At 65.8% G+C, this 44,220-nt stretch carries 43 protein-coding genes and 1 pseudogene; 22 read left to right on the top strand and 22 right to left on the bottom strand.

Annotated features, from left to right (window positions below; translation table 11 throughout):
- Positions 1–55 precede the first annotated feature (55 nt).
- From I6F24_RS36620 to I6F24_RS36590, 7 genes are read left to right on the top strand one after another with little or no spacing between them, the layout of a single operon-like run.
- Positions 56–1,078, top strand: a complete 1,023-nt coding sequence (locus I6F24_RS36620) for a molybdopterin cofactor-binding domain-containing protein (RefSeq protein ID WP_036023767.1) — start codon at positions 56–58, stop codon at positions 1,076–1,078.
- 10 nt (positions 1,079–1,088) lie between these two features.
- Positions 1,089–1,970: a MoxR family ATPase gene (locus I6F24_RS36615; protein WP_036023765.1), complete on the top strand. Its 882-nt coding sequence runs from the start codon at positions 1,089–1,091 to the stop codon at positions 1,968–1,970.
- The gene (locus I6F24_RS36610) at positions 1,967–3,085 is read left to right on the top strand and encodes a VWA domain-containing protein (RefSeq protein WP_036023762.1); all 1,119 of its coding nucleotides are present in this window, start codon (positions 1,967–1,969) and stop codon (positions 3,083–3,085) included. The genes I6F24_RS36615 and I6F24_RS36610 overlap by 4 nt, the downstream gene beginning before the upstream one ends.
- On the top strand, positions 3,082–3,966 hold the full coding sequence (locus tag I6F24_RS36605; RefSeq protein WP_036023759.1) for an amidohydrolase family protein: 885 nt from the start codon (positions 3,082–3,084) through the stop codon (positions 3,964–3,966). Before I6F24_RS36610 ends, I6F24_RS36605 begins: the two co-directional genes overlap by 4 nt.
- Before the next feature lie 30 nt (positions 3,967–3,996).
- Positions 3,997–4,845 carry an MBL fold metallo-hydrolase gene (locus I6F24_RS36600; RefSeq protein WP_036023756.1) on the top strand — a complete coding sequence of 283 codons (849 nt, stop codon included), beginning with the start codon at positions 3,997–3,999 and terminating at the stop codon, positions 4,843–4,845.
- Between the two features lie 19 nt (positions 4,846–4,864).
- Positions 4,865–6,439, top strand: a complete 1,575-nt coding sequence (locus I6F24_RS36595) for an isochorismatase family protein (protein ID WP_225149412.1) — start codon at positions 4,865–4,867, stop codon at positions 6,437–6,439.
- 3 nt (positions 6,440–6,442) lie between these two features.
- Positions 6,443–7,069, top strand: coding sequence for an NAD(P)H-dependent oxidoreductase (locus tag I6F24_RS36590; protein ID WP_036013316.1), 627 nt, complete (start codon positions 6,443–6,445; stop codon positions 7,067–7,069).
- Between the two features lie 27 nt (positions 7,070–7,096).
- On the opposite strand, the gene hydA is transcribed toward I6F24_RS36590, so the two are convergent.
- Together hydA and I6F24_RS36580 are read right to left on the bottom strand one after the other, a co-directional pair.
- The gene (gene hydA / locus I6F24_RS36585; RefSeq protein WP_225149411.1) at positions 7,097–8,557 is read right to left on the bottom strand and encodes a dihydropyrimidinase; all 1,461 of its coding nucleotides are present in this window, start codon (positions 8,555–8,557) and stop codon (positions 7,097–7,099) included.
- A complete protein-coding gene (locus I6F24_RS36580; RefSeq protein ID WP_225149410.1) occupies positions 8,518–9,258 on the bottom strand; it encodes an aspartate/glutamate racemase family protein in 741 nt (246 codons plus the stop codon). The genes hydA and I6F24_RS36580 overlap by 40 nt, the downstream gene beginning before the upstream one ends.
- Positions 9,259–9,460: 202 nt before the next feature.
- On the opposite strand from I6F24_RS36580, the gene I6F24_RS36575 reads away from it, so the two are divergent.
- Together I6F24_RS36575 and I6F24_RS36570 are read left to right on the top strand one after the other, a co-directional pair.
- Positions 9,461–10,171, top strand: a complete 711-nt coding sequence (locus I6F24_RS36575) for a GntR family transcriptional regulator (RefSeq protein ID WP_225149409.1) — start codon at positions 9,461–9,463, stop codon at positions 10,169–10,171.
- Positions 10,172–10,173: 2 nt separating this feature from the next.
- Positions 10,174–10,923 carry an aspartate/glutamate racemase family protein gene (locus I6F24_RS36570; RefSeq protein WP_225149408.1) on the top strand — a complete coding sequence of 250 codons (750 nt, stop codon included), beginning with the start codon at positions 10,174–10,176 and terminating at the stop codon, positions 10,921–10,923.
- On the opposite strand, the gene I6F24_RS36565 is transcribed toward I6F24_RS36570, so the two are convergent.
- On the bottom strand, positions 10,924–12,312 hold the full coding sequence (locus I6F24_RS36565; protein ID WP_225149407.1) for an amidase family protein: 1,389 nt from the start codon (positions 12,310–12,312) through the stop codon (positions 10,924–10,926).
- 88 nt (positions 12,313–12,400) lie between these two features.
- On the opposite strand from I6F24_RS36565, the gene I6F24_RS36560 reads away from it, so the two are divergent.
- Genes I6F24_RS36560 through I6F24_RS36545 form a run of 4 tightly spaced genes read left to right on the top strand, consistent with a single transcriptional unit; the run spans position 12,401 to position 16,269 of the window.
- Positions 12,401–13,495 (top strand): ABC transporter ATP-binding protein, encoded by a 1,095-nt coding sequence (locus I6F24_RS36560; protein WP_225149406.1) that lies wholly within the window; start codon positions 12,401–12,403, stop codon positions 13,493–13,495.
- A gap of 30 nt (positions 13,496–13,525) precedes the next feature.
- On the top strand, positions 13,526–14,572 hold the full coding sequence (locus I6F24_RS36555) for an ABC transporter substrate-binding protein (protein WP_036023723.1): 1,047 nt from the start codon (positions 13,526–13,528) through the stop codon (positions 14,570–14,572).
- 18 nt (positions 14,573–14,590) lie between these two features.
- Positions 14,591–15,454, top strand: coding sequence for an ABC transporter permease (locus I6F24_RS36550; RefSeq protein WP_225149405.1), 864 nt, complete (start codon positions 14,591–14,593; stop codon positions 15,452–15,454).
- Positions 15,454–16,269 carry an ABC transporter permease gene (locus I6F24_RS36545; RefSeq protein ID WP_225149728.1) on the top strand — a complete coding sequence of 272 codons (816 nt, stop codon included), beginning with the start codon at positions 15,454–15,456 and terminating at the stop codon, positions 16,267–16,269. Before I6F24_RS36550 ends, I6F24_RS36545 begins: the two co-directional genes overlap by 1 nt.
- On the opposite strand, the gene I6F24_RS36540 is transcribed toward I6F24_RS36545, so the two are convergent.
- Positions 16,270–16,605: a hydroxyisourate hydrolase gene (locus tag I6F24_RS36540; RefSeq protein WP_225149404.1), complete on the bottom strand. Its 336-nt coding sequence runs from the start codon at positions 16,603–16,605 to the stop codon at positions 16,270–16,272. It lies immediately after the preceding gene.
- 26 nt (positions 16,606–16,631) lie between these two features.
- Between I6F24_RS36540 and I6F24_RS36535 the strand changes: the two genes are divergently transcribed.
- Genes I6F24_RS36535 through I6F24_RS36525 form a run of 3 tightly spaced genes read left to right on the top strand, consistent with a single transcriptional unit; the run spans position 16,632 to position 20,057 of the window.
- Positions 16,632–17,828, top strand: a complete 1,197-nt coding sequence (locus I6F24_RS36535) for an MFS transporter (RefSeq protein ID WP_225145666.1) — start codon at positions 16,632–16,634, stop codon at positions 17,826–17,828.
- Entirely contained in the window at positions 17,809–19,179 is a 1,371-nt protein-coding gene (locus I6F24_RS36530) for an amidase (RefSeq protein WP_225149403.1), read from the top strand. The genes I6F24_RS36535 and I6F24_RS36530 overlap by 20 nt, the downstream gene beginning before the upstream one ends.
- Before the next feature lie 17 nt (positions 19,180–19,196).
- Complete coding sequence (locus tag I6F24_RS36525; protein WP_225149402.1) at positions 19,197–20,057, top strand: alpha/beta hydrolase; 861 nt, start codon at positions 19,197–19,199, stop codon at positions 20,055–20,057.
- A gap of 124 nt (positions 20,058–20,181) precedes the next feature.
- Here the strand turns inward: I6F24_RS36525 and I6F24_RS36520 are convergent, their stop codons facing one another.
- The 10 genes from I6F24_RS36520 to I6F24_RS36475 all read right to left on the bottom strand — a co-directional run bounded on the left by I6F24_RS36520 (position 20,182) and on the right by I6F24_RS36475 (position 30,908).
- Positions 20,182–20,535 (bottom strand): Rieske (2Fe-2S) protein, encoded by a 354-nt coding sequence (locus I6F24_RS36520; RefSeq protein ID WP_225149401.1) that lies wholly within the window; start codon positions 20,533–20,535, stop codon positions 20,182–20,184.
- A complete protein-coding gene (locus I6F24_RS36515) occupies positions 20,507–21,211 on the bottom strand; it encodes an ABC transporter ATP-binding protein (protein ID WP_225149400.1) in 705 nt (234 codons plus the stop codon). The genes I6F24_RS36520 and I6F24_RS36515 overlap by 29 nt, the downstream gene beginning before the upstream one ends.
- The gene (locus I6F24_RS36510; protein WP_225149399.1) at positions 21,204–21,986 is read right to left on the bottom strand and encodes an ABC transporter ATP-binding protein; all 783 of its coding nucleotides are present in this window, start codon (positions 21,984–21,986) and stop codon (positions 21,204–21,206) included. The genes I6F24_RS36515 and I6F24_RS36510 overlap by 8 nt, the downstream gene beginning before the upstream one ends.
- The gene (locus I6F24_RS36505; protein WP_225149398.1) at positions 21,986–23,032 is read right to left on the bottom strand and encodes a branched-chain amino acid ABC transporter permease; all 1,047 of its coding nucleotides are present in this window, start codon (positions 23,030–23,032) and stop codon (positions 21,986–21,988) included. Before I6F24_RS36505 ends, I6F24_RS36510 begins: the two co-directional genes overlap by 1 nt.
- Positions 23,029–23,901, bottom strand: coding sequence for a branched-chain amino acid ABC transporter permease (locus I6F24_RS36500; protein ID WP_036023707.1), 873 nt, complete (start codon positions 23,899–23,901; stop codon positions 23,029–23,031). The genes I6F24_RS36505 and I6F24_RS36500 overlap by 4 nt, the downstream gene beginning before the upstream one ends.
- A 69-nt stretch (positions 23,902–23,970) precedes the next feature.
- Positions 23,971–25,125, bottom strand: a complete 1,155-nt coding sequence (locus I6F24_RS36495) for an ABC transporter substrate-binding protein (protein ID WP_036004998.1) — start codon at positions 25,123–25,125, stop codon at positions 23,971–23,973.
- Positions 25,126–25,201: 76 nt separating this feature from the next.
- Complete coding sequence (locus I6F24_RS36490; protein WP_225149397.1) at positions 25,202–26,398, bottom strand: 2Fe-2S iron-sulfur cluster-binding protein; 1,197 nt, start codon at positions 26,396–26,398, stop codon at positions 25,202–25,204.
- Entirely contained in the window at positions 26,395–27,231 is an 837-nt protein-coding gene (locus I6F24_RS36485) for an FAD binding domain-containing protein (RefSeq protein ID WP_057029911.1), read from the bottom strand. The genes I6F24_RS36490 and I6F24_RS36485 overlap by 4 nt, the downstream gene beginning before the upstream one ends.
- Positions 27,228–29,621 (bottom strand): xanthine dehydrogenase family protein molybdopterin-binding subunit, encoded by a 2,394-nt coding sequence (locus I6F24_RS36480; protein ID WP_225145863.1) that lies wholly within the window; start codon positions 29,619–29,621, stop codon positions 27,228–27,230. Before I6F24_RS36480 ends, I6F24_RS36485 begins: the two co-directional genes overlap by 4 nt.
- A 9-nt stretch (positions 29,622–29,630) precedes the next feature.
- Positions 29,631–30,908, bottom strand: coding sequence for an amidohydrolase/deacetylase family metallohydrolase (locus I6F24_RS36475; RefSeq protein ID WP_225143148.1), 1,278 nt, complete (start codon positions 30,906–30,908; stop codon positions 29,631–29,633).
- A gap of 160 nt (positions 30,909–31,068) precedes the next feature.
- Here I6F24_RS36475 and I6F24_RS36470 point away from each other — a divergent pair, with 160 nt between their 5' ends.
- Positions 31,069–31,563 (top strand): MarR family transcriptional regulator, encoded by a 495-nt coding sequence (locus I6F24_RS36470; protein WP_225114753.1) that lies wholly within the window; start codon positions 31,069–31,071, stop codon positions 31,561–31,563.
- A 264-nt stretch (positions 31,564–31,827) separates the two neighbouring features.
- A complete protein-coding gene (locus I6F24_RS36465) occupies positions 31,828–33,246 on the top strand; it encodes a cytosine permease (RefSeq protein WP_225149396.1) in 1,419 nt (472 codons plus the stop codon).
- A gap of 27 nt (positions 33,247–33,273) precedes the next feature.
- On the opposite strand, the gene treZ is transcribed toward I6F24_RS36465, so the two are convergent.
- Positions 33,274–35,085, bottom strand: coding sequence for a malto-oligosyltrehalose trehalohydrolase (gene treZ / locus I6F24_RS36460; RefSeq protein ID WP_225149395.1), 1,812 nt, complete (start codon positions 35,083–35,085; stop codon positions 33,274–33,276).
- Positions 35,086–35,274: 189 nt separating this feature from the next.
- Here treZ and I6F24_RS36455 point away from each other — a divergent pair, with 189 nt between their 5' ends.
- Positions 35,275–35,508, top strand: a complete 234-nt coding sequence (locus I6F24_RS36455; protein WP_036005232.1) for a DUF3606 domain-containing protein — start codon at positions 35,275–35,277, stop codon at positions 35,506–35,508.
- A 20-nt stretch (positions 35,509–35,528) separates the two neighbouring features.
- Positions 35,529–37,766 (top strand): glycogen debranching protein GlgX, encoded by a 2,238-nt coding sequence (gene glgX / locus I6F24_RS36450; protein WP_225149394.1) that lies wholly within the window; start codon positions 35,529–35,531, stop codon positions 37,764–37,766.
- A 21-nt stretch (positions 37,767–37,787) separates the two neighbouring features.
- Here glgX and I6F24_RS36445 read toward each other — a convergent pair whose 3' ends face one another.
- Positions 37,788–38,984, bottom strand: a complete 1,197-nt coding sequence (locus I6F24_RS36445; RefSeq protein ID WP_036005022.1) for an NADH-quinone oxidoreductase subunit D — start codon at positions 38,982–38,984, stop codon at positions 37,788–37,790.
- 267 nt (positions 38,985–39,251) lie between these two features.
- On the opposite strand from I6F24_RS36445, the gene I6F24_RS36440 reads away from it, so the two are divergent.
- Entirely contained in the window at positions 39,252–40,256 is a 1,005-nt protein-coding gene (locus I6F24_RS36440) for a patatin-like phospholipase family protein (protein WP_225145655.1), read from the top strand.
- Here I6F24_RS36440 and I6F24_RS36435 read toward each other — a convergent pair.
- From I6F24_RS36435 to I6F24_RS36415, 5 genes are all read right to left on the bottom strand, one after another.
- A complete protein-coding gene (locus I6F24_RS36435; protein WP_225145654.1) occupies positions 40,253–41,149 on the bottom strand; it encodes an SIR2 family protein in 897 nt (298 codons plus the stop codon). The genes I6F24_RS36440 and I6F24_RS36435 overlap by 4 nt on opposite strands.
- 50 nt (positions 41,150–41,199) lie before the next feature.
- The gene (locus I6F24_RS36430) at positions 41,200–41,637 is read right to left on the bottom strand and encodes an NUDIX hydrolase (protein ID WP_109144235.1); all 438 of its coding nucleotides are present in this window, start codon (positions 41,635–41,637) and stop codon (positions 41,200–41,202) included.
- 79 nt (positions 41,638–41,716) lie between these two features.
- Positions 41,717–42,502 carry a succinate dehydrogenase iron-sulfur subunit gene (locus I6F24_RS36425; RefSeq protein ID WP_036005027.1) on the bottom strand — a complete coding sequence of 262 codons (786 nt, stop codon included), beginning with the start codon at positions 42,500–42,502 and terminating at the stop codon, positions 41,717–41,719.
- Between the two features lie 14 nt (positions 42,503–42,516).
- The gene (locus tag I6F24_RS36420) at positions 42,517–42,681 is read right to left on the bottom strand and encodes a hypothetical protein (RefSeq protein WP_156447251.1); all 165 of its coding nucleotides are present in this window, start codon (positions 42,679–42,681) and stop codon (positions 42,517–42,519) included.
- Positions 42,653–43,159: a DUF2243 domain-containing protein gene (locus I6F24_RS36415; RefSeq protein WP_036005029.1), complete on the bottom strand. Its 507-nt coding sequence runs from the start codon at positions 43,157–43,159 to the stop codon at positions 42,653–42,655. Before I6F24_RS36415 ends, I6F24_RS36420 begins: the two co-directional genes overlap by 29 nt.
- 358 nt (positions 43,160–43,517) lie before the next feature.
- Between I6F24_RS36415 and I6F24_RS36410 the strand changes: the two genes are divergently transcribed.
- Entirely contained in the window at positions 43,518–43,733 is a 216-nt protein-coding gene (locus I6F24_RS36410; RefSeq protein WP_036005032.1) for a hypothetical protein, read from the top strand.
- A gap of 242 nt (positions 43,734–43,975) precedes the next feature.
- On the opposite strand, the pseudogene I6F24_RS36405 reads toward I6F24_RS36410, so the two are convergent.
- A pseudogene (locus tag I6F24_RS36405) lies at positions 43,976–44,220 on the bottom strand (hypothetical protein); the annotation flags it as partial.

Here is a 44,220-nt window from a genome sequence, read left to right as displayed (position 1 = left end):
CCATCGCACGGCGCGACCCGATTCTCCTCCGTGTTCGGCACCAGGAGACGCTGAGATGACCCGGCATCGTGGACGCGGCATGGCGTCGATCAACTACCCCATCGGCATGAATCTCGGCGGCGATCCGAGCCAGGCGCTGGTGCATTCCAACCCGAGCGGCAAGTTCACCGTGGCGCTGTCGTCGATCGACCTTGGCCAGGGCATGAAATCTGTGACGCGGCAGATCTGCGCGGAGACGCTTGGCGTGCCGGTCGAGGACGTCTATGTCGACACCGCGGATTCCGATACCGGCCCGCACTGCATGGGCTCGTTCGCCTCGCGCGGCACCCATCGCGTCGGCAATGCCGTGATGGCCGCAGCCCGCGAGGCGCGCGGCGTGATGATGGAGGCCGCCGCCGAGGAGCTCGAGGTCAACGCCGCCGATCTCGAAACCGACGGTCGCGGCAACATCCACGTCAAGGGCGCCCCGCACCGCTCGATCTCGACAAAGGACGTGGCCATTGCTGCGCAGTTCAAGCAGGGCAAGACCATCTCGGGCCGCGGCATCTTTCTCGTGCCGCTGTCGGATGTCGATCCTGAAACCGGCGAGATGTCGCCGGCGACCTGCTATGCCCATGCCTGCCTTGTCGCCGAGGTCGAGGTGGACGATGAGACCGGCGAGGTCGCGATGGTCCGGATGGACTCGGCTTACGAGCTCGGCCGTGCGCTCAATCCGCGCCTCGTCGAGCAGCAGCTGGTCGGCGGCGCTTGGATGGGCGTCAGCCACGCCCTCTACGAGACGCCGGAGCCGTACTATCCCGATCCCGTCCACGGGCCCCGCGACTTCGTCGAATATCTGATGCCCGGTCCCGGCGACATCTGTCCGCATGATATCGCCGTGCTGGAGCGCCCCGCCCCTGACGGTCCGTTCGGGGGAAAAGGCCCTGGCGAGATGTGCGCCAATCCGGTACTGCCGGCGGTGGCGAATGCGATCTTCAACGCGGTGGGCGTTCGCATCGACGACCTGCCGATCACGCCGGAAAAGGTGCTGCGGGCGATCAAGGCGCAGGGCGGCGCGCGGCCGCAGGCGCGGCGTTAGAGGATCGGCCGTGGCGGTTCGCAGCAACATCGTCGGCATCGACAGCCCGGAGGCGCTGGAGCGGGCGCTGCGGGCGGCCTATTATCTCGCCGACGAAGGGCTCGCGACCGCCGCCTATCTCGGCCTCGCGCTCGGCAAGCCGCTGCTGCTCGAAGGCGCGCCCGGCGTCGGCAAGACGGAGGCCGCCAAAGCCATCGCCGCCGTGCTCGGCCGCCGCCTGATCCGCCTGCAATGCTACGAGGGCATCGACGCCTCTGCCGCGCTCTATGAGTGGAACTATCCACGCCAGATGCTGGCGATCCGTCAGGCCGGCGACGAGAGCATCGACATCTATGGCGAGACGTTCTTGATCGAGCGGCCGATGCTGGCGGCGCTGCGCGCACCTGATTCCACCGTGCTCCTGATCGATGAAATCGACCGCGCCGACCAGGAGTTCGAGGCCTTCCTGCTCGAATTCCTCTCCGACTTCCAGATCTCAATTCCCGAGCGTGGCACGGTCCGCGCGGCCGAGCGGCCGGTGGTCGTGCTCACCTCGAACCGGACCCGCGATCTGCACGAAGCCTTGCGCCGCCGCTGCGTCTATCACTGGATCGATTATCCGACGGCGGAGCGCGAGGCACGCATCATCATGATGCGCGCCTCCAGCGTCGCCGAAGCCACGGCCCGCGCCGTCGTCGCGGCCGTCGAGAGATTGCGGCGCGAACCGCTGAGCAAGGCCCCCGGGATCGCCGAAGCCGTCGACTGGGCCGAGGCCGCGACCCTCCTCAACAAGGGCGGCGCGCGCTGGCCTGATGCCTTCAAACGCTCGATCGGCGTCGCGCTGAAGGACGAAGAGGACCTGCACTTCATCGCGCCGCGGCTCGATGCCATGCTCGCGGAGGCGACCGCATGAGCATCGAGCCGCAGCTCCCGCGCGCTGCCCGCACCTTTGTTTCCTTCGTCGCCCTGCTGCGCGCCAACGGCTTCGCCGTCGCGCCGGAGCAGACCACCGCGTTCCTCGCGGCGATTGCGCTGCTCGGACCGCGCAAGCTCGAGGACATCAAGCAATCTGCGCTCGCCACCCTAGCCCCTCCGCCCGAGCGCCGCGCCACCTTCGATCGGCTGTTCGACCTGCATTTCCGCGGCAGCGAGGCGATCGAGCGTGCCGACGACGGCGAGGACGACGAGACCGTCCGTCTGCAGGAGGAAGGTCGCGGCGACGAGGAGCCCCTGCTCTCCGACGAGGCCAACGAGTCCGGCCTGACTGCATCGCGCACTGAGGCGCTGGTCGAGCGCCGCTTCGTGCAGCTATCCACGACCGATGCCCTCCGACGCCTGGCACGCGAGGCGCCGCGGCGCCTGCCACGGCGGCGCGGGCACCGCCGCATGCGGGCGCGCCGCGGCCCCTTTGCCGACCTCCGCCGCACCTTGCGCGACAGCGTCCGCAGCGACGGCGAGATCCTGCGGCTCGGCCACATGAAACGGCGGCAACGGCCGCGCAAGGTGTTACTGCTGATCGACGTCTCCGGCTCGATGAAAAGCCGCACCGAGGAGAATATGAAGCTTGCGCATACGCTGGTGCAGGCCGCGCCCAATGTCGAGGTCTTCACCTTCGGCACGCGTCTGACCCGTGTCACCCGCGCGCTGCGGCTGAAACGGCGCGAGCAGGCGCTGAGCGCCGCGGCACATCTGGTCAGCGACTGGGACGGCGGCACTCGGATCGGCGACGCGCTGCAAGCGTTCCTGGCGGTCCCGCGGTTCGGCGGCTACGCCCGCGGCGCCGCTGTGATCATCGTCTCCGACGGGCTCGAGCGCGGCGAGCCGGACGCCCTCCGCGACGCCGTCGCGAAACTGTCGCGGCGGGCGTGGCGGCTGAGCTGGCTGACGCCGCTCGCGACAGGCCCCGCGTTCCGTCCGCAGACAGAAGCGCTGGTCGCGATCGAACGCTTCGTCGACGATCTCGTGGACGGCGGGTCGAGCGCCTCGATCGTCGCCCACGTCCTGGCACTGGGAAGGAGAGCTGCGTGAACGATATTGTCGACGGCCATCATCACATCTGGCGGCAGGCCGACCTGCCCTGGCTGACCGGCCCCATGCAGCCCCGCATCTTCGGACCGTACGAGCCGATCCGGCGCGATTATCCGATCCAGGAATATCTCGACGATCTCAAGGACAGCAGCGTCACCCGTTCCGTCTATGTGCAGACCAACTGGGCGCCCGAGCATTTCGAGGAGGAGACCGCCTGGGTGCAGCGCACCTCCGACGAGCATGGCTGGCCGCACGGCATCGTCGCTTACGCCAATTTTGCGGCCGAGGACGTCCGTCCGCAGCTCGACCGCCTCAAGCGTTATCCGCTGCTGCGCGGGGTGCGCATGCAGCTGCATTGGCACGAGAACCCGCTCTATCGCTTCGCGGCGCGTCCGGATCTCTGCGCCGACCCGACGATCCGTCGCAATGTCGCACGTCTTTCCGATTACGGCTGGAGCTTCGATTTGCAGGTGTTCACGCCGCAGATGCCGGATGCTGCGCAGCTGGCCGAATCCTGTCCCGGCGTGACCTTCATCCTCCAGCATGCCGGCATGCTCGAGGATCTCTCGCCGGCTGGACGGGCGGCCTGGCGCGCCGGGATGGCCCGGCTCGCGAGTTGTCCGAACGTGGTCTCGAAACTATCCGGGCTCGGCACCTTCATCCATCGCAACGATCCCGCGCATATCGCCGCCGTGCTCACCGATACCGTCGCGATCTTCGGCGCCGAGCGCTGCCTGTTCGGCTCCAATTTTCCGATCGAGAAATTGTGGACCAGTTATCGCGAGCTCGTCGCAGCCTTTCGCGGCGCCGCCGCCCCGTTCAGTGCGGAGCAGCAGGATGCGATCTTCAGGACGACGGCGACGCGCGTCTATCGGCTTTGACAGACAAGAAACGAGACGGGAGGGAAACGAATGGCGCTGGAGATCAAGATCCTGGACTACGGCGATATCGAGCTGGAATCGAGCTTCCTGGTGCTCGGCCGCGACTGCGGCCGCACCCGCCGCGTCCTCACGCTCGGCTTTTTGATCCTCGGTGGCAAATATCCTGTTGTCGTCGACACCGGCTATCGCTCCAACCAGATCATGGAGACGCTGGGCATGCGCGGGCTCCAGTATCATGAGAACATGATCGAGAACCAGCTCGCGCGCCACGGCGTTCGCATGGGCGACGTTCGCTTCGTCTGCCACACGCATTTGCATATCGACCATGCCGGCAAGGACGACCTGTTTCCGATGAACACGACCGTCGTGCTCAACCGCAAGGAGCTCGAATATTCCGTCTCCGGCCTGATGCATCCGCAATATCCCGCGCCAGACATCAAGCACCTGATCGACCGGCTGCATACCAAGAGCGCGCTGCGCTTCCTGGACCTCGAGATCACCGGGCCGATCGAGCTGATGCCCGGCGTCTATTGCGATGCCGCCAACGCGCACACCGAGGGCTCGATGAACATCATCGTCGAGACCGCCGACGGCATCGCCACCATCTGCGGCGACGTGATCTACGACTTCAACGACCAGATCGTCACGCCCTTCCATGAGATCCACGATTGGGAGCCGCGTACCACCGGCAACCATGGCACCACCAAGCGCGCGGAAAAGGCGGCGATCAAAAAGCTGCTGAGCAGCTCGCGCTACCTGCTCCCGGTCCACGACCGTCCCGCCAAGATCGAAGGCGGCAATGTCGTGGGGCGTCTGCACGATCAAGTCCCTGGCCCGATCGTGCAGTCGCTGCCCGAGCGCAACTGGTTCCCGGCTTGACGTTGTCGAGGATCGACCGATGACGCATGTGACGTTGCGAAGCGAGTTCGAAACCCTGATCGACCCCTATGCGCCGGTTGCACAGATCGGCACTGGCTTCGACTTCACGGAAGGGCCGATCTGGCATCCGGTCGATCATTATCTGCTGTTCTCGGACATGCCGGCCGACGTGCGGCGGCGCTGGGATGCGCGGCGCGGCGTCGTCGAGGTCAAACGCCCGTCGAACAAATGCAACGGCATGACCTATGACGCCGAGCTCAATTTGATCGTCTGCGAGCACGCAACCTCGTCGCTGATCCGCGAACGCCCGGACGGACGGCGTGAGGTCCTGGCCTCGCATTTCGGCGGCCAGGAGCTCAACAGCCCGAACGACGTCTGCGTGCACTCATCCGGCGCGATCTATTTCTCCGATCCATGGTATGGCCGCATGCCGGTCTATGGCGTCGAACGGCCGCGCCAGCTCGGCTTCCAGGGCGTCTATCGCGTGGTGCCGGGCGGCGAGCCGAAGCTCGTGGTCGAGCGCAGCCTGTTCGACCAGCCGAACGGGCTATGCTTCTCGCCGGACGAGAGGCTGCTTTATGTCAACGACACGGTGCAAGCGCTGATCCGCGTGTTCGACGTCAACAGCGACGGCTCGCTGTCCAATGCGCGCGTGTTCGCCAGCGGCATCAAGTCCGAGCTCGAGCCTGGCTTGCCCGACGGCATGAAATGCGATCAGCACGGCAATGTCTGGGTCACCGCCCCCGGCGGCGTCTGGGTCTATTCGCCGCGCGGCGAACTGCTCGGCAAGGTCCGCGTGCCGGAGCTGGTCGCCAACCTCGCCTGGGGCGGGCCGGATTTCCGCACGCTCTATCTCACCTCGACGCACTCGGTGTATGCGATCCCGACCCGGGTCGGCCCGCGGCATGAGCCCTATATGAGCGGCAGGCGCACTGGTGGCGGAGCAAGCTCGAGCTCGTCGCCAGCCGCGCCTATTCTGAGCGAAGGCGAGATGCGGCTCGATCCGCAACGCTGCGCCATGATCATCCAGGATCTCCAGAACGACGTCATCATGGACGGCGGGGCTTTCTCCGAGTCCGGCGCGCCGGGTCATGCCAAGCAGCAGCATGTCGTGGAGAATGTGCGGCGCCTGGCGGAAGCCGCACGCGCCCGCGGCGTCACCATCATCCATGTCTGGTTCGTGGTCGAGCCCGGCGCGCCCGGCGTCACACTGAACGCTCCGCTGTTCGAAGGTCTCGTCGACAGCAAGGCGATGGTGCGCGGAAGCTGGGGCGCGGCTCCCGTTTCAGGTCTCGAGCCACGGCCCGGCGATTTCGTGGTCGAGAAGATGCGGATGAGCGCCTGGGAAGGCACGCGGCTGGAGACGATCCTGAAAGCGACCGGTCGCGACATGATCATCAATACCGGCGCCTGGACCAACATGTCGATCGAGCACACGGCGCGGACCGGCGCCGACAAGGGCTATTTCATCATCGTGCCCGAGGATTGCTGCTCGACCATGAATGCCGACTGGCACAACGCCTCGATCAACTTTGCCATGCAGAACGTCGCGGTCGTGACCAGAGCCGACGCCGTGATCCGAGCGCTGGGATGAGCTGTGGCAAAGCTCCTGCACTTGTCCTGCTCGCCGCGCGCCGAGGCCGAATCGACGGCCGGCGCGCGGGTCTTTCTCGATGGCTTCCGCCAGGCCCGGCCGGATTGGGACATTGATGTCGTGGACATCTGGCGTGAGCGGATGCCGGAATTCACCGGTCCGATCGTCGAAGCCAAATACGCCCGCATGAAGGCTCAGGCCTTCACCGATGCGCAGCGCGACAGCTTTGCCGAGGCCGAGCGAATGGCGCTGCGCTTCTCGCTCGCCGACCGGGTGCTGATCTCGACCCCGATGTGGAACTTCGGCCTTCCCTACAAGCTCAAGCAGTGGTTCGACATCATCGTCCAGCCCGGCCTCACCTTTCGGTTTGATCCGTCGCAGGGATATCTACCGCTGCTCAAGGACCGGCCGACGCTGGTGATCATCGCCAGCGGCAGCGATTTTGCCACCGGCATGAACCGCGGCCGCATCGACATGGCAACGCCCTACTTACGGGAGATCCTGCGCTTCATCGGGATCAGCAATGTCCGCTTCGTGCTGATCGGTCCAACCACGGGACCGCAAGCGCCGATCGATGCTGCCCGCGAACGGGCCCATCAAAGGCTCGCTGCAATGGCCGCGACGTTCTGAAGCGCTTTGGCGGCGAGTCGAGCCGGATCAGATCAGGCTCGACTTGCCCCGGCTCAGCACCTGGCCTCCGCCTTTGGCGCCGACGATCCGGCCCTCGCTGCAGACCACCTCTCCCCTCGCGATCGTCGTCACCGGCCATCCCGTAACCTCGAAACCTTCCCAGGGCGTGTAATCCGCGCCGTGATGCAGATCGGCCTGCCGGATCGGCTTCTTCAACTTGGGATCCCAGAGAACGATGTCGGCATCGAAGCCGACGCCGATCGAGCCCTTCCGGGGATAGAGACCGTAGATGCGGGCGTGGTTGGTCGCGGTCAGCTCGACGAACTTCTGCAGGGTGATGCGGCCCTTCGAGACGCCTTCGGAGAACAGGATCGGCAGCCGCGTCTCGACGCCGGGGATGCCGTTCGGCACCCAGCGGAACGAGGTACGGGCGTTCGGCGTCAGCTTGCCCTTGGGATCATCGTAGCGGAACGGGCAGTGATCGGACGAGAAGGTCTGGAACACGCCCGACGTAATGCCCTCCCAGATCGCCTCCTGGCTCTCGACATCGCGCGGCGGCGGCGAGCAGACGTATTTCGCGCCCGTAATGTCCATGTTGAGGCCCTTCATGTCGTCGGCCGTCAGCGTGATGTATTGCGGGCAGGTCTCGGCATGAACGGGCAGACCGCGCTGCTGCGCCCAGCGTACCTGCTCCATCGCCTCGCGTCCGGAGACGTGCACGATCATGATGGGAACGCCGATCACCTCGGCATGGCTGATGGCCCGGTGCGTCGCCTCGCGCTCGACCGCCTGCGGCCGCGAGGTGCCGTGATAATACGGCGCGATATGACCTTCGCGCTCCAGCTTGCTGGTCAGGAAACGGATGGCGTCGTAGCCCTCGCAATGGACCATGACCAGCGCCTCCTCGCGGCGCGCGACCTCGAACACTTCGAGCAGCTGCTTGTCGCTGAGCACGAGGTCGTCATAGGTCATGAACACCTTGAACGAGGTGTAGCCGTCCTTGACCAGCGCCGGCAGCTCCTGCCCGAGCACCACGGCAGTCGGATCGGAGATGATGAGATGGAAGGCCGTATCGATGTAGCACTCACCTTCGGCGAGCTTGCGATAGTTCTCGACACAGCTGCGCAGCGAGGTGCCCTTCTCCTGCAGCGCGAAGGGCAGCACCATGGTGTTGCCGCCGGCTGCGGCTGCGCGCGTCGCCGAGGCAAAATCGTCGGCCATCACCACGTCGGGGCCCGAGGGCTGGGAAATATGGACGTGGCTGTCGATGCCGCCCGGCAGCGCCAATAGGCCCGACGCATCGATCTCGCGCGCTGCGCCCGCGATGCTATCGGCGATGCTGACGATGCGGCCGTCGCGAATTCCGATATCAGCGCGAAACTCGTCGCTGGCCGTCACGATGGTGCCGCCGCGGATGGCGAGGTCGAGCTGCGTCACTGATGTCTCCGTCACCTGATATTTGGCATTGTCTGGAAGATCCGTCCCCATTGCGCAAGGGCCGTCACATCGCCGCCGGCGAGGCAGAGGGTCCGCCACAGCGTCACCGCGACCGAATCGAGCACGGCGATATCCAGCTCCCGCTCCAGCGTAGCCGCAAGCGCCGCACCATCGAGATTGGTGCAGAGGATGACGATCGCGTCAGCCCCCTCCGCCGCTACGGCGCGGATCATATCCGTGATCGTCGACGGCGTGACCTCGCCGAAGGAAAAGTTGTCACGCAAGCCGAGATGCCGCTCGGCATGCGGGGTGATCCCCTCCCCGGCCCAGACCTCTGCGATGCGCCGCTGCACGTCGTCGGTATAGGGCGAGACCAGGCCGACTTGCCTGGCGCCGAGCGCGCGGGCGGCATCGATGCAGGCCAGGGTCGATGTCGTTGCCGGCACATTTGTGCGGGCCGTGATCGCCTCGCATAGGCTGCGGTCGCGGCCGATGCCGAGCCAGCTTGCGGACGTGCCGTTCCAGGCGATCGCATCGACCTTGGCATCGGCCAGCAAATCCGCGGCCGGAAGCATCACGGATGCGTCGAACTGGCTCAGCGCGGCGGCATCGAGTGCGATCTCGGTGACGCGGAAGCGAGAGAAATGCGCGGTGACGCCGGAGACACCGGCCAGCATGGCGCTGGTGACGGGCTCGAGCACCGAGTTGGAGGACGGCGTGATCATCCCAAGGCGTTTGCGCATGGCTGACATCGATCACGATTGCTCCGTTGCTCCAAGGTCACCGGCTCCCTCGAAACGATCATCGGCATCCCCGGCGCTGTGCGCAACCCGCAATTTGCATACTGCATACAATTTGTTCGATATGCATTTGTTTTGCGCCACATACGTCGCCTATTTGAGCATCGCGTTCGGCTCGGTGTGGCTAGGATGAGTTGCAAGCAGGAAGCCTCGCGTGCAGCAGAAATCCGAACTGAACCCGGGACGAAAGTCGCCCAAGCTCAAGCGGATGGGCCTGCATGAGCGCGCCGCCGCGCGGATGCGGACGATGATCATTCGCGGCGAGCTGCCGCCGGGCTCGCAGACTCAGGAGACCAAGCTGTCGAAGGAGCTCGGCGTGTCGCGCACGCCCTTGCGCGAGGCGATGAAGGTGCTGGCGGCGGAGGGCTTGATCGAGCTGCGTCCGAACCGCAGCCCGCGCATTGCCGATATCGCGGTCGACGGCATCTCGGAATTGTTCGAGGCGCTCGCCGGGATCGAGCGGCTCGCCGCCGAGCTCGCCGCGGAACGCGCCACCGAGCGCGATCTCGTCCGCCTGCGCACGCTGCAGACCCGGATGGAGGGTCATCACCGCAGCGGCAAGCTCGACGATTATTTCGCGATCAACGGCGAAATCCACAACGCCATCGTCCGCATGGCCCGCAACACCCCGCTCCGCGAGGCGCACGAGACGCTGATCTTCCGCGCCGAGCGTGCGCGCTATCTCGCGCTCGGTGCCGACAGGCGCTGGAGCAATTCGGTCGACGAGCACGCCGACATCCTGGCCGCCCTCGAAGCGCGCGACGGCGAAGCGGCCGGCCGCCTGCTCGGCGCGCACGTTGCGCGCACCGGCACGGCACTGCTGGAAGTTCTCGCCGCCTCTCAGGCCAAGCGGCCGGCGGCGTGATCATGAAGCTGCTCCTGCTCAACCCAAATACCAGCACCGAGGTCACGCAGCTGATGCTGGGCGTCGGGCGGCGCGCCGCCTCAAAAGGCACCGAGCTGATCCCCTGCACCGCGACCCGCGGCGTGCCCTATATCGCCACGCGCACCGAAGCGCAGATCGGCGGCGCCATCGCGCTGGAGATGCTTGCCGAGCAGCACAAAAAGGTCGACGCCGCGATCATCGCGGCCTTCGGCGATCCCGGCCTGTTCGCCGCGCGCGAGACCTTCGACATTCCCGTGATCGGCATGGCGGAAGCCGCGATGCTGACCGCGTGCATGGCCGGACGCCGCTTTGCCATCGTCACCTTCGCGCAGGCGCTGGGGCCCTGGTACGAGGAATGCGTCCGCGCCCATGGGCTGTGGGAGCGCTGCGCCGGCATCCGCATGCTGGATACGCCGTTTCAGGCGATCTCCGAGGTCGGCACCGAGAAGGAAGACATGCTGGTCGAGCTCGCCCGGCGCGCCATCGTCGAGGACGAGGCCGATGTGCTGATCTTTGCCGGCGCCCCGCTCTCGGGCTTTGCCGAGCGCGTCGCCGAGCGGATCCCCGTCCCCGTGGTCGATCAGGTCATAGCTTCAGTGAAGCAGGCCGAGGCGCTGCATGCGCTGCGTTTGCACAAGGCCGTGGCCGGCACCTTCCGCCGCCCCGCCGCCAAGCCGACCATCGGCCTTGCCGATGCGCTCGCCGCGCGGCTCGAGCATCGCGACAGCTGATCAGAGAGGCGGCCGGCGATGCGAAAAACCCAGTTCGTTCTCGAGCACGCGGCCGAAGGCAAACAAGCGGGATTCGCATCCCGGCGGCGCGATGATCTGGATGCCGAAGGGCAGCTCATTCTCCCCGCACGGCACCGGCAGCGTCAGCACCGGGAAGCCGACCAGCGACACGATGAAGGTCACGGCGAGATAGTCGATCGGCGTCTCCAGCGCGGCCCCATCGATGGCCGTGACGTCGGCGATTTCATTCGGCCAGGGCAAGATGGACGCGGCCGGCGCGACCAGGAAGTCGGCGCGATTGAACAGCTGGCGAAAGCTGCGGTAGATCGCGGTGCGGCGCCGCTCGGCGTCGAGGTAGTCCTGCACGGACAGGTTTGCACCGGCTTCGATATTCCAGATCACGGTCGGCGTGAGCTCCGCACGCCGCGTTCTCAGCAACTCGCCGTAAGCGTTGGCGATGTGCGCGGCGCGCAAGGTGCGGAAGGCTTCGATCGCCCCGCCGCAATCCGGCGAGGACGGCACGACATCGGCGACACGCGCGAGCGCCTCGCACGCCGCCGCGAAGCGGGCACGAGCCTCGCGCGCAACGGGCGCCACACCGAAATCGGGCGTGACCGCAATCCGGGCACGGTCGGGGACTGGTCGATCATCATCGGTACTGCCGAGCGAGAGCGGATCATGCGGATCGCTTCCGGCGCAGACCGACAACGCGAGTTCGAGATCATCGACACCGCGGGCGAGGAAGCCGTGGGTCGCCAGCATGTCCCAGCCGAGCGGCCGGCGCGGCAATGCAATGCGGCCGGGTGTCGGCCGGATCGAGGCGACACCACAGAAGCTGGCGGGCGTGCGCACCGAGCCGCCGAAATCGGTGCCGTGCGCCAGCGGCACCATGCCGGATGCGACCGCGACGGCAGAGCCGCCGGACGATCCGCCGGAGGTCAGCGCCGGATCGAAGGGGTTGCGTGTCGGCCCGCACAATCTGTTGGTGCAGACCGCGCCGAAGCCGAACTCCGGCGTGTTGGTTTTGCCCAGAATGATCGCGCCGGCACGCCGCAGCCGCGCCACGACGAGATCATCCTCGGCCGGGACGTGATCGCCGAACAGCAGGGATCCGTAAGTCGTCGCAAGTCCCGCAGTGTCAGTGAGGTCCTTGATCGCAATGGGCACGCCGTGCAGCGGGCCCATCGGCGCAGAGGCGGCATCGCACATCTGCGCTGCACGGCGGGCGCCATCCGCATCCACCGTCACGAATGCCGCCAATCGGCTGTCGAGGCTCGCAATCCGCGCCAGATGCGCTTCGACGGCCTGGCGGGAGGACACTTCGCCCCTCGCAATGGCGCGCGCGAGCTCTGTCGCCGTGAGGTCGCATATCGATCGATCCGATGTCATGGGGTCACCATGCCAAAACGCTCCGCGAAAAGCGACAGTCGCGGGCACGAGACTTGCTTTCTCCTCTGGGGCAACGGGAGGCAACACCATGGTTGATGCGCCAAGCGGCCGATCGCTCGTCGTCGATGCGGTCACCCACCGGTATCCGAGTGGCGCGCTTGCGGTCGAGAACATCAATCTCGACATCAAGGGCGGCGAGATCATCGCCCTGCTCGGCCCGTCCGGCTGCGGCAAGACAACGCTGCTGCGCATCATCGCCGGCTTCATCGCGCAGACGCAAGGGAGGATCATCATCGGCGACGACATCGTCGATGCGCTGCCGCCGAACAAACGCGCCGTCGGCATCGTGTTCCAGAACTACGCGTTGTTCCCGCACCTGTCGATCAGCGAGAACGTCGGCTACGGCCTCGCCGCCCGCGGCATCGACAAGGCCTCACGTCAGCGCGAGGCGCAGCGCCTGCTGGAGCTGGTGCAGCTGCCTGCTATGGCCGAGCGGCTGCCGCGGCAGCTCTCCGGGGGCCAGCAGCAGCGCGTTGCGCTCGCCCGCGCGCTCGCGATCAAGCCGTCGATCCTGCTGCTCGACGAGCCCTTCGCCGCGCTCGACAAGAATCTGCGGCTGGACATGCAGATCGAGGTCAAGCGGCTGCAGCGCGTTTCCGGCATCACCACGCTGATCGTGACGCACGACCAGGAAGAAGCGCTGTCGATGGCCGATCGTGTTGCGGTGCTGAGCCATGGCAAGCTCGAGCAGTTCGGCTCGCCATCGGACGTCTACGATCGTCCGCAGACGCTGTTCGTCAACACCTTCGTTGGCTCCACCAACCGCATGCCCGGCATCGTGGTCTCAGCGGACCGCACGGCAGCGAAGGTGCGCCTCGATGCCGGCGCGGAGATCATCGCGCGTCCCGCGGGCGGTGCGCTCAGCGAGGGCGGCCGCGTCACCGTCTGCATCCGCCCCGAGCATCTGCAATTCGTCGGCGACGAGACCGGCTTTGCCGGCGTCGTTGGCATGTCGCTGCCGCTGGGCGCCACCGTCGTGCACGAGGTCACCACGGCCGATGGCTCCGGCGTCAAGGTTTCTCAGGCGCGCATCGGCGAGACGCGCGCCCTGGAGAGCGGCGCTGCGGTGCGCCTCGCACCGCTCGCCCCATCGCTCGCCAACGCCTTTCCCGCAACGCTTTAGATCCAGTCTTTGTCCAGAGGGGAGTTTGATATGATCATGAATCGCAGAAGCCTGCTGACCACGGCGCTCACGCTCGGGGCCATGAAGGCGTTTCCAGGCCTGAGCTACGCCCAGGCGCGTCCGCTGGTGTTTGCGACCTTCACCGGCAGCTGGGAGGAAGCGCACAAGGCCGTGCTGGTGCCGGCGTTCCGCAAAGCCAATGCGGACGCCGCGATGGTGCTCGATCCCATGCTCTCTGTCGACCAGATCGCCAAGGTCAACGCGGCGAAAGCAAATCCGCCGATCGACGTCATGCTGCACGACCCGGGTCCTGCCCTCGTCGCCGTCGGCCAGGATCTGGTCGAGCCTTATCCGGTCGAGAAGAGCGCCTACTACAAGGACCTGATCGCCGAGGCACAGGAACCGATGGGCCCCGCCCCGTTCTTCCAGGTCGTCGGCCTCACCTACAATCCGGAAGCGGTCAAGACGCCGCCAACGTCATGGGCCGATCTCTGGAAGCCGGAATTCAAGGGCCGCGTCGGCATCACCAACCTCAACTCGACACTCGGCACCGGCTGGCTGGTCGAGATCGCCAAGATGCGCGGCGGCTCGGAGGCCAATGTCGATCCGGGCTTCAAGGCACTGGAGGAGCTCAAGCCCAATCTCGCCGCGGTCGCCGCCAATCCCGGCGCGCTCGCGACCCTGTTCCAGCAGGGCCAGATCGACATCTCGCCCGGCAATTTCAACGCCATCCAGATCCTGAAAGCGCGCGGCGTGCCGGTCGAGTTCGTGGCGCCGAAGGAAGGCGCCATCGCCTTCAAGACCACGATTCACATCGTCAAGAACTCACCGAACCGCGAGCTCGCCTTCAAGCTGATCGAGGCGGCCCTGACGCCGGAGGTGCAGACCACGCTGATGAACCCGCCCTACCTGATCGTCCCGACGAATTCCAAAGTGATGATGGGCGGCGAGATCGCGCGCGTTCTGGCCAAGGACACCGCCGAGCTGAAGAAGAAGTTCGTGTTCCAGGACTGGAAGAAGATCAACGAGCAGCGCTCGGCCTGGATCGAACGCTTCAACCGCGAGATCAAGATCTAAAACCTCGAGGTTTAAGCCATGGGCGCAGCGCCGGCAGCACGGGACGTGACGTCCTACGGAATGGGATTGGCAGCGCCGCTGGCGCTGTTCTTCCTGGTCTTCTTCGTCGCGCCGCTGCTGCAATTGTTCTGGCTCTCGCTGCACAACGACACGGCCGGGCTCCATTGGGGGCTCGGCCAGTACCTGCACTTCCTCACCGATCCCTTCAGCCTCGGCGTGCTCGGCTCGACGCTGCTGCTGGGCGCTGAGGTGACGGCCGTCTGCCTCGTGCTCGGCTTTCCCATCGCCTGGCTTTATCAGCGGGTCGGGCCAAAGCTTCAGACCGTCATCATCCTGATCGTGCTGCTGCCGCTTCTGACCAGCGTCGTGGTCCGGACCTTCGCCTGGATCGTCATCCTGGGGCGCCAGGGCATCATCAACGCGACGCTGCAATCGCTCGGCTTGATCGATACCCCGCTAAAGCTGCTCTACACCCAGTTCGGCGTGGTGATCGCGCTGGCACAGGTGCAGATGCCCTTGATGACGCTGCCGCTGATCACCGCGCTCAGCCGCATCGATCCCAATCTCGACGATGCCTCCTGCTCGCTCGGCGCGGGAAGCTGGCGCACCTTCTTCCGGATCATGCTGCCGCTGTCGTTGCCGGGGGTCATCGCCGGCTGCACGCTGACCTATGCCGCCGCGATCACCGCCTTCATCACCCAGTCGCTGATCGGCGGCGGGCAGATGCTGTTCATGCCGATGTATCTCTACCAGCAGGCCTCGACGCTGCAGAACTGGCCGTTTGCGGCGGCGATCTCGATCATCTTCCTGCTCGCCGTGCTCGCGGTCGTCTCGGTCTTCACCGCGCTCGGCCGCATGTCGCGCGGCTATGGAGGCGCATGATGAGCGGCCGCAAGCGCACGCTCGAGGCGATCAGCTTCGAGCTCGTCATGACCGTGATCGCGGTGATCGCGCTTCTCATCATCATTGCCCCCTCGCTCGTGGTGCTGATCGTCTCCTTTACCAGCGGCTTCTCGCTGCGCTTCCCGCCACCGGGCTATTCGCTGCGCTGGTACGTTGAGCTGTGGAATGCCTGGCAGCTGCACTTCGCCGCCAAGAACAGCCTGATCGTTGCGCTATGGGCGACCGGCCTGTCCGTTACCCTCGGCGTCGCCGCGGCGCTCGCGATCTCGCGCTCGCGGACACTGTCGGCGCGGCTGCTCGATTCGCTCTTCATGTCGCCCCTGGTGCTGCCCGCGCTCGCCTTCGGCCTTGCCGCCCTGATGCTGTTCTCGCTGGTCGGCCTGCCGGTGTCGCCGCTGACGCTGGTGATCGGCCACACCGTGGTCTGCGTGCCCTATGTCGTGCGCAACACGGTCGCAGCGCTGGCCCAGCTCGAGCCGACCCTGCTCGAAAGCTCGGCCGTGCTCGGCGCGAGCCGCCTCTACACGTTCCGCCGCATCGTGCTGCCGCTGATCCGGCCCGGCATCATCGCCGGCGCCTTCATCGCCTTCATGTCGTCCTTCGACAACGTACCGGTGTCGCTGTTCCTGCGCGATGCCGCCACCGACATGCTGCCGATCCGGATGTGGCAGGATCTCGAAGGCAAGCTGGACGTCACCATCGCCGCCCTCTCGGGCGTGCTGATTATCGCCACCGTCGCGCTGGTCGCGGTCATGGAGCGCGTCACCGGCCTGTCGCGGCGGCTGACGAACTGATCAGGCGCCGCGGAACAGCGAATAGCCCCAGCGCGTGAATTTCAACGGCAGATGAAAATGCTCGTCAACGTTCTTGATGCGAAAGCGGAACGGCGTCACGGTGAGGAAGCCGTCGCGCTCGCCAAAGAATTCGCCGAGATGAAACAGCACCTCGTACGCGCCCTCCGTCACACCGGCACCTTGCGCAACGGCATGATCGAGCACGCCGTTGGCGCCGAGCCGCCCGCCGGCGATGCGCTGGGAATCCGGATCGATCCGCCAGATCTCGACGCGCAGCCCCTGCGCCGGGCGCCCGCTCGCCACATCGACCGCGTGAATGGAAATACCGCCTGCCACAATGTTCCTCCCATGAGCACGTTGCCATGGTAGACGGAAACACGGCCGCTCGGCCAGCGCCCGCGCTGCTGCCGGCCCTGGGCGCGATGACCGCGCTGCAGGCCCTGGTCGCGCTGGCCTTGTTCGCGCCCGGCGTGGTCGCCCCGCGAGCCCATATCGAGGTCTGGCAGCTCTCGATGTTCTCCGCCGCCGTGTTCGCGGTCGGCATCCCCGCCTCGTTCTGGGGCGGCAGCTTCATCGCGCGCCTGGGCTCGCTGCGGATCGCGAGCCTGTGCGCGGCGGCCGTCGTCGTCGGCATGGCGCTGGCTTCGTTCGGAACGAGCGCCGCCCTGCTGGCCGCGGGCCTCTGCATCGGCCTCGCCATGGGACCGGAGACGCCGGCGAGCGCGGCGCTGCTGGCGCGGCTCGTCACTGCCGAGCGGCGCGCCTTCGTGTTCTCGGTGCGCCAGACCGGCAACCAGATCGGCGCCGTTTGCGGCTCGCTGGCCCTGCCCGCGATCGCCATCGTGTTCGGACCGGTCTGGTGCTATGCGGCCGTTGCTGCCTTGGCGCTACTGGCGATCGCGCTGTTCGAACGGTTGCGGCCGGCCTATGCCGGCAAGGTCGCCCCGCCGCCGAAGCTCGATCTCCGCGCGCGGGTGGCGCTGGTGATCGCGGACCGGCGGATCGCGATGCTGGCGCTGGCCTCGATGCCGTTCAGCGCGATGCAGGTGTCGCTCAACACGGTCTTCGTCACGCTCGGCACACGCGAGCTCGGCCTCAGCCATATCGAATCCGGCATGGCGCTCGCCTGCGCGCAAGCCGGCGGCCTGATCGGCCGTCTCGGCTGGGGCTATGTCGCCATGCGGCTCGATGCCTCGCGCGCCGTCCTCGTCGTCATCGGCCTCGGCATGGCCTTCTGCGCCGCGCTGCTCGGCCTGAATGGCGCTTCGCTCGGCCGCAGCGGACAATTCATCATTGCCGCATTGTTCGGCCTGACGGCGTCGGGCTGGAACGGCGTCTTCGTCGCCGAGATCGCCCGCCTCGCCCCGCAGGACCGGATCGGCGAGACCACCGGCGCGGTGCTGACCGCGTCCTATGCCGGTCTCCTTGCCGCGCCCGCGCTGGTGTCGATCCTGGATCGCGTGGCCAGCCTCGGCATGGCCTTCTTCGCCCTGGCGTGCCTTGCCCTTGGCGGTACATTGGCGTTGATCTGGGGAGGCCATGACAACGCGGACAAATAGCGCGCGCGAGACCGTTGCCGACGTCAGCGCCGGGCGGACCAATGCCGTCGAGACCGCGAAAGCCGCGCTCGGCCGCATCGAGGCCGCCAGGGCCTTGAACGCGGTCGTCACGATCGATCCCGTGCGCACGCTGGCCGATGCTGCGGCGGTCGATGACCGCGTGCGCGCCGGCGAGACCATGCCGCTCGCCGGCGTGCCTGTCATCGTCAAGGACAACATCTGGGTCGGCGGCTGGCGCGTGACGCAGGGCTCGCGCTTGTTCCACCATTTCATCGCGCCGCGCGATGCCATCGCGGTCGAGCGGCTGCGCAAGGCCGGTGCCGTCGTCGTCGGCATCGGCGCGACCTCCGAGTTCGCCTGCAAGGGCGTCACCACCTCACAGCTGTACGGGCCGACGCGGCATCCGCTCGATCCCGCGCTGACGCCAGGCGGTTCATCGGGCGGCCCGGCCGCAGCGGTTGCGGCCGGCCTGGTGCCGCTCGCGATCGGCACCGATGCGGGCGGCTCCAGCCGCAGGCCGCCGGCTCATGTCGGGGTCGCGGGCTTCAAGCCGTCCTATGGCGCGATCCCCTATGGGCCGGGCTTCGCCGAGCCCTTCTTCGGCCTCTCCGTCATCGCGCCGATCGCATCCGATGCGACGGACATGGCGCTGGCGTTTGAAGCCATGGTCGGCGCGGATCCGCGCGATCCGGAGTCTGTCGTCGTTGCGCAGGAGGCCAAAGACGTCGGCGGTCAGCGCATCGCGTTCTCGCCGCGCCTTGGGCTCGACGTCGCGATCGACGACGTCGTCGCGAATGGCCTCGGCGCCGCCGTTGGCCGGCTTTGCGCCGCAGGTTTGCACATTACACAACGCGATCCCGCCTGGCCGGCAGGCGCCACGGAGGATGCGATCATGCCGCTGCAGCATGCGGGGCTCGCGGCACTCCACGGCGAACGCTTTCGCAACGATCCGACTGTCTTCGATCCTGACATCGCCAAGCAGATCGAGCGAGGTCTGTCCTGGTCGGGTGCGGACGTTGCAGCGGCGCTGCTCGCCAGCACCGCGATCGCCAATGCCTTCGCAGCCTTCTTCACGGACGTCGACCTGCTGCTGACGCCGACCGTCCCCTGCGTCGCCTGGCCGCTGACGCAGCTCGGCCCTGATATGATCGGCGGAAAACCCGCAAGCCCGCGGGCCCACGCGGTGTTCACGCCCTTCGTCAATCACGCCCGCCTGCCGGCGATCTCGATTCCGTGCGGAACGGATCGGCGCGGGCTTCCCTTCGGCCTTCAGATCATCGCGGCGCGCGGGCAAGACCGCTCGCTCCTCGCAGCAGCGCAAGAGATCGAAGCGATCTTGCGCAGTGCCTGACGCAAACGGAGACTCCCATGGTTGAGAACGCTCATTCGACAATTCGACCGCTCGACCCCCGCGACCGGTGGTCCGAGCTGTCTCGGGCGGAACGCAGTGCCGCCTATGACAACAACGCGGCGGTCAAGAACAGCCCCGCCCTGATCGCCGAGCGCAACGAAGCCTCAAGCCGGCTGCGGGGCACGCTCAGGTCCCATCTCGACCTGCCCTACGGCGAGCGGGCGAATAACAAGATCGACCTCTACCCGGCCGCAAAGCCTGATGCGCCCTGCCTGGTGTTCCTGCACGGCGGCTACTGGCAGCGCAACTCGCGCGAGCTGTTCGCCATGCTGGTCGAAGGCGTCGCCGCGCATGGCTGGTCGGTTGCGATTCCCGGCTATTCGCTGGCGCCCGAGGTGTCCCTCACCGACATCGTCGCCGAGATCCCGCGCGCGCTCGACTGGCTCGCGGCGCACGGCGCGTCCTATGGAATTGCCGGGCCCCTCGTGCTGTCGGGCTGGTCCGCTGGCGCCCATCTCGTCGCCATGGCGCTGGATCATCCGCGTGTCCATGCGGGGCTCGCGCTCTCGGGCGTCTACGATCTCGCGCCGATCCGCGATACGGGGCTGAACGAGGCGCTGAAGCTGACGGACGCGGAGATCGCCACGCTGTCGCCACTGCGCCTGCCCGTCACCCAGAAGCGCCTCGACATCGCCTATGGCAGCAGCGAGCTGCCGGCGCTCGTCTGCGATTCCATCAATCTCTACGACAGGCGCGTGGCTGCGGGAGCGCCGGGCAAGCTCATCTCGGTCGAAGGCGCCGACCATTTCACCATTCTCGAGGCTCTGCGCCGCCCGGACGGAGTCCTGGTGGAGGCCGCGCGGCGGCTGCTGGACTAAAAGTGCGAAAAACAACCCCATGCACAGTAGCGATGTCGTTGTTTGCAAAGGCGAATTGTTTGAGGGTCGATCGAGACCGCCATTGCCGCTTTGACTCGTCGGGCAAAACAGGGGCATGATGTGATCATCGCCCCGGCTGCCGCTCCTGCATCTCAATCGAGATTCGCTCGCCCGTGATCCGCACCGGATAAAGCCGCAGCGGCCGGCTCGGCCATCCCGCACTAATTGCCCCATCGCGCAAATCGAACGACGCCGCGTGACGCGGGCAATACAGCCGCCCCGTGCTCACCCGCCCCAAGGCCAGATCCGCCTGCTCGTGCGGGCATGCACGTTCGCAGGCGACGACGTCGCCCTCGTTCCAGATCACGAGCAGGTCGCGCCCGGCGACGCGGACGATCGTCTCCGCCTTCAACCGGTCGAGATCGCAGACGGCAATCCACCCGGCGTCGTCACCCACCGAGATAGGCCTTGCGCACATGCTCGTTCGCGATCAGCTCGCTGCCGGCGCCCGATAGCACGATGCGGCCGTTCTCGAGCAGATAGGCGTGGTCGCACATCTCGAGCGCAGCGAAGGCGTTCTGCTCGACCAGCAGCACCGTGGTGCCGGCATCGCGAATGCCGCGGATGATCGCAAAGGTGCGCTCGACGATATTGGGGGCGAGCCCGAGCGACGGCTCGTCGAACATGATCAGGCGCGGCCGCGACATCAGCGCGCGGCCGATCGCAAGCATCTGCTGCTCGCCGCCCGACAGCGTGCCCGCCGCCTGCCGGCGCCGCTCGGCGAGCCGCGGGAATTCCGAGTAGATACGGTCGCGGTCGGCCGCGATCTCGCCCGAACGACGCCGGAGGTAAGCGCCCATATCGAGATTTTCCTCGACGCTCATATGCGGAAACACGCGCCGCCCTTCCGGGCAATGCGCAATGCCGCCCGCCAGCACGCGCGGCGGCTTCGCGCCGGTGATGTCGATGCCCTCAAACTTCATCTGGCCCGAGCGCGGCGCCACCAGGCCGGAGATCGCGCGCAGCGTCGTGCTCTTGCCGGCGCCGTTGGCTCCGATCAGGGCGACCAGCTGGCCGGCCTTCACGTCGAGCGAGATGCCGCGCAGCGCGGTGACGCCACCGTAGCCGCAGACCATGTCGCGTATCTCAAGCACGTCCTGCTCCATGTCCAAGATAGGCTTCGATGACAACAGGATCGTTGCGGATCACATCGGGCGTCCCTTCGGCGATGATGCGGCCATAGTTGAGCACCACGATACGGTCCGAGACGGTCATCACCATCGGCATGTCGTGCTCGACCAGCAAAATCGTGATGCCGCGGTCGCGGATGCTGCGGATCAGCTCGACGAAACGGTGCGTCTCCGAGGCGTTCATACCGGAGACGGGCTCGTCGAGCAGCAGCATCGACGGCTCCGCCGCCAGCGCCAGCGCGACACCGACCAAGCGCTGCTCGCCGTAGGAGAGCGAGCCCGCCGCATCGTGGGCGCGGCGTTCGAGCCCGACCCATTCGAGCAGCTCGCTCGCGCGCTGCCGCAGCTTGCGCTCCGAGGCGCGGGCGCCTGGCAGGCCGAGGATGGCGTCGAGCAGCCGGACCCGGCCCTGCCGGTGCAGGCCGATCAGGAGGTTGTCATAGACGGTGTCGTTCGGGAATACGCTGGTGCGCTGGAAGGTGCGGATCAGGCCGAGATCGGCGATCTCATGTGGCTTCAATCCGGCAAGTGCAGTGTTGCGATAGGTCACCCGGCCCGCGCTCGGCGTCAGGAAACCGGTCATGACGTTGAAGGCGGTGGTCTTGCCGGCGCCGTTCGGCCCGATCAGGCTGACGATCTCGCCCTCGCCGACCTCAAAGCTCATGTCGGAGATCGCGACGAGGCCGCCGAAGCGGACGGCGACCTGATCGATGGTCATGGCGATGCTGCGCGCCGTCATCACGCCGGCTCCTTGGCGCCGGTTTCACTGAGCGCGACCGGCGCCAGCGCCGTCGTCCCGCTCCGTCGCCGGGTCAACCGCTGCGCCAGCGACGGCACGATGCCGCGCGGCAACACGAACAGGATGGCGATCAGCACACCGCCATAGGCGATCCACTGCGCTTCCGGCGCCATCACAGGCCGCAGCGCGACCGGCAAAAGACCGAAGATCAGGCCGCCGACGACGGGACCCGCCAGCGAGCCCTTGCCGCCGCTGATGACCATGATCACCATGGTGACGGTGTTGATGAAGGCGAAGACTTCAGGGTCGATGATCCGGATGTAGTGTGCATAGAGACTTCCGGCCGCGCCGGCGATCGCGGCGGAGATCACCGCAGCAATCGTCAGCGTCCTGGTCACGTCGATGCCGACCGAGACGGCGAGCGTTTCGTTCTCCATCAGGCCACGCATGGAGCGGCCGAAATGGGAATGAACGAGGCGTGCGATCAGGAGATAGGCGATGAGCGCAACGACCAGGACGAGATAATAGTTGTGGAATTTCGTGCGCAGCGTCAGTTCGCCAAAGCCGGGCAAGGGCAACGCGACGGACGGAATATTGGTCAGCGCCAATGGACCCTGCGTCAGCTCGACCCAGTTCAGCGCGACCAGCCGGACCACCTCGGCAAAGGAGATCGTCACAATGACGAAATAGGCGCCGCGGACGCGGAACGACAACAGACCGACGAAATAGCCGCACAATCCTGCAATCAGGATCGCCAGCACGAAGCCTATGATCGGCGGCCAGGGCGTGTGAACCAGCCGAAAGCCGCCGGGCAGGCCGATGTCGAAACCAAGCGACGTCAGCGCGCTGACATAGGCGCCGATGCCGAAGAAGGCGATATGACCGAGGCTGAGCTGGCCGGTGAAGCCGAGCAGCAGATTGAGACTCATCGCGCCGATGACGAAGATGCCGGTCGTGATCAGCGCGTTGAGCAGATAGGGATCGCGCAGCCAGAGCGGCACCGAGGCAAGCGCCGCGACGGCGAGAATGGTGACGATCGCCTTCATCCGACGCGCTCCGCGCGGGCGAACAGGCCGGTCGGCCGGAAGATCAGCACCGCGATGATGATGAGAAAGCCCATGGCATCGCGGTAGCCTGACGAGACGTAGCCGGCGCCGAGCTCCTCGGCCAGCGCAAGGATGAAGCCGCCGATCACCGCGCCCGTGATGTTGCCGAGGCCGCCGAGGATGACGATGGCGAAAGCCTTGACCGCGGCGAGATCGCCCATCTGCGGAAAGATCACGTAGACCGGCCCGAGCAGCGCGCCGGCGGCGGCGGCGAGGCTAGAGCCGATCGCGAAGGTCGAGGTGTAGATCATGTCGACGTTCACGCCCATCAGCGACGCCGTGTCATGGTCCTGGAACGTCGCCCGCATCGCGCGGCCGAGGCTGGTCTTGTTGATGAGCAGATACGTCACAAGGATCAACATGGCCGCAGCGGCGAGCACGAACAGGCGCAGCCAGGAGACGGAGACCGGCCCCAGCACCAGCGGCGCCTCCGGGAATGGCGTCGCCACGGATTTCGCGACGCCGCCCCAGATCCACAGCGTGCCCGACTGCATCGCGATCCAGGCGCCGATCATCACCAGCATGGTGGTGTCGATGTCGGAGCCGCGCAGCGGACGCAGCAAGGTCAATTCGATGGCCGCACCCAGCAGCCATCCGGCCAGCACGGCCACGGGTAGCGCGAGAAAGAAGTTCAGCCCGAACTGCTGCACCACGATGAACATGATGTAGGCGCCGAACGTGTAGAGCACGCCATGCGTGAAGTTCACGACGTTCATGATGCCGAAGATCAAGGTCAGCCCGATACCCAGCAGCGCATAGGTGCCGCCGAGCACGAGCATGTTGATCAAATGCTGGAGGAATTCGCTCAAGGCCGTTCCTGGATATTCTGGATGCCGGCGAGGGCCGCGATGTGCCGCCCTCGCCTGCGAACAAGCGCGTCAGAGCGTCTTCATCTCGATCTTGCCGTCGGCTATCTCGATGAGATAGACATTCGGCTGGCTCTGACCGCTTTCCTTGCCCTCAGGGCCCGACTTGCGGAACACGATGTCGCCGTTCAGCCCCTTGATGTTGATGTTCCAGAGCGCCGCCTTGATCGCGGCAGGCTCGGCCTTGCCGGCCTTCTCGATCGCGGCGGCGACGGTGCGGATGCCGTCATAGCCGCGAAAACTCTCGGTGCAGCCGGCGAAGTCGAAGCCGCGCTTCTTCCATTCCGCGATGAAATAGTTGGTGGCTTCCGGGTTCGGCGTCTTGTCCGGGAACCAGGGCAGGAAGGTGGTCAGATGCATGGTGCCGTTGGCGGCCGCTCCCGCCTGGGCGATGATCTGGTCCGGGTTCTGCGAGCCGCCGGTGGTGATGATGCGCTTCTTCAGGCCGAGCGCAGCGGCCTGCTTGAAGATCAGCGTGAGCTGGTCGACGGCGGTGGTGACGATGACGGTCTCAGAGTCCGAGCTCTTGATCTTGGAGAGCTGCGCGCTCATGTCCTGCGCGCCCTGGTCCATGGTCTCGACCAGGCCGATGCCGATGCCCTTCTCCTTCATCATCTTGCTGAAATCCTCGGCGGTGCCGCGGCCCCAGTCGTTGTTGATGACGAGAAAGTCGACCTTCTTGAGCGCGAGCTTGTCGACGATGTTCTTGAACGCGGCCGCCTCGATCGCGGAGGGCGGCGAGATGCGGAAGATGAAGGGATTGCCCGTCGTCGTGATCTTGCCGGAGGACGAGGTCTCCACCACCATCGGCGTCTCGTATTCCATCAGCTTCGGCATCACCGCGAGCGTCAGGCTCGAGCCCCAGGCGCCCATCAGGACCGGCACCTTGTCGCTGGTGATGAGCTTCTCGGCGACGGCGGCGGCCTCCGTCGGGTTGCTCTTGTTGTCCTCGATGACGAGCTCGATCTTCTTGCCGAGGATGCCGCCCTTGGCGTTGATCTCGTCGGCGGCGATCTTCGCACCGTTGACGACGTAAGTGCCTGAGGCCGCGAACGCGCCGGTGAGCGGCTCGTTGACGCCGATCTTGATGGTCTGCGCCCCCGCGGCGCCGCCGAACAAGGCCGTCGCCAACGCGATTGCCGGAACCAGTCCGAGTGTTCGTGTCATGTTTGTCTCTCCAAATCCCACGCTGTTGATGTCAGGGCAGTCCAGGCTTCGTCACTCCGCGGCGCCGGTTCGCCGATCATTCCGCGCCACCTCTTCCGAAGGTGCGGCGAAATATTTGCGCGAGCCGGGCTCGCAAGACGTCCGATGCAATCGACCAGAAGCTGAGCTCCGCCGGACCTGCCTGCCCCGACGAGGCGCCGGACATGTGGCGGTCGAGATTGGCGGCGAACTCCGCAACGAGACGTTTTGCAAGGTCTCGCACGAGGCCGGGACGACCGACCTGAGCCAGCATTCCCGTGAGCGTGTAGCCGATCGACAGTTCGACCGCGGTCGCCGCGCCGCCTTCGAGCGGCAGCAGGCGGTAATGGATCTCGCCCTGCGTCGCCGAATGGCTGCGCTGGTCGGTGCCGATGCCGACGATGCGCCCCGAGAGTGTCGCGGGATCCCGCTCGACGCGCGCGGCACCCTCGAAGCTTGCTCCGATCGGACCGAGCCTGACGCGGATCGATCCTTCGACGCGCTCCGGCTTTGGTGTCGACGACAGCGATACGCCAGGGAGGCAGGCGGCGATGCCTGCAATATCCTCGAACATCGCGAACACCTTTGCCGGCGGATACGGCAGCGTGAAGCGCTGATCGAGCATTGTTGCCGGCGTGAAGTCGGGGATGCTGCTTGGGGTGGCACTTTCCGGTGCCGGAGCTGGCGCGTGCCGCGCAGGCCGCAGCTCGTTCCGGGCGGTTGCCGCTCGCCCCGAGCCGGCAGGACCAAGGACGGTCCGGCCTCCATCCGCCACCGGCGCGACGTTGCGCGCGCGCCTTGCCTCGATCACGGACTGCACCGCGCGCACAATGCCGACATAGCCGGTGCAGCGGCAGAGATTGCCGCTGAGGCCGATGCGAATCTGGCGCTCGCCGGCGTCGGGCAGACGCAGCACCAGGTCGCGCGCCGAGACCAGCATGCCGGGCGTGCAATAGCCGCATTGCAGGGCATGCTCGCGGGCGAAGGCAGCGCGCAGCTCGGTCGTGATCTCGTCGTCGTCGAGGCCTTCGATCGTGGTGACATCGGCGCCCTCGCAGGCCGCCGCATAGGTGATGCAGGAGCGCGCCGGCACGCCGTCGAGCAGCACAGTGCAGGCGCCGCAGACCCCATGCTCGCAGCCGAGATGCGTGCCGGTGAGATCGAGCCTGTCGCGGACGAAATCGGCAAGGCTGGTGCGCGGCTCGGCGTGCAGCTCCACCGCGCGGCGATTGACCTGAAGCGCGATCGTGGTCATGCCGCGGCCTCCAGAACGGCGCGCTTCAGCACGCTGACATGGATGTGGCGCTGCGCGGCATCGTCGATGCCGGCGCTTGCGAGCAGGGCATCGGCGGCACGGACATCGAAGCGCTGCTTGTAGTCGGCGGCAATCCGGCCGCCGAACAGCTCGGCGGCATCGGTGATGACGATCGGCGTCGTATCGATGGCACCGATCACGATACGCGCCGAGGCGGCAGCGGGATCGACCAATATCGCACCGATGGCATGGGCGAATTCGCCGGTCTTGCGGCAGCTCTTGGCATAACCCCAATGCGCAGTCGCCGATCGCGCCGGCACGTGGACCGCCTCGACGATCTCGCCGGCATGCAGCGCAGATTCCAGCGCACCGACCACAAACGCTTCGACCGCCATCGATCGCACACCGGCAAGACTGCGCAATGTCACGCGCGCACCCAGGGCCGCCAGCGCCGAGATCCAGTCCGCGGCGGGATCGGCATGGCTGAGCGAGCCGCCGATCGTGCCGCGATTGCGGACCGCGCGATAGGCGATGTTGGCAGCGACAGCCCGCATGGCGCCGCGGGTCACGTCGGCCGTGCGGCCGTCCTCGATATCGGCATGGGTGACGAGGGCGCCCAGCACGAGCTCGTCGCCGGAGACCTCTGCGCGCTTGAGCTCGGCAAGGCCGGAAATGTCAATAATCAGCTCCGGCTGCACCAGCCGCAGATTGAGCATCGGGCCGAGCGATTGGCCGCCGGCGATGATCTTCGCCGATCCGCCGCTTGCGGCCAGCATCGAGAGAGCCGCATCGAGATCGCGCGGGCGCTCGTAAGCAAAGGGCGCCGGTTTCATGCCGCGCTCCTCTCAGCCGCACGCGCGGCCAGCACCGCCGCGACGATGCGATGCGGCGTGATCGGCGACTGCATCAGCTCGACGCCGAGCGGGCGCAGCGCGTCGTTGACGGCATTGGCGATTGCGGCGGGCGGTGCGATGGCGCCGCCCTCGCCGATGCCCTTCACCCCGAATTGCGTATAGGGCGACGGCGTCTCCATGTGGTCGAGGCGCGCGGCCGGGACCTCGGTCGGACCGGGCAACAGGTAATCCGCGAGCGTCGTCGCCAGCGGCTGGCCGGAGGCATCGAACGGCATTTCCTCGTAGAGCGCGGTGCCGATGCCTTGCGCGAGGCCGCCATAGATCTGGCCGTCGACGACGAGCGGATTGACCAGCACGCCGCCGTCCTCGACGATCACATAGTCGAGGATCTCGACCTCGCCGATATCAGGATCGACCGCGACCACGGCTGCATGCGCGGCATAGCTGAAGGTGCCGCTGTCGCGCACGGGCTTGTAGCCTTGGGTGACCTCGAGCCCGCCCGGATCGACGTCTGGCGGCAAATCCTGCGGGCGGCGGTACCAGGTGTGGGCGATCGCCTTCAGGCTGACGCTGCCGTTGACGCCGCGCACCTCGCCGTTCTGCAATACCACGGAGGCCGGATCGTGCTGCAAAAGTTTCGCGCCGATGCGGCGCGCACGTTCGCCGAGCTCGCGGCAGGCGGTCGCGACCGCACCACCCGCCATCACCATCGAGCGCGAGCCCCAGGTGCCGGTCGAATACGGCGTCATCGCGGTGTCGCCGAGGACGATGCGGATGTTTGCGACATCCACGCCCAGGATTTCGTGCGCGACCTGGGCGAGCGTCGTCTCCATGCCCTGCCCGTGCGAGTGCACGCCGACACGCAGTTCAAGGCCACCGTCCGGCGTCAGGCGCGCCGAGGCCTGCTCATGGCCCGGCACCATCGGGATACCCCAGCCGGAATAGACCGAGGTGCCGTGCGCGGCCTGCTCGCAATAGATGGAGATGCCGACGCCGATGCGGCGGCCGTCGGCCTCGCCCTGCTTTTGCCTGGCGCGGATGGCGTCGATGTCGATGGCTGCGAGTGCGCGGCGCATCGCTTCCGGATAATCGCCGCTGTCGAAATGCTTCTTGGTGATGTTGTCGAACGGCATCTGTTCAGGGCGCACCAGATTGCGCAGCCGCACCTCGCCGGGCTCTAGGCCGGCTTCCGCCGCCACGAGGTCGAGCATCAATTCCAGCGCAAAGCAGACGCCGGTGCGCGCGACGCCGCGATAGGGCAGGATCGGGCATTTGTTGGTGGCGACCGAGAAGGTGCGGCAGCGATAGGCCGGCATCTTGTAGGGACCGGGCAGGATGCTGGCGACCTGCGCGGCCTCCAGGCAGGCCGAGAACGGATAGGACGAGTAGGCGCCGGAATCGACCGTCGCTTCACAGTCGATGCCGCGCAGCGTGCCGTCACGGTCAGCATAGACCGTGATTTTGTAATGATGTTCGCGGCAATTGGAGCTGGCGACGAGATGCTCGCGCCGGTCTTCGAGCCAGCGCACGGGATGGCCGCAACGCATCGTCAGCCAGGACAGGCAGACCTCTTCGGGCAACAAAATTCCCTTGTGACCGAAACCACCGCCGACGTCGGGCGAGATGACGCGGATCTGGCCCTCCTCCATGTCGAGGCATTCGGCGAGGCCGCTGCGCGTGATGTGCGGCATCTGCGCCGCCGAATGCAGTGTGAGCTGATCGAGCCTCTCGTCGAAGGTCGCGACCACGCCGCGGCCTTCCAGCGGCGACATGCATTGCCGCGCCGTCGAGATCTCGCGCGTCACCTTGATCGGCGCATCGAGCGCGGCGGAGATGTCGACCTCGTAATTGGTCTCCAGGAAGACGTTGTCGCCCCAATGCTCGTGCACCAGCGCCGAGCCGGGCTCGCGCGCCTTCAGCATGTCATGGATCGCCGGCAGCTCCTCCAGATCGAGCGTCACGGAGGCCGCGATGTCCTCGGCCTCGGCGCGGGTCGGCGCGAGGCACATCGCGACGAGCTCACCGACCTGGCGCACCTTGCCGGTGGCGAGCACCGGCTGCTCCGAGATCTTGAAGCCCGGCAGGCCCGACACCGCACGGATCGGCTTGATGCCGACGAGATCGGTCGCCGTGAACACGCTGCCGCGATGGCGTTCGGGCACATGGATGCCGCGGATGCGCGCATGCGCCAGCGGGCTGCGCACGAAGGCGACGTCCTGAAGGCCGGCGAGCCTGACGTCTCCGACATATTGGCCGCGGCCGCGCATCAGGCGGTCGTCTTCCTTGCGCGGCAGCCGTGCGCCTACGCCCTGCCCCGTCTTTCCGTCCGGAAATTCTCGCTCGTTGCGCAACTTCGCGTTCTCCTCCACCGCCCGGCCTTATGCCGCGACGGCCTGCGGCAGGATCGGCGCGACCGCATCGAAGCGGGTGCCGGCGCGCAGGCAGAAGGCTGGCTGCAGCAGGCGCTCGGCAATCACCTCGTTGTTCTCGTTGTCCTTCAGGACGAAGCGGCCGTTTCTCTCCGTGAGCACGGAGACGTCGGCGTCCATGCCGATCTTGAGCGCGCCGATCTCGTGGCTGCGGCCAAGCATTCTTGCGGGATTGGCGGTGACCATCGGCACCACCTGCTCCAGCGACAGGCCGAGCGCCATCATCGAGCTCATCGCCTGGACCAGGCTGAACTTGGCCTGACCGGCAAAGGGATGGTTCTCATCGTCCTCGTGCTGGTCGGGCGTTCCGGCCGGCGCGGGCACATGGGTGTTGTAGCCGTGGATGTCGGCGCCGAGCGTGGTCGGAATGATTCCGGCGGCGATCGCCTTCTTCGCGAGCCGATAGGAGAAATGGCTGCCGTGGCCGACATCGACCTTGAGGCCGCGGTCGAGCGCGGCCTGGATCACCGGATGCACCTCGCCCTCGCGATTGACGAAGCCGCCGGGATGGCGCGTGAAGGGATGAGCGAGGATGTCGCCCTCGCGCAAGAGCGGGATCACGCGGGTGAGGATGGTGTCGGCGTCCTCGCCATTGGCGCCGCTCTCGGGCAGGCCCCAGAGCTGGCCGAAATGCACATAGACCGGCAGGTCGGCGCGCTTGCCGATCTCGGCCGCCATCTCGATGACACGAATGCCCCAGCGCGCGAAGCCGCCGATCTCCGCGTGAGCCTTGATGCCGCGCACGAGATCGAGATTGGCAGTTGCCGCCTTGACGGTCGCATCGATGTCGACGCCGTCGGGGCTGTAGAGCTGCGGATAGAAATGGCCCTCGAGGCCGCCGACGAGATAGGCGGAGATAAAGGCATAGACGCGCGAGGCCGAGGCTTCCGCGATGAAATGGCGGAAACCCGGCAGCGTCATGCAGGACGGACCGCCCTGGTCGACCAGCGTGGTCACGCCGGACTGCACGCCCACCATGTCGGGGTTCATGCCGAAACGGCCGGAGACATATTGATAGACGTGCGCGTGGGTGTCGATCAGCCCGGGCAGCACGAGCTTGCCGCTGACATCGACGACCTCCTTCGCGCTGGTCGGCAGAATGTCGGATGCGACCGCCGCGATCTTGCCATTGCGGATGGCGACATCCTTGAGGCCATCGATGCCGGAGGCCGGACAGATCACGCGGCCACCCCGGAGCAGAAGATCGAAGCTGGCAGTGACGGACATGGCGCTCTCCTCTTCTTGCGAGGGGCGAAGGCTTCGTCCCTCGAATTACGAAGCATGCTTCGCATTTTGACAAAAGCAAGCATCGTGCCATGATCCCGATGTGGCAGGCGCACTCGAATCGAGCTAAGCGCGGCAGGGTTTCGGCTTGGGAGTGTGTGCATTGCGGCAAGCGAAGACACGTCGCGGCGGGACGCGGCACCGCCCCTGGCCCTTGTCGGAACGGCCCGGCTATCTGATCCGCCGGCTGCACCAGATTCACGTCGCGCTGTTTCAGGAAGCCTGCGGCGAATTCGAGGTCACGCCGCTGCAATACAGCCTGCTCTCGGCGCTGGCGGTGCGAGAAACCGCCGATCAGACCACTTTGGCGGCCGATATCGCGCTCGATCGCACTACGACGACCGGTGCGTTGAAGCGCCTCGCGGCGCGCAACCTTGTCGAGCGCGCGGTGAACAAGGACGATCGGCGCGCGCGATTGTGCCGCCTGACGCCGGCCGGCGCCGCGCTGCTGGTTAAAATCGAGGGCGCGGCACGGCGGGCGCATCGCGCAACGCTCGGTGATTTGAGCCAGCGGGAACAGGCGCTCTTCATCGAGATGATGCAGCGCATCGTGGCCGGCCATCCCAGTCGCGACAGCGCCGCTGCCCTATTCGACTAGAGGCGAGTGCTGCGCTTTTGAGTTGGGCTGCTTAATTTATCATCGTACCGCTGCCCGGCCGTGCATCGATCGCCACTATCCGGCGGGGGCCGGTGTGCCGCGGCAGGCCGACGCGTCGGCATGCCCCGCGCTCGAAAACGCAGTCGCATCCGAGGCGAGCCCCGCTGCGTCCGATATCGAAACGCGCCCGGCCCGGCCGCTCCGCGGCCCATGGCACGATTTATGCTGCGATGATGCGAAGCGTGCTTCGTATTGGGGGATGTCATGACGGATTCCGAACTTCGCGCTGATATTCACAGCATCGAGCCAATTCCCGACGCGGACCGGGACTCCAGCGGGCCGCAGCAGATGTGGATCTGGGCCGGCGCCAACATCGCGCCGGTGAACTGGGCGCTCGGCGCGCTCGGCATCATCCTCAAGCTCGGCCTGATGGAGACAATCGCGGTCATCGTGCTCGGCAACATCGTGGGCTGCGCGATCTTCGCGACCTTCACGGTGATGGGACACAAGACCGGCGTCAACCAGATGGTGCTGAGCCGGTCCGCCTTCGGCGTCCGCGGCGCCTACCTGCCGAGCATCCTGATGTTCCTGATGACGCTGGGCTGGATCGGCGTGAACACCTATTTCCCGGTCAAGGTCTCGATGGGCATCCTCGGCCAGTTCGGCGTGCCCGACACCTGGCTGGTCGAGATGATCGTCATCACGCTGGTGATGGCGGTGCAGGTGATGATCGGCGTCTACGGCTTCTACGCGATCCGCACCTTCGAGAAGTACACGGTGCCGCCGACCATCGCCATCATGGTGCTGATGAGCGTGCTGGCCTGGACGCGGCCCGGCGTCGTCAACTGGAACCTGACCACCTCGCTGCCACCAGGCGCGCATCTGGCGATGCTGACGATGCTGATGACCGCAATCGGCGTCGGCTGGGGCATTTCCTGGGTCACCTGGGCCTCCGACTATTCGCGCTTCGTGCCGCGCTCCACGCCGTCGAAAGCCGTGTTCTGGTACAGCTATGTCGGCATGTTCGTGCCGACGGTCTGGCTCGGCATTCTCGGCGCGACCATTGCCTCGACGACGCTGGACACGGACCCCGCCAAGATGGTCAGCGCGGTGTTCGGCGGTCCCGTCAGCATCCTTGTCCTCCTGATGGTGTTGCACGGCCCGATCGCCACCAACATCCTCAACGTCTATTCGGCAGCGCTGGCGGCCCTGAGCGCGGGGCTGAAACTCTCGCGCTTCTGGCTCACCGTCATCGTCGGCGTCGCCGGCTATCTGGTTACCCTCTACTTCATCTTCGCGCCGTCGTTCGCGAAGGCGTTTGACCATTGGATGATCAGCCTGCTGTTGTGGATGAGCCCGTGGGCCGGCGTGGTGCTCGCCGACTTCTTCATCAAGCGCAAGGGCAAGATCGAGGTGGCCGAGCTCTATCGCTCGCCGGAGAGCAGCGCCTATGGCGACATCAACTGGGCCGGCATGATCGCGTTCTTCGCCGGCCTCGTTGCCGGATGGCTGGTGCAGGACGGCCTCGTCAGCGCGCTGCAGGGGCCGATCTCGATCTATCTGCTCGGCGGTGCCGATCTGAGCTGGTTGTTCGGAATCGGCGTGGCGGGCCTCGTCTACCTTGGGCTCGGCAAGTTCGCGACCTCGCCCACACCGGCCGTCGCGAGCCGCGCCGGCAGTTAGCCTGAGAGCGCTGAACTTCGTCTGTCGTCAGCGCTTGCGGCCAAGCCTCACGATCATGTCGCCGGGCGCAAGTGCTCCGGCGACATGACGGCGCAATCGCCACAGGCTCTCGCCGTCGACCAGCGACGGCATCGGCAGTTCGAGGTCGGCGAGATTGGCGACAATCTGCAGAACGTCGCCCTGCTCCGTCTGCCAGCGCACATCCACGCCCCCCATCCGAGGATTCGCGCCGAGCAATTGTCGCTGCGCCGAAACGAACCCGCGTTTGATCAGCGGCACGATCTTCTCGCGCCGGATCGTCAACAACTGCGTCGTCAGTGCTCGGAACCTGGTGCCGGAAGGCGATTGCTCGATGCTGGTCCAGTCCAGCTTGGAGGCGCGGAAGGTTCTTTCGTCGCACGGGTCCGGGATTCCGGCGCGCGTTTCGGGCGTCGCGAACGCCTTGAAGTGTGAAAACTCCTTGCGGCGGCCTTCCCGTGTCAGTTCGGCGGCTTCGCCCGACCAGTCGGCGAAGAACAGGAAGGGCGTTTCGGCTGCCGCTTCCTCGCCCATGAACAGCATTGGAATATGCGGGCTGAGCAGAACCAGTGCGAGGGCCAGCTCCAGCTTGTCCGGACCGACCAACCGCGACAGCCGCTCCCCGAAAGCGCGGTTGCCGACCTGGTCGTGGTTCTGGGCGAAGAAGATGGTCGCTTCGGGCGGCAGATGAGCGCTCGGCTCGCCGCGCGGCGCCTGGTGCAGGGGAAACACCTCGCCCTGATAGGCAAAGCCCTCGGTGAGGGATCGCGCCAAATGCTCGAGCGGCTTGTCCGCAAACGCCCGGTAATAACCTTCGTCCTCGCCCGTGAGCAGGACGTGGAGCGCATTGTGGAAGTCGTCGCCCCATTGCGCATCGTAGTACGTCGCTCGTCCCTGCGAACGCGCGAGCAGGTGCGCCTGATTGGCTTCGTTCTCCAGCATCAGATGGATGCGCCGGCCCGCCAGCTGGCAGCGCAGGGTCTCGGCGAGCTCGACCAGGAAATGACGTTTCGAGTCGTCCTTCAGTGCATGAACGGCATCGAAGCGCAGGCCGTCGAACCCATAATCGCGCAGCCACATCAGGGCATTCTCGATCAGAAACCCGCGCACGAACGCGCCGTCGGCTCCTTCGAGGTTGACGGCGGGCCCCCACCCGGTGGTGTGGCGCGGGTTGAAGAAGTTCTCCGCATAGAGATGCAGATAGTTCAGCTGCGGCCCGAAATGGTTATAGACGACGTCGAGATAGACCATGAGGTCAAGGGCATGCGCCGCGCGCAGCAGCCGCTTGAGATCCTCCGGCCGGCCATAGCGGGCATTCGGCGCGTTCAGGAGCACGCCGTCATAGCCCCAATTGTGCCGCCCGGGGACGTCGTTGAGCGGCATCAGCTCGATGGCGGTGATGCCGAGATCGCGAAGATAAGGCAGCTTCTTCTCGACGCCGGCATAGGTCCCCTCCTCGCTGAACGTGCCGACATGCAGCTCGTAGATCACGGCTTCCGCCCAGGGACGGCCCGGATAGAGCACCGGGTCCCTCAACGCGGCCATGTCGACCACCTCGCTCGGCGCGCCGACGTCGTCCGGCTGGAAGCACGAGGCGGGATCGGGCACGACGAGGTCTTGGTTGATCCTGAACTGATAGCGCGTGCCGGCGCGCGCAGTTTGGCTCAATAGCTGATACCAGCCGTCCGCATCGCGCGGCATCTTGCGTGGCGGCTGGCCGATTTCGAGCAGCTCGACCGATCGCGCCGTCGGCGCCCACAGGTTGAACGAGACCCCATGATCGACGATCTGAGGACCATGGCGCCGATTTTGCTCGGCCATTCCCAGCCTCTGATTCAAGCCCGTCCCCTTTCGCCGCATGCCCACTTCGGCATGCAATTGCGCACGTCAGGGCGACAAAGCGGAGCGGTGTGCGTTCGTTCCTGCACGGCGCCGACGCCGGACATTTGCAGCGCAACGGGAACGGAATCAGCAGCGCGACGGTTACCATCCCAGACAGGAGCCGTGGCCATGCGCCGCCCGAAGCCGCAACTGATCCGCAACAAGCTCGACCTGACCGACCGCGCCCAGGTGCGCCTCGTCAAGAAACGGCTCGGACTTTCGGACGCTGAGCTGATCGCGATCGTCGGGCGGATCGGCAACTCCATTCCGGCCATCAGCAAGGAGGCGGCTCTGCAAAAAGCCAACGCGCCGTCCAAGCCGGCCGACGTGGAGCCCACCGCCGCGACTGCGCCGACATCCTGACGGGCAACTCGGGGGCAGAGATGGACCAGCCAGCACATTCAGACGAGGCCCTGACGCGGACGGCCTCACGCCTGCGCCGCACCCGGATCACCGAAGGCAGACCTTTCCCGCTCGGCGCCACCTGGGATGGCCTCGGCGTCAATTTCGCGCTGTTCTCCGCCCACGCCACCAAGGTCGAGCTCTGCCTGTTCGACGATACCGGCGAAGCCGAGCTCGAGCGCATCGAGCTGCCCGAATATACCGACGAGGTCTGGCACGGCTATCTGCCCTCCGCCCGTCCCGGGACCGTCTACGGCTATCGCGTCCATGGTCCTTACCAACCCGACGCCGGCCACCGCTTCAATCCCAACAAGCTCGTGCTCGATCCCTACGCCAGGCAGCTGGTCGGCCAGCTCCGCTGGGGGCCGGAGCTGTTCGGCTACCGGCTGGATCACGCCGACAAGGACCTGTCCTATGATGAACGCGACAGCGCGCCCTTGATGCAGAAATGCCGCGTCATCGATCCCGCCTTTACCTGGGGCGTGGCGCGCAAGCCGGAAGTGCCGTGGGAGCGCACGATCGTCTACGAGATGCACGTCAAAGGCTTCACCCAGCTGCATCCGCTGGTGCCGGAAGCCGATCGCGGCACGTTCTCGGGGCTCGCACATTCGGAAATCCCGGCTTACTTGCGCTCGCTCGGCATCACCAGCGCCGAGCTATTACCGATCCATGCCTTCGTCGACGACAGCTATCTGGTCGAGAAAGGCCTGCGCAACTACTGGGGCTACAACTCCATTGCCTTCTTCGCGCCGGAGCCGCGTTACCTGAAAGCGACATCGGCCAACGAATTCAAGGCCATGGTCAACCAGTTTCACGCCCATGGCATCGAGGTCATTCTCGACGTCGTCTACAATCACACCGCCGAAGGCAACGAGCTCGGCCCGACCCTGTCGTTCAAGGGCATCGACAATGCCAGCTATTACCGCCTGCTGCCGGACGAGAAGCGCTACTACATCAACGACACCGGCACCGGAAACACCGTCAATCTTTCGCATCAGCGTGTGCTGCAACTCGTCGCCGATTCCTTGCGCTACTGGGCGACCGAGATGCGGGTCGACGGCTTCCGTTTCGATCTCGCCACCATCCTGGCGCGCGAACCCTATGGCTTCGATGAAGGCGGCGGCTTCCTCGACGCCTGCCGCCAGGATCCCGTGCTCTCCAGCGTCAAGCTGATCGCGGAACCCTGGGATATCGGGCCCGGTGGCTATCAGGTCGGTCAGTTTCCGCCGGGCTGGGCCGAGTGGAACGACAAGTTCAGGGACACGGTGCGCGCCTTCTGGAAGGGCGATCCGGGCACGCTGGCCGACGTCGCCAAGCGCGTTTCGGGCTCCGGCGACCTCTTCAACAAGCGCGGACGCCGGCCCTGGGCCAGCGTCAATTTCGTCACCGCGCATGACGGCTTCAACCTCAACGATCTCGTCTCCTACAACGACAAGCACAACGAGGCGAATGGCGAGGACAATCGCGACGGTCACGACAACAACCATTCCTGGAATTGCGGCGTCGAAGGGCCGACCAACGACGCCGAGATCACCGCCTTGCGCGAGCGCCAGAAGCGGAATCTGCTGGCAACGATGCTGCTGTCCCACGGTACGCCGATGCTGCTCGCGGGCGACGAGTTCGGGCACACCCAGAACGGCAATAACAATGCTTACGCCCAGGACAACGAGACCACCTGGCTCAATTGGATGGGCATCACCGCGAACGGCCGCAGCCTGCGCGAGTTCGTGCGCAAGCTGATCGCCACCCGCAAGGCGTTTCCGATCCTCTACCGCAGCCGCTTCCTGGTCGGCTCGCACAACGAGGAGCTCGACGTCAAGGACGTCACCTGGCTGTCGCCGTCCGGCGAGGAGATGACGACGGAGCAATGGCAGGACGGCAATGCGAAGTGCTTCGGCATGCTGCTCGACGGCCGCGCGCAGGAGACCGGGATCAAGCGCCGCGGCTCGGATGCGACCATGCTGCTGGTCTACAACGCGCACCACGACGTCGTGAATTTCACCCTGCCGGAGGTCACCGACGGACGCAGCTGGCTCGGCCTGATCGACACCAATCGGCCCGACGCGCCGATGGCCGAGTTCGAGTTCGGGCATGCTTACGCGGTGACCGCGCGCTCGCTCGTGGTGCTCGGCCTTGCCAACGACAGCATCGCGACGCGGCGCCTCCGCCAAGGCCTCGGCGCGCTGCTGGACATCGCCGACACGCCTCTGCCCGAGTAGGTGCGTGCCGGCCGTTCACGATCAGCGATCGACTTCGCCGAACACGATGTCCAGCGAGCCCAGGATCGCCGAGACGTCCGCCAGCAAATGCCCTTTGCAGAGGAAATCCATCGCTTGCAGATGGGCGAAGCCGGGCGACCTGATCTTGCACTTGTAGGCGGTGTTGGTCCCATCCGCGACGAGAAACACGCCGAATTCGCCCTTGGGCGCCTCGACGGCGACGTAGATTTCGCCGGGGGGAACATGGAAGCCCTCGGTGTAGAGCTTGAAGTGATGGATCAGCGCCTCCATCGACCGCTTCATCTCACCGCGCCGGGGCGGCGCGACCTTGTTGTCCTGCACGATCACCGGGCCGCCGCCGTCCGGCGACTTCAGCTTCTCGATGCACTGCTTCATGATGCGGACGGACTGCCTCATCTCCTCCATGCGAATGAGATAACGGTCGTAGCAGTCTCCGTTCTTGCCGATGGGGATGTCGAAATCCATCTCCGCATAGCAGTCGTAAGGCTGCGCCTTGCGCAAATCCCAGGCGGCGCCCGAGCCGCGCACCATCACGCCCGAAAATCCCCACGCCCAGGCCTGCTCCAGCGTCACCCTGCCGATATCCACGTTGCGCGCCCTGAAGATCCGGTTGAGCGTTAGCAAGCGGTCGAGATCATCCACGACTTTCAGAAACGGATCACACCAGGCCTCGATGTCGTCGATCAGCTTGGGCGGCAGATCCTGGTGCACGCCGCCCGGCCGGAAATAATTGGCATGCATCCGGCTGCCGGAGGCGCGCTCGTAGAACACCATGAGCTTCTCGCGCTCTTCGAAGCCCCAGAGCGGCGGGGTCAAGGCGCCGACGTCCATGGCCTGGGTGGTGACGTTCAGAAGGTGCGAGAGGATGCGGCTGATCTCGTGATAGAGCACCCTGATAAGCTGGCCGCGGCGCGGCACCTCAATGCCGATCAGCCGTTCGATGGCGAGGCAGAAGGCATGTTCCTGGGTCAGCGGAGCAACGTAGTCGAGCCGGTCGAAATAGGGAATGGCCTGGAGATAGGTCTTGGCCTCGATCAGCTTTTCGGTGCCGCGGTGCAGAAGGCCGATATGCGGATCGACGCGCTCGACGACTTCGCCGTCCAGCTCGAGCACCAGCCGCAACACCCCGTGCGCGGCGGGATGTTGAGGACCGAAGTTGATGGTGAAATTTCTGAGGCTCGGAGATTGTTCTGGCATCCCGCTTCCGGTCGGAGCTGTCGCAGCCGTCACCTTAGCCGCGATCTGCAGCGACCGGCTTCACACAGGTTAACGGCTCGCCGCAAAGGGCGGCCATGCGTGCCGTTTGAGCCTTTGGAACACGGCATCAAGAGCCGCGTTCAATTGTCGACATTGGAGCTTTGAGATGAATGTCGATTGCTCGCCGCCGCTCTCGCGATCAATCTTCGCTATTGCGGGAGATACCGGTGATCGGCGCGACCACCCGACCGGCAATTGGCGCCCGTCTTGACCGACCGTGCAGCTGAGCCTGGCGGCACAGCCGAGCGTCCTCTCACCGCCATCACGTTCTCCGGCGGGCTCGGCCTCGGCGCCTATCATGGCGGTGTGTTTGAAGCCCTCAGTTCGCTTCGGCTGCCGATCGACTGGGTGACCGGTTCGTCGGCCGGGGCCATCACGGCCGCGCTGATCGCGGGGAGCCCGTGCGACGATCGGCTGCGCAATTTACGCAGCTATTGGCATGCCCCAAGCAGTCCAGCCGACGTGCCGAACGCCGGCCGCCATACTTTTGCGTGGCTGAGCTCGATCAGTACGCGCGTGCTGGGTCATTCCGGTTTCTTCCACCCCCGCCTCCCCATTCCGGCGTCTCACTACGGCGGCATCTACGATCTCGGCCCGACCCGCCAACGCCTGCAGCGCTTGATTGATTTCGGACGTCTGAATGGCGGCGATCTGCGCATCACGATCTGCGCCACCGATGTCGAGAGCGGCGATGCCGTGTTGTTCGACTCCGCATCGGAGCGGATCGAAATGGACCATATCCTGGCCAGCTGCGGCTTTCTCCCCGAATTCGCTCCGGTGCAGATCGCCGGCCGCTGGCTTGGCGACGGCGGGTTCTCGCTGAACGCGCCGTTCGATCCGATCCTGGAGACTGCAGGCCCGCTCCGCCTCTATGTGATCGATCTGTTTCCGCGCGACGGCAAAGTCCCCGATGGGCTCGAGGCCGCCTCCGAGCGCAAGAGCGACCTGACCTTCGGCAACCAGACCTTCCAGCGCCTCGGCTACGCTCTGGAGGCCCGTCAGCTCCGCGCCGAGCTTCAGGACCTCCACTACAAGGACGAGGTCTATCTCCTGAGCTACCGGCCGGGCCGCGAGGAGGCCGGGCCGGAAAAGTCCTTTGATCTGTCGGAGACGGCCATGGCGCAGCGCTGGCGCGCCGGCTTTCTGGATATGCAATATGCCGCAAGCCTCACTCTAGCCCCGAACGAGATCTGCAGCGTGCGGCGGCCCTAGCGATGTCTCTCGGTGTCGGGACCGGAGCTAGGCGCTGTCCTGCCGTCAAGCCGCTCGCGAATGTCGCGCAGCAGCCGCCTGAGACCGTCATCGGCAGCCATACCCTCGGGCGGGGCGATGGTGGTGATGCCCCAGTTGGCGAGCACCGCCTCCTGCACCGGATTGCGCTGCGCGACGAATACGAAGGATCGCGGCCGGTCCTGGCTGTGCCCGGACTCGTCCCAGATCTGCCAGATCCGGTGCAGCAGCAGCCGGATGTTCGGATCGGACATGCTGTATCCGACGAACAGCAGCGTGCTTCCCAGCGCATCCGCGCGAAAGCGGATATCGAGCGGGGAATTGAAGGCGAGCCGGTTGAGAAAATCGGTCTCGGTCAGAACCAGCGAAGCATCGTCATCGAAGTCGCCGTGGAATTTGATGATGTGGGTGACGCCGGCGCGAGCGCTCGCGATCTCCTTCGCGTTGCTGATCTTCGCAAAGGGCTTGTTCAGCACGTCGAACGCGGTTTCGAGGTTGCGATCGTAATTGGTGGTGTAGATGACCGGAAAATCCAGCTCGACGATCATCCGGTGCAGCTCTGAAGCGGCGATCTTCTCGGGGTCGACACGCCAATTGCGGTCGAGCCAGCTGCGCAGCGGGCCGATCCCGCCGCGCTTGATCCGATAATATTCCGCGAGCATCTGATAGCCGCCATGCATTCCATCGATGAGGTTGCGATCGAGGCCGAGATCGTCAAGGAGATGATCGATCAGGGACTGCCAGGACGGTAGGCCGACGGCCATCGAGACCCCGGCGCCCACAAACAGGACAGCGCGGCGTCGCTCGATCGCCGCTGCCAGGATGTCGTGAGGCGGCCGCTCCTCCGATATGAGCCCCGTGGTTTGTTGGTCCATCAACCTTGAATGATTGGGCGCGCGACGCGTTCCTAATCCCGGACCACCCCTCAGCGGCCGAGCGGCGAGGATGTCTCGCGCGCCGTCTGCGCCGCGAACCGGGCGATCAGGCGCCGGAGCTGCGCCTTGTGCACCAGGCGCGCCGCCGTCTTCGGCGAGACCCAGATCGCCTCCCGCTCGCCCTTCTCGGGCCACCAGCGCTCCCGCCCGTGCACCTTCATGGGGAAGACGGCAACGTTCATGGTCCGCTTGCGATCACCTTTTCGCTTGCGATGCTTGAAGCTGCCCAGTGCGCGCGTGGCCACGACACCGACCAGGCCCGCCTCCTCATAGGCTTCGAGCGCAGCCGTCAGGTGCGGCTCCTTGTTGCGCATCGGCGATCCCTTTGGGACGCTCCACCTGCGCTTGCGCCTGGTCGTGATCAGCATCACCCGCAGCTCGGACTTGTCCAGCCGAAACGGCAGAGCGGCAAATTGCTTCTTTCCCATCAGGCGCCTCCAACTCGCGTCTGATAAGCGAGCGCCGCAGCCATGGTTCCTGTTTTGCGCAGTGGCGTCTCGCTCGCGATCAGAACTTCCGCTCGACCATCTTGAGCCGCAGAGCCGAAATGGCTTCTCCGGGATTGAGGCCCTTTGGGCATGCTTTCGCGCAATTCAGAATGGTGTGGCAGCGATAGATCCTGAAGGGATCCTCGAGCATGTCGAGGCGTTCGCCGGTGGCTTCGTCCCGGCTGTCATTGATCCAGCGCGCCGCCTGGATCAGGGCTGCCGGCCCGAGAAAACGCTCGGAATTCCACCAATAGCTCGGGCATGAGGTCGAGCAGCACGCGCAGAGAATACACTCGTACAATCCGTCGAGTTTCGCCCGATCTTCGTGGCTTTGCCGCCATTCCTTCTGCGGCGTGGGGGACGTGGTCTGCAGCCACGGCTCGATGAGTGCGAGCTGCGCGTAGAAGTTGGTCAGATCCGGCACCAGGTCCTTCACCACCGGCTGATGCGGCAGGGGAAGCACGCGGAGCGGCTCGCCTTCCGCAACATCCTCGTTCATCGATCTCGTGCATGCCAGCGTGTTCTGGCCGGCGATGTTCATCGAGCAGGAGCCGCAAACGCCCTCTCGGCAGGATCGCCTGAAGGTCAGGGTCGAGTCGATGTTGTTCTTGATCCAGATCAGCCCGTCCAGCACCATCGGCCCGCAATCCGTCTGATCGACGAAATAGGTGTCGAGCCTGGGATTGCGGCCATCGTCCGGATTCCAGCGATAGACCTGAAATTCCCGCAAGCTCTTGCCGGCCGGCTTTGGCCAGACCACCCCCTGCTCGATGCGGGAGTTTCTTGGGAGCCTGAACTCCACCATGTTCACCTCCGCGCTCAGACCGGCGAAAAACAGCGCAACTGCAAGAGATCGTCGACGGAGAGGCCGAACAGCACTGGCCGAAACGCCGGCGCCGTCGCGAGCACGAGCAGCAGCAGAAACATCACGTAGACCAGAGCCGGCGGCGTGTTTCTAACGAGCCTGTAAGCTGCCTTTCGCATGCACTCCCTCCTGCGCGCCCGCGCGTGCCATGGCAACGCCCATGACGATCATCGCAGCTCCCCACAGCAGGAAGCCGATATCCCAGAAAATGCGCTGGCCGTCGGGCACGGTCTCGTTCACCTGATGCAATCTCAGGATCTGGTGATCGATCACGCCTTCGACGAGATTGAAGATGCCCCACCCGATCAGGATCGTCCCGAGACACTGCGAGCGGGACCACCGCGGCGCGCCTCGGCGTGCCCGCTGCCATAACAGATAAAGCCCAGCGAGCACGAGGACATAGGCGGTACTGTGAAAGATGCCGTCCCAAGTTGTATTGAGGGTGATGTTCTCGATGGAATCGAGCGGATACCAGCCGCTTAACATATGATGCCATTGCAGCAGCTGATGAAAGACGATGCCGTCGAAGAATGCGCCGAGGCCAAGTCCGAGAAGGACGCCTGCGGACGTCGGGAAATTGCTTTGTCTGTCTTGCATGTGGTGAACTCGTGCGCGGCTCGGCACTTCCGATGCGGAATTAAGCCATGCTAGACGGACACGTTCCTATGGCGATCAGCATCTCACTGGGATCGAGCTTGCGATCAATCGTGCCAATTGATCACTAACATGCGTTAAGGCGAGCGAGACGTTCGTCGGCACGCGTGCGCGATTGGTCATCGGCTTCATTCCCGATAGGAACGTTCGATATCACGCTGCGTCTGTCGCTCACATGTTGGAGATGCACATGCAACCGAGAAGATCGTTCTTGCTTGCTTTGAGTGGCCTCGGATTGTCGATTCTGAGTCACCTCAGGGAAATCGCATAGTGCGTAGCGACGGAAGCCAGAGAGGCGATCATGGCATACGCCCTGTTCAAGGACGGAGAGAAGATGAGCCGCACGTTTCCGACCAAGGAGGAAGCGCTGGAGAAAGCCGATGAGGCGGGGTTGGTCGAGCATGCCGAGGGCGAGGCGGTGCTCGAGGACGAGTTGAAGATCAGGCCTTGCCCGGCCGACCCCGAGCCTTGCGATGATGCGGACCTGGACTGGACGCCGGTCAAGCCGGCGTCCTGATCTGGGGCAGCGCAATCGCATATGACTTGTGGCGGCGGTCTGCGCGCACGCCTCGTCCTTCGAGACGGCGCTGACGCGCCTCCTCAGGATGAGGCTAATCGGTGTCAGTGCCCGTTGAAACTGCTGCCGCGCACTCCGACCTCATCCTGAGGAGCCCGCCTCAAGCGGACATCTCGAAGGATGGCCGCAGAGAAAATCTCAAATGCGAAAGCCCTGCTGATCAAGGGGTCAGCATCATGGGCTCAGCATCCCCTGCAGATGCCTTTGATCTTTCGATCCGCTTCGGAATCGCGGGAGGTCTCCGAGCGAATCTGGTCGTCGCCCTGCAGCGAGGGTCCGGGCGTGACGGTCCCATCGATGCGTCCGATATTGGTGCCGCCTGCAGGATTGCCGGGTCGGCCGACGGTCGTCGATCCCCGTGGGCCGGAGCCGCCGCTCGATTGCGCTGTCCCGGCCGAGTTGGTCCCGGGCGCCGACGACGTGCTCC

This window comes from Bradyrhizobium sp. BRP23 (genome assembly GCF_020194135.1).
GTDB lineage: Bacteria > Pseudomonadota > Alphaproteobacteria > Rhizobiales > Xanthobacteraceae > Bradyrhizobium > Bradyrhizobium yuanmingense.
This window is presented reverse-complemented; position numbering and strand designations above follow the sequence as displayed.

Excerpts from the sequence above, each read along its gene's own strand:
- I6F24_RS36620 (WP_036023767.1), top strand. The coding sequence starts at position 56 with ATGACCCGGCATCGTGGACGCGGCATGGCGTCGATCAACTACCCCATC.
- I6F24_RS36610 (WP_036023762.1), top strand. The coding sequence starts at position 1,967 with ATGAGCATCGAGCCGCAGCTCCCGCGCGCTGCCCGCACCTTTGTTTCC.
- I6F24_RS36600 (WP_036023756.1), top strand. The coding sequence starts at position 3,997 with ATGGCGCTGGAGATCAAGATCCTGGACTACGGCGATATCGAGCTGGAA.
- I6F24_RS36595 (WP_225149412.1), top strand. The coding sequence starts at position 4,865 with ATGACGCATGTGACGTTGCGAAGCGAGTTCGAAACCCTGATCGACCCC.
- hydA (WP_225149411.1), bottom strand. The coding sequence starts at position 8,557 with ATGGGGACGGATCTTCCAGACAATGCCAAATATCAGGTGACGGAGACA.
- I6F24_RS36580 (WP_225149410.1), bottom strand. The coding sequence starts at position 9,258 with ATGTCAGCCATGCGCAAACGCCTTGGGATGATCACGCCGTCCTCCAAC.
- I6F24_RS36570 (WP_225149408.1), top strand. The coding sequence starts at position 10,174 with ATGAAGCTGCTCCTGCTCAACCCAAATACCAGCACCGAGGTCACGCAG.
- I6F24_RS36565 (WP_225149407.1), bottom strand. The coding sequence starts at position 12,312 with ATGACATCGGATCGATCGATATGCGACCTCACGGCGACAGAGCTCGCG.
- I6F24_RS36560 (WP_225149406.1), top strand. The coding sequence starts at position 12,401 with ATGGTTGATGCGCCAAGCGGCCGATCGCTCGTCGTCGATGCGGTCACC.
- I6F24_RS36555 (WP_036023723.1), top strand. The coding sequence starts at position 13,526 with ATGATCATGAATCGCAGAAGCCTGCTGACCACGGCGCTCACGCTCGGG.
- I6F24_RS36550 (WP_225149405.1), top strand. The coding sequence starts at position 14,591 with ATGGGCGCAGCGCCGGCAGCACGGGACGTGACGTCCTACGGAATGGGA.
- I6F24_RS36545 (WP_225149728.1), top strand. The coding sequence starts at position 15,454 with ATGAGCGGCCGCAAGCGCACGCTCGAGGCGATCAGCTTCGAGCTCGTC.
- I6F24_RS36535 (WP_225145666.1), top strand. The coding sequence starts at position 16,632 with ATGGTAGACGGAAACACGGCCGCTCGGCCAGCGCCCGCGCTGCTGCCG.
- I6F24_RS36530 (WP_225149403.1), top strand. The coding sequence starts at position 17,809 with ATGACAACGCGGACAAATAGCGCGCGCGAGACCGTTGCCGACGTCAGC.
- I6F24_RS36525 (WP_225149402.1), top strand. The coding sequence starts at position 19,197 with ATGGTTGAGAACGCTCATTCGACAATTCGACCGCTCGACCCCCGCGAC.
- I6F24_RS36520 (WP_225149401.1), bottom strand. The coding sequence starts at position 20,535 with ATGTGCGCAAGGCCTATCTCGGTGGGTGACGACGCCGGGTGGATTGCC.
- I6F24_RS36510 (WP_225149399.1), bottom strand. The coding sequence starts at position 21,986 with ATGACGGCGCGCAGCATCGCCATGACCATCGATCAGGTCGCCGTCCGC.
- I6F24_RS36505 (WP_225149398.1), bottom strand. The coding sequence starts at position 23,032 with ATGAAGGCGATCGTCACCATTCTCGCCGTCGCGGCGCTTGCCTCGGTG.
- I6F24_RS36495 (WP_036004998.1), bottom strand. The coding sequence starts at position 25,125 with ATGACACGAACACTCGGACTGGTTCCGGCAATCGCGTTGGCGACGGCC.
- I6F24_RS36490 (WP_225149397.1), bottom strand. The coding sequence starts at position 26,398 with ATGACCACGATCGCGCTTCAGGTCAATCGCCGCGCGGTGGAGCTGCAC.
- I6F24_RS36485 (WP_057029911.1), bottom strand. The coding sequence starts at position 27,231 with ATGAAACCGGCGCCCTTTGCTTACGAGCGCCCGCGCGATCTCGATGCG.
- I6F24_RS36475 (WP_225143148.1), bottom strand. The coding sequence starts at position 30,908 with ATGTCCGTCACTGCCAGCTTCGATCTTCTGCTCCGGGGTGGCCGCGTG.
- I6F24_RS36465 (WP_225149396.1), top strand. The coding sequence starts at position 31,828 with ATGACGGATTCCGAACTTCGCGCTGATATTCACAGCATCGAGCCAATT.
- treZ (WP_225149395.1), bottom strand. The coding sequence starts at position 35,085 with ATGGCCGAGCAAAATCGGCGCCATGGTCCTCAGATCGTCGATCATGGG.
- I6F24_RS36455 (WP_036005232.1), top strand. The coding sequence starts at position 35,275 with ATGCGCCGCCCGAAGCCGCAACTGATCCGCAACAAGCTCGACCTGACC.
- glgX (WP_225149394.1), top strand. The coding sequence starts at position 35,529 with ATGGACCAGCCAGCACATTCAGACGAGGCCCTGACGCGGACGGCCTCA.
- I6F24_RS36445 (WP_036005022.1), bottom strand. The coding sequence starts at position 38,984 with ATGCCAGAACAATCTCCGAGCCTCAGAAATTTCACCATCAACTTCGGT.
- I6F24_RS36435 (WP_225145654.1), bottom strand. The coding sequence starts at position 41,149 with ATGGACCAACAAACCACGGGGCTCATATCGGAGGAGCGGCCGCCTCAC.
- I6F24_RS36430 (WP_109144235.1), bottom strand. The coding sequence starts at position 41,637 with ATGGGAAAGAAGCAATTTGCCGCTCTGCCGTTTCGGCTGGACAAGTCC.
- I6F24_RS36425 (WP_036005027.1), bottom strand. The coding sequence starts at position 42,502 with ATGGTGGAGTTCAGGCTCCCAAGAAACTCCCGCATCGAGCAGGGGGTG.
- I6F24_RS36420 (WP_156447251.1), bottom strand. The coding sequence starts at position 42,681 with ATGCGAAAGGCAGCTTACAGGCTCGTTAGAAACACGCCGCCGGCTCTG.
- I6F24_RS36415 (WP_036005029.1), bottom strand. The coding sequence starts at position 43,159 with ATGCAAGACAGACAAAGCAATTTCCCGACGTCCGCAGGCGTCCTTCTC.
- I6F24_RS36410 (WP_036005032.1), top strand. The coding sequence starts at position 43,518 with ATGGCATACGCCCTGTTCAAGGACGGAGAGAAGATGAGCCGCACGTTT.